Below are 57301 nucleotides of genomic sequence, written 5' to 3'. Positions count from 1 at the left end.
AAGAAGAAGAAATCGCCGTACTCCATGGACGCCAACCTGCTGCATATCTCCTACGAAGGCGGCATTTTGGAAGATCCGTGGGCCGAAGCTGAGGACGATATGTGGCGTTGGAGCGTATCGCCTGAAGCCGCCCCGGATCAGCCTACGTATGTTGAGTTGACGTTCGAGAAAGGCGATATCGTTGCCATCGACGGCGAAGCACACAAGCCGCACGAAGTGCTTGAGAAGCTCAATAAAGTAGGTGGCGATAACGGCATTGGCCGTCTGGATATCGTAGAGAACCGTTACGTGGGCATGAAGTCGCGTGGCTGCTACGAAACACCTGGCGGCACCATCATGCTTCGCGCCCACCGTGCCATTGAATCGCTGACGCTTGATCGTGAAGAAGCCCACCTCAAAGATCAGCTAATGCCGAAATACGCAGAAGTGATCTACAACGGCTACTGGTGGAGCCCCGAGCGCCGCATGCTGCAAGCCGCTATCGATGAGACGCAGACAAATGTCTCGGGCGTTGTGCGCATGAAGCTCTATAAAGGTAACGCCACCGTAGTAGGACGTAAGTCCGAGCAGTCGTTGTTCGACGAGTCCATCGCAACGTTTGAAGATGACGCCGGTGCTTATAACCAGAAAGACGCGGAAGGCTTTATCAAGCTGAATGCATTACGTTTACGGATCGCCGCTGGCAAAGGTCGTCAGCAGAGCTAATTCCGGTCAAAAGCGGCGGGTTTTCCTGCCGCTTTTTTTCTAACGCCAGGAGCCCGTATGTTTAAAAAGCTCTTTTCAGGACTGTTGGGTGGCGACAGTAAGTCGGCCACTAAGGCGGTCACCAATGCCGCGGAACCGGTGGAATACAAAGGCTATTCGATCGTTTCTCAGCCCGATCAACAAAGCGGTCAATACCGCGTCAGCGGTTGGATTAGTAAGGCTGATAGCAATGGTGAGCCGCGTGAACTTCGCTTTGAACGTTCCGATATGCTCCCTGGCCGCGATGCTTGCGACGCCATGATGGTGACCAAGGCACAGCGTTTTATTGATGAAGTGGGCGATGAAATGTTTAAGCCTGACCCTCGTCATGCGGGCAGTGAGTCAACAGTGACGGATAACCAGCAAACGCCAAGCGCCTAAGGCGCAGGCGTGCCTTTGTTAGGCCCTGCTTCTGGTAGTGTCAACACAAAGCAGGCGCCCTTGAGCACTTGGGCATCCTCTACCCAAAGCCTGCCACCCAAGTGAACAGCAATTGCCCGGCTGATGGGTAAGCCTAAACCACTGCCTTTAGGGCGACCACCGGTGGACGTATCGCCCGGCTGTAGCTGGTGGAATTTCTCGAATACATGTTCACGTGCGCTTGGCTCAATGCCTGCGCCATTATCTTCGACGCATAAATAAACGTGTTGATTCTGTTTATACAAGCGCAGTAAGACGTGTGGGTCTGCCGGGTCGGCAAATTTGCTCGCGTTATCCAGCAGATTGATAATAATTTGCTCCAGCCGGTCCGGGTCGCCAATAACGTTGGCGGGTCGTTCTAAAATAGTGATTTCAAGGTGGACATTACGTTGCTCTTGTAGTCGCGCAATCGCTTCAAGGCTATGGTCGGTAAGCGCTGCTAGATCCAGCGTTTTTGCATCAAACGTCATACGGCCGCTCTCCAGGCGAGCAAGATCCAGGATTTCATCAATCAGCCGTGAAAGGCGTTGGCTCTCAAGTACCATGACGTGCAAAAAGTGCTGTCGTTTTTCCTCGGGAACGGCCTGAGAACCTGATAGGATTTCTGCAAATGCACGAATGGAGGTGAGCGGGGTGCGCAGCTCATGACTCACCATCGCTACAAACTCATCCTTTAAACGGTCCAGTTCACGGAGTCGATCATTGGCGCTTTGTAAGTCCTTGCCGATTCGCGTCAGCTCATCCGATTTCTGTTTTAAACGACGGTTGTACTCCAGCGTTTGCGTGGTGATGTCCAGCATGCTGAGCAATGACTCAATATCGAGTGCTTCACCGCGAACCACCGAGTTGATCAATACGCGCGCGGACGCATTACCCAGCGAGCCCGCCAAGGCCTGTTCTGCGCGCATGATAAGTTCATCAGCGGCAGGCTGGTCTTTTTGCAATGTGCTAAGGGTTTGGGTGTGCGTTGAAAAAACCTGCTGCGCCGCTTTAAGCCCTAAGTAGCGCACCAATAGCTCATGCAGAGCACCTTGCGTTGTTTGGCCGCGTTGAAGCGAAGTGGTGGGCAGGTTGGGGTGCAGCGCCTCGGTAAACAGGGCGGCCTGGGTTTGTTCAAGCGGGGTGGAGCGCGTAAACAGTGAAATGCTCACTAACAGGCCTGCGTTGACAAACATGCTCCAGAGAAGGGAGTGCGTATAAATATCCCATTCTTCCAACCCAAAAAGCGCATAGGGCGTCAGCCAGCCAATACCCCAAGGGCCTTCGGTGAGTAGTGCGCTATCCAGCCATCCGGACTGAGCAAACCCAGGCAGGAGCAGGGTGTAGCTCCACATGAAGAATCCGCCGATTAAGCCATACACTGCCCCCAGCCGGGTAGCACCACGCCAATAAAGGCCAATTAGCAGGGCCGGTGCGAACTGTGCCGCGCCGACGAAAGATACCAGGCCGATGGTGACTAAACTGTAGGAGTCGCCGATGAGCGCGTGGTAGAGATAGCCGAGTAGCAAAATAAGCACAATGGCGACCCGGCGTATTCTTAAAAGCCACCGGGCAAGCCCGCCTTTACTGTCTGTATGCAGCGCCTTGAAACGTAGCAAGAGCGGCATGATCAGTTGGTTGCTGACCATAGTGGAGAGCGCAATGGTTTCAACAATGACCATGCCCGTTGCCGCAGAAAGCCCACCAATAAAGACCAGCAGGGGAAGCCCTTCAAGCCCCGCAGAAAGCGGCAGGGTCAGCACAAAGCTGTCTGGGTCTCCTGCATCGAGTAGTAAACCGGCCAGGGCAATAGGGATCACAAATAGGTTGATCAGGAGTAAATACAGGGGGAATAGCCAACTGGCCCTGGCAAGATGGCGTTCATCGATATTTTCAACCACCAGTACCTGGAACTGACGTGGTAGGGTTAGGAACGCCAGAAAGGCAAGGACCAACATGCCTACCCAGCCGGTTGCTCCACCTGGAACGCTTTCCAGGTGCATTAATTGGCTTAAGGCAGGCGTTTGGGCGACTTGAGTAAATAGCGAACCTGGCCCCTCAAACAGGATAAAGACAACAAAAACCCCCACCGCTAGAAAAGCCACCAGTTTGACAATAGACTCCAGCGCAATAGCCGCTACCATGCCTTCATGACGCTCGCTGGCATCCAGATGGCGTGTGCCGAATAAAATAATAAAAACGGCCAGTACCAAAGCAACCCACAAGGAGCGGTCCATCCAGAAACGCTCGTTATAGAGAATCGACTCAGCGCTTTGTGGGTAGCTAATGAGTACCGCATGGCTCACCGTAATGGCCTTTAGCTGTAGGGCTATATACGGCGTAATGGTAATCAGCGATATGAGCGCCACCAGCGCGCCAAGACTGGCACTTTTGCCATAGCGGGCGCTAATAAAGTCAGCAATGGAAGTGAGCCGTTGGCGTGCGGCAATGCGCACCATTTTGCGGATGATAAAAGGCGATAGCATCATCGCAAGTGTTGGCCCTAAATAGATAAGTAAAAAACTTGGGCCAAACTGCGCCGCGCGCCCGACACTGCCGTAGAACGTCCATGCCGTACAGTAAACGGCAATAGAAAGCGCATACACCGTTGGTGAGTTAATAATCGAACGGCCTTGCACCGCCCGGCGGTCGCCCCAGGCCGCTACTAGAAAAAGCAAGCCTAAATAGCCGAACACCGCACTTAGTATCAGCGCATCCGTTCGCATGATTATCGCCTTTTAGTAGGTTCCATCAGCCATGCGCTCAGGCCAATGATGAACGCCCAACTGCAGAAAAGATAAAGGGGTAGCCAACCGATACCTACCGAGGGTAGGCGATCAATCACTAGAAGCAGTGGCGGACAGAAAAGCATCAGTGCCAGGGTGACTAGCCCAAGTAAGCGTTCTCGGTAGCGTGAATTTGAAGGCATCATGAGGCGCTGGCATCCTCTTTATCAAACGCACTGGCTTGTAAGGCGAGTAGCTGCTCAAGAGTGGTAATTCCGCGTGCTTCCAAACGCGGCAATAGTGCAAGCCAGAGCTCGCCGGTTACGCGAGCATCGCCCAGCGCCGTATGGCGAAGGCCAGGTGGAAGTGTCAAACCATACCGCTTCACCAGGCTGTCCAGGTCATGGCCATCGAGCCCTTCATCAAGCGCACGGGAGATTAATAAAGTATCCAGTACGGGCATGTCGAATAGCACACCTTTCTGACTGATCGCGAGCATATCAAAGGAAGCGTTATGGGCGAGCAGGACAGCCTCTCCAATATAATCACGAAAGTGTGGTAGCACCTGTTCCAGGCGCGGGGCTTCGTTAACGTCGCTATCTGTGATGCCATGAATCGCGGTACTGGCGGCAGGAATCGGCTTGTGTGGGTTAACGTAGTGGTCAAACACATCGCTGGCTAATAAGCGCCCATTCACAATACGACAGGCACCGAGGCTGATCACCGTATCGCCTCTGCGCAGCTCAAGCCCGGTTGTTTCGGTATCAAAAATCACCAGTTCCAGGCTACGCAGAGCGCAATTAGCGAGCGTGATATCGGGAGAGGGCAAGTCTGCGATACCAAAATCATGAAATTCTGGCCGAGGTGGCGCAGAGCGTGGAGCCGCATTTTGCGCCACGCCAAGAAGTGGTAGTCGCAAGCGTGCGTGCTGGCCGTCGGTGTCTTGCGTGCTCCAGGCATCGCTTGCGTGCTGGCGCAATACATCCGCCGCACTTGGGCTCAAGGGGAGCGTGTTCAGGGGTTGCATCAGCCACTTGGTAAGCTCGCTCTCGGGTATCGGTTTGCCCTTCCATACAAGGTCGAGGTAGGTGTGTTTCGGGCTAAGCGACACTTCACCTTCAAACACACTGCCCGTGATGTAATCACTCAGGTGTTTAACCAGCGATCCAAAAAGAGCCATCAACGCAGGGGCATCGCCTTTAAACCAGACCGGCATCCCAATGGGGGTGATCAGGCGGTGGGCAGGGTCCAGATAATCATCCAGCATCAGCCAAAAGTCATTGGACCATATTGAGGTAAGCCGCTCACCCTGTTGCTGCATGGCTTCAACAAGTTCACTGACGTTGGCGACTGTTTCACCAAGGGCGCTACTCTCTTCACGCACTACTTGCTCCAGCCGCTGAGCAAGCGAGCCACTTTCATGCGCTGATTGACGCAGTTGGCTGAGTGCATCCGTCGCCGTTACCAGGCTTGCCGTATGTTGGCGCAGAGGTGTGAGCATACGTGCAAGATCGGCCCGCTCACCCCGTTCACTGGCCCAGGCCGCCGTGGCATCACTGCAGGTTATCAGTGTTTCACCTTGGCTTTCAGGCACCCGACGGATAATGACTTTTAACCAGCGCTGATCACACGGCACCAAAAGCTCACGCGGAGTGCCATTAGCGGGCAGTTGCTCAAGGAGTTGTTGCAAACTTGCAAGCGGCAATAGGGCTTCCAGACGCTTACCCAAGCCCAGGCCTTGCGTATTCACAAAAAAGCGCTCAGCCGCTTGGTTGAACAGCATCAAACGGCGGTGCTTATCGTAAAGAAGAAGCGGCGTTTCCAGCACCTGCAGCAGCGCCTCAAGCGCTTTACGGATACGGGTTGCGCTTTGGGCGCCCTCGGCACGGGCCTTATGCAATGAATGACGGTCCGAGTGCCAGCTCTCTTGCACACGGCGTAGATCAGGTGCCAAGCCCTTCAGCCAGCCTTGCGGGGGCCAGGTGTCTTCGGTATCAGGGTTGGCGGCCAGTCGGGCAAGCTGTGCTTGCAGACTGCGTAGCGGCGTAAAAAGCAGACGTTCAAGCAGCAAGCCCACTAAGAAAAGTGTGATGCCGCCTGAAAAGCAACCTGCCCAGAGGATAAGCCGATAGCCACCCGTCACGTTCAACTGGCTTTCCAGCCAAGCAGCAAATAAAGCCCCTCCCAAGAGGCTCAAGCCGCTAAGCAGTAGCCAGGCACCCACCAAACGCTGCCGTTTAGGCAGTGCCTTTGGCGTCATGAGGTTTCCTCACCCAGCAGGGTTTGCACTTTCTCAACTAGCGCCTGTGTTGAAAATGGCTTGGTAATATAGGCATTAGCGCCCAGCGCAAAGCCCTTTTCACGCTCCGCTTCACGGCCATGGGCGGTGAGCATAATCACCGGCAGCTGTGCCGTAGCGGTATGGCTGCGTAGTGCTTCCAATACATCAAACCCGCTAATCCCGGGAAGGCTAATATCCAGTAACACAACATCTGGTTCGTTGGCCGCCACACACTCAAGGGCTTGTTCGCCATCCAGCGCGCTGATGACATCAAACCCTGCCTGCTCCATTAAAAATTCAATCGACAGGACGATGTTCGGTTCATCATCGACCACTAGCACTTTTGTCATGGAGCCCACCGACTGGTTGTTATTTAAAAACGTTTATCTCACTCACTACGAGTGTAGGTAGCGATGCAAGGCAGGCCAAGACGACCTTGGCCGAATAGAAAGCGAGTGCGGGTACCAGTTTACAACTTTAGGGTGAATAATCGGTGTTCAAGAGATTTAGACATAGACGTAATCAAGAAGCCGTACCAACATATAAATAGAAACACCTGACCTATACGTGCCTTGGTTTTAATAATAAAGAACAATCTTGCCAAAGGAGCCGCGCATATGAGTGCTGTTATCTTGCTGTTAATCGGACTTGGGGCAATGGCGTTAGGATACGTGTTGTATTCTAAATTTATTGCTCAAAAGATCTATCAGTTAGACCCCGATTTCAAAACCCCTGCCCATGAGTTTGAGGATGGCATCGACTATGTGCCGACCAACCGTTTTGTGCTCTGGGGGCATCACTTTACCTCAGTAGCGGGAGCGGCACCCATAGTAGGCCCTGCCATTGCGGTGATATGGGGCTGGGCACCTGCTTTTTTATGGGTGGTGTTCGGCACCATCTTTTTTGCCGGTGTACACGATTTTGGCGCTATATGGGCCAGCGTACGTAATAAGGCCAAGTCGGTAGGCGCTTTAACGGGCGATGTAGTCGGCAAACGGGCACGCAGTATTTTTATGATCGTTATTTTCCTTGTGCTGCTCATGGTTAATGCCGTGTTTGCCGTGGTGATTGCCGGATTAATGATGAACTTTCCTAGTGCAGTGGTACCGGTCTGGGGAGCGATTTTTGTGGCACTGATCATTGGCCAACTGATCTACCGGCGGATACTGAGCCTAGCTGTGGTATCGGTATTAGGCGTCATCGCTCTTTATGCGCTTATTGGTATTGGCCCGATGGTGCCTGTTCAAATGCCTGCTGAAGTCGCTGGGCTGTCGGGTAACGCTATCTGGATTGTGATTTTGTTTGGCTATGCAGCCATTGCTTCGCTATTGCCCGTATGGATGCTGCTGCAGCCACGAGACTATATCAATGGTTTACAGCTATTTATCGGCCTGCTGATTCTTTATGGAGCGCTGGTGCTGCTTAACCCAACGCTGGTTGCGCCTGCCTTTAACAGCAATGTGCCTGCCGGCACGCCTTCGATGATTCCGCTGCTTTTTGTAACGATTGCCTGCGGGGCAATATCGGGTTTCCACGGGCTGGTATCTTCAGGTACAACGTCCAAACAGCTTAATAAAGAAACTGATGCGCGGTTCGTGGGCTACTTTGGGGCGGTAGGCGAGGGGATGCTAGCGCTAGCGGCTATTTTGGCCGCGACGGCAGGGTTTGCGACATTTGGCGATTGGCAGACAATGTACAGCGCCTTTGGCCAGGGCGGCGTTAACGCTTTTGTGGAAGGGGGCGCATTTATTATTCATAACGGTATTGGGTTGCCTGAGGCTACTGCCGCGACGCTGTTAACGGTCATGGCCGCGCTTTTTGCAGGTACCACCATGGATACTGGCTTACGCTTGCAGCGTTATATTTTCCAGGAGTGGGGTGATATTTATAACCAGCCGTGGATGAAAAAACCGGCACTTGCGACAGGTCTGGCGGTGGGAACCTGCTTGTTGTTGGCATTCGGGGCGGGTGGTGCAGATGGTTCTGGCGGTTTGATTATCTGGCCGCTTTTTGGCACCACCAACCAGCTGCTCGCCGGGTTAACGCTGCTGATTATTACCGTCATGCTGGTACGTCTGCGGCGGCCCATGTGGTACACCCTGGCGCCCCTGTGCTTTTTGCTGGTAATGACCATATTGGCATTACTCATTCAGCTTCGCACTTTCTGGGACCAAGGCAACATGTTCCTGCTGGTGATGGATATTGTGGTGCTGATGGCGGCCATTCTCGTCGCGATGGAGTGTGCCGCGGCGCTTAAACGCTCGCGTGCCGAAATGGCAGCCCAAGGTGACTAAATAAGAGGGCATCATAATGTCATCCAAGCGTGATACGTTGCGGGCCTGGCTAGGCCAGGCCCGCTTTTTTACCGAAGAGGTCTATAGCGCGCGCTATCGAGGGGCGATTGCGCGGGCGCGCCGTGATGAAGATGACCTGTTCATGCTGCTGGTTTTTTCAGAAATGATGGGTGTACCCAACCCCGCCGCCTATTACACACTGGAATTGCAGCCGCTGCTGCTTGAACGTTTTCATGACTGGCATACGCGAATGGGCATGGAGCATTCGCCGCTGGACCATTTTCGCTGTTGCTAGCCCCCTAAATAAGCCCATGGACAGGTAACCTATGCAATCAGTTCTCAACCGCCGCCTGCTGTGGGTAGGCGGTAAAGGCGGCGTGGGTAAAACAACCGTCGCGGCCTCTTTGGCAATTCTTGCGGCCAGGCGTAACAAGCGCGTGCTGGTGGTTTCAACTGACCCCGCCCATAGCCTGGGCGATGTGTTTGATCAAACGTTAGGCGATACGCCGTGTCGCTTGCTGCCTAATCTGGATGCCATGGAGATTGATCCTGATAGTGAGGTTGAGGCGCATTTAGATAGAGTCACCCAGCAAATGCGCCGCTTCGCCGCGCCTGAAATGATGCAGGAGCTAGAGCGGCAAATGCGCCTGACGCGTCAATCCCCTGGCACTCAGGAAGCGGCCCTGCTTGAGCGGCTGGCGCGGCTGATTCTGGATGACGATGCGCCTTATGACTTGGTGATTATCGATACGGCGCCCACTGGACATACGCTGCGCCTTTTAACCCTGCCCGAAGCCATGGCGGCCTGGACGGATGGACTGCTGGCACATAATCGCAAATCGGCTGAATTGAGCGGTGTGCTTAAGCATCTCACTCCATCACGTGGGCAGGATGTGGCTACTCCCTTTGATAACCCCACAGAAGATGCGCTTTCGGGTCTGGATGAGCGTACCCGCGAGGTGGCGGAAACGCTAATCAACCGTCGGCGGCTGTTTTACCAGGCACGGCGTCGTATAGAGGATGCCAAGGCGTGCAGCTTTTTATTCGTCATGACGCCGGAGCGACTGCCTATCCTTGAGACGCAGCGAGCCGTCAGCGCCTTGGAAGAGGTTAATATCAACGTGGCGGGCGTACTGGTTAACCGGGTGATACCTAAAGAAGCGGACGGTGCCTTTTTGCAGGCACGACGTGAGCAAGAGGCCACTTATCTTGAACGCATTGATACGTTATTTAAGCAATTTCCCCGCCCCACGCTGCCGTGGTTAGCGACCGATGTACAAGGGATCGACGTGTTAGAATCGCTGGCTGATAAGCTGGAGTACCAGGGTTTTTAATGTCAGAGCTTTTAAAACAAGGGTTTTAATGCGCGTTTTATTACTTTCAGCGTACGAAGCGGTGAGCCACCGTTACTGGGCAGGCAGTTTAATGGCCCATCTCCCTGAGATAACGTGGCAAACATTAAATTTACCGCCGCGTCACTTTGCCTGGCGAATTCGCGGAAACCCGCTTAGCTGGTGGCTAAAAGAGCATCACACACTTAGCCAAGCCTATGACGTTGTATTGGCAACGTCGATGGTGGATTTGGCGACGCTTCTGGGGCTTTTCCCTCATTTGGGTCAGGCCAGAAAAATTGTCTATTTTCACGAAAACCAGTTCGCCTATCCGGAATCGAGTGACCAGATGCCTCAGGTAGAGGCAAAAATGGTCAATCTCTATGCAGCGCTTGCCGCCGATACCGTTGTTTTTAACACCGCCTATAACCGCGACTCGTTTTTTACCGGCGTGCGGGCATTCTTAAAGAAAATGCCCGAAAACCTGCCCGCCGCCAAGCCGCTTGAGGCATTACGCTCACGTGCTCGCGTACTGCCCGTACCGATTTCACCGCTAGCCGAAACGCATGCTGATGGCCGGGTTTTACGGCGTATTGTGTGGAACCATCGCTGGGAGTATGACAAAAACCCGGATGACTTTTTCAATACGTTAATAGCGCTAAGCGAGCAGGGCATTGATTTTGAGTTAGCCGTATTGGGTCAGCGTTTTCGGCAAACACCGCCTATTTTTGATATCGCCCAAGAGAAACTAGCAGCGCATAGTGTGGCCTGGGGCCCGCAGTCGGAACCGCAATACCGCGAGCTGTTGGCGACCGCCGGGATTGTAGTCTCGACGACCTTGCATGAGTTTCAGGGCTTGGCCATTATGGAAGCTGCCCAGCGCGGAGCATTACCGCTAGTGCCCGATAGGCTCTGTTTTCCTGAGCTATATCCAGATGCTTACCGTTATGATGGGACGCCAGACGGTCTTTATAAGCGTTTGCATGCGTGGCTTAGCACGCCTGATTCACGGCCAAAGGAGATAAACACGCAGGCCTGGGAGTGGCCCGCCTGGCGTGATGCGTACCGCGCACTATTACAGCCAGGCTTATCGCTACCGCGCTAGTCCAGTGAATCCAGCCGTCGGGTTGGCCAGTGAACGACAGCCGTATGGCGGCGCATTTTTTGGGCAAGGTGCGGATGCTCCCGCCGAATGACGTGCTCGGCGAACTCGGATAAAAAACGCGACTTCAGAATCGCCCGGGCACGATCCACGCCGCTATGCTGATACGGTGTTGAGGCAAGCAGCATAAAACCATCATCGGGGATCTTGCCAGCCTGCATATTGGCTTCAATAATCGTGGCGGCAGTACCAATCGGTTCAGCCAGGTCGGGCCCGTAAGGCCCAATAATCAGTGCTGTATTAGGCAAGTGCAAAAAGTCGAACCCACGCCCAATACAAATTGCCCACTCACGATGCTCGATATCCAGTTCGCGTTCAACGCCCTGAAGATCATTGACATGCGCCAAGTTACCTTTCAATAAAGGCAGTAAATCCCGGCGTATGTCCGCAGGCATATCAGGGAAAATAGCCTGTAGATGCGCGGTGAGCGCTTCTATAGGCTGCCCAACCCATTCGCGCACATCCAATACTGCGTCGTCCTGACCGTGAAGGATGAGAGCGTCGCTATCCGTTTCAAAGCCACACACTAACGGGTACACCTGCTGATGGTCTTCACCAAATAGCTGACCAGCCTGGTGGGCAATCGTATGCGCGTGTGCTTTGGCGGCTTGGGTGTCGCAAGCGAATCCGGCGCATCCTCGCGCCGGGTTGCCCTCGGAAAAGTGGTAAGTAATCAATAAAAGCGTGGCTCGCCCCGCGTTGGTGGCTTCAATAACGGTGTCGGTAAGTAGCTCACCCAAATATGGCCAACCCAAATCGAAAATCCCGCCAAGGTTACGAAATGGGGTAATAATGCCGAGCGGTGTGCGGGTGGCGTGTGGGATATGAATACGCCCATCCATACATTTCATAACCACAATCGACGTAGGGTGTTGCGCCAGGTAGCGTTGGCGTGAAAGCCAGGCGCCTGCACTGCCAAAGTGGTCAGCGTGCTGACGGGAGAGCGCAAATAACGCGTCAATACGCTGCTCAATGGGTTGGTCATGTAGCAAAGTGGCAGGCATCGGCATAGGAGTCTCCTGTTAACGTAAGCTAGGCGAGTTCGATTTTGTCGGGGTACTCGCACAGGTCTTCTATAATACAGCTTCCGCAACGAGGTTTGCGCGCAATGCAGGTGTATCGACCGTGGAGAATCAACCAGTGGTGAGCATCCTGCTTAAACTCCCTGGGCACATGGCGTATTAACTTCTGCTCGACTTCAACGACATTTTTGCCTTTGGCGATGCCGGTACGGTTCGATACACGAAAGATATGCGTATCGACGGCAATGGTTGGCTGCCCGAACGCCGTATTCAGAATTACATTGGCGGTTTTACGCCCAACCCCTGGCAGTGCTTCTAACGCACTACGCGTGTCGGGCACGACGCCGCCGTGCTGGTTGACCAGAATATGGCAGGTCTTCATCAAGTTCTCTGCTTTGGTGTTATACAGGCCGATGGTCTTGATATGCGCTTTAAGCTGATCAATCCCCAAGTCAATAATAGCCTGGGGCGTATTGGCAACGGGGTAGAGCCGTGCGGTGGCTTTATTGACGCCGACATCGGTGGCTTGTGCGGAAAGTAAAACCGCCGCAAGCAGCTCAAAGGGGGTCGTCCAGTTGAGCTCTGTTGTCGGGTGCGGGTCTGCTGCTTGAAGGCGAGCAAAAATTTCATGACGCTTTTGGGCATTCATAGCGTGTCTCTACGGTTACTTGATGATGCCGGTGACCCGGACGCGGCGCTCTGTTCGTGGGGTGGCCGCTGAAGGCAAGGCACGTGCGGCGCGTCGCTGGTCTATCACGTTTTTTAGCGCGATCAGCATCCCGGCCACAAAAAATGCGCCAGGCGGCAGCACGAAAAACAGAAATTGATAGTCGTCTACCAGGGTGAGTTGCCAATTGGCCGCGATAGGACCAAGCAGTAGCGCCATATCACTAAATAGCGTGCCTTGGCCCAATAGCTCACGCAGCCCGCCAAGCAGTACTAAAACGCTACCGAAACCAATGCCCATCATCAGGCCGTCAAGCGCTGCAAGTCCTACCGGTTGGCGGGAGGCAAACGCATCGGCACGCCCTAAAATGGCGCAGTTGGTGACGATTAGCGGAATAAAAATACCCAGCAGTTGATAGAGCGGGTAGGCATAGGCGGCCATCAATAGTTCAGCACAGGTAACAAACGCCGCGATGATCATGACAAAGGCCGGTAGCCGAACGGCATTCGGCACTTGGTGACGCACAAGCGATACGGCGGTGCTGGTGCCTACCATGACAAACAGCGTGGCGATGGCTAACCCTAGCGAGTTAACCACGGTTGTGCTGACGGCCAGCAGTGGACATAACCCCAGCAATTGTACTAATGCCGGATTATTGCTCCAAAGCCCGTCACGGGTCAGCGCTTGCCATTGGCTCATCGAATCGGCTCCTCAATGTTACCCGGTAGCGGCGTATTGGCGGCGTACTCTAAAGCGTTATGAACGGCCTCAATAACGGCACGAGGTGTAATGGTTGCGCCGGTAAAACCATCAAACTGGCCGCCCTCTTTTTTAACGGCCCAGGCATTTGGTGGCAGTTCATCAAGGCTTAATCCGTTAAAGCGGGTAATCCAGTCGCTGCGCTGGCGCTCAATCTTATCACCGAGGCCTGGGGTCTCCTGATGGTAGGTCACGCGTACACCGCTAATACGCTGCTGCTCATTTATTCCTACCAGTAAATCAATTTCTCCACTGTAACCCTGGCGCGTGATCACTGGCAGAACAGTAACGCGGTGATCCCCACGGCTGATTTGCCAGCCTGTCACTGGCGTTCGGTGGCCCAGGGCGGCGGCATTGGGCAAGTAGAAGGCACTGTTTAGCACTTGATCCGTCGGTGTATCAGCTAATGCCTGAGGCAGTACCGCTTGCAGCTGGCGGAGCTGGTAGGTTTGCTGATGCTGGGTAATACGTTCAGAGGTCAAGGCCCGGGTAACCGCGACGCTGCCTGCCGTAACGAGCGCGAAGATACCCAGCGTTAAAGCGCCACGCCGCATGGCGATAATGGGCGTCATCGTAATGCTCCTGGCGCGCCTTTTGAGTGGCCTTGAGGGCGGGGCACGGTGTACAGGTCAATCAATGGGACGCACAGGTTCATCAACAAAACGGCAAAAGCCACCGCATCCGGATAGCCTCCCAGGTTGCGAATCACCATGATCAGCACCCCCATGCCCATGCCGTACAGCAATTTTCCGCGCTGGCTGGTCGCCGCGGATACTGGGTCGGTGGCAATAAAGAAAGCCCCAAACAGCGCCGCACCGGTTAGCAGGTGAAAAAGAGGCGATGCAAAACGGTTAGGATCAAGTAGATGAAACAGTGTTGCCAACGCTACCAGACTACCTAACAGGGCGATGGGAATGTGCCAACTAATAATCCGTTTAAACAGCAGCAGCACCCCGCCCGCAAGCCAGGCCAGACTGATGCTGTACCAGGCTGCAAGCGTTTGTTCGGGTAGCGGTGCGCTTAACCAGAACTGCTCGGCAGAGAGCCCTTCGGCCTTATGTTTGAACACATCCAATGGCGTTGCACCGCTAAGCGCATCAAGTTGGGAAGTAGGCAGTGTTCCGAGAATTTGTGCCCAGAGCGTCTCGCTAATGAGTGGCTGAGGCGGCGCCCACAGCGTCATGTACGTAGGAAATGAGACCAGCAATAGCGCATAGCCCACCATGGCCGGATTAAACGGATTATGCCCCAGGCCACCATACAGCTGCTTGGCAATCACCATGGCGGCGATCATGCCGACCCCAATTAGCCACCAAGGGCTTGCCGGAGGGAGCGAGGCACCCAGCAGTACGCCAGTAAGTAGGGCGCTGGTATCCGTTAAGGCTGGCGCGATGGGTCGGCGGCGAAGGCGCAGCATGCCCGCCTCAAGAAACATGCCCATAATGGCCGCCAAGGCAATATTGCTGAGTACGCCCAACCCAAAGTAATACGTCATGGCCAACACGCCAGGCAGTGTGGCGACCACCACCCAGCGCATTAATGACGCCGTTGCTGGTGTTGTTGACTTGGCAGAGGAGGCGCTTACTTGTGATGCGTGAAACATACTCATGGGGTGTCCTCCTCGGTCGGTGCTTTAGCACTTTCACGCGCTTGCGCCAGCTGTAAATCGGCGGCCTTAAGATTTTCCTGGGCGGTCGCCAGCAGCGTTTCCAGGTCTTCATGGGAGTGCTGAGGCTCTTGCTGGGCTGCCCGCGCGAGCACTTTTTCGGCTTTTCTAACCGCTGCCTTGGCCGCCGTTTGGGCAATACGCAGGCTGCGCAAGTCGGCTGGAGGCGCGCTGGTGCTCTCGTTACTGGCGTTGCCGTCGGTGGGCTTGTTGTGCGCTAGCCGGGCCTGGCGGCGCGCCTGTTTTTCTGTCTCTTCTCGGGCCAAGCGTGCCTGGCGAAACTCGAAGCGATGCTTGGCATGTTCGGCCTTGGCTGCTTCAATTTGTTGGTAGCGAAGGCGACGTTTGGCGTCGCGGTAATCATCGACCAGCGAAATATGGCTAGGGCAAACATAGCTACAGGCGCCACATTCGATGCAGTCAAAAAGGTGATAGCTCGTTAGCTTGTCGTCGTCCTGGGCGCGGGCGTACCAGTGCAACTGCTGAGGAAGCAGCTGGGCGGGGCATACGTTTTCACACGCTCCGCAGCGGATACAAGGGGATTCCCTCGACGCAGACGGCAGTTCGTCAGGCGTTGCCGCAATCAGGCAGTTAGTCGTTTTGATCACGGGCGCTGTGAGCGACTCAAGCGAGCTGCCCATCATCGGGCCGCCCTGAACAACGCGACCAAGCTTGGCATTATCAAGGCCTGCATGAACCAGCAGGTTCTCAATGGATGTTCCTAAGCGCACCCAGTAGTTGCCCGGTTGGTTAATCGCTTCTCCGGTAAGCGTCACCACGCGCTCAACCAGCGGTTGGCCATCACGCACTGCATGAAGTGCTGCCAGTAGCGTGCCGGGGTTGTGGCAAAGCACCCCAACATCTGCCGGTAGGCCTTGGCTGGGTACTGTTCGGTTCAACAGCTTTTTAATTAACTGTCGCTCGCTACCACTTGGATAACGAGTAGGGATAACGGCCAGCGTCACGCGGGCTGGCTGGCTGTCTGGAAGGACATGCTCCAAGGCGGTAATGGCCTCGGGCTTATTATCTTCAATCCCGATGATGATCTGCTGGGCACCGCATAAGGCAGCGATGAGCTGTGCGCCTTCCAGCACGTCGCCTGGATAATTCCGTAATGTGAGGTCATCGACCGTAATGTAAGGCTCGCATTCGGCGGCGTTAATCACCAGCGTGTCGATAGCATGGCGCTCAATCACGCGAGCCTTGATATGGGTCGGGAAACCGGCACCACCTAACCCGACCACACCGCTGTCATCCAGCCGCGTAAGCAGCGTAGGCGCATCCGTCTTGCGCCAATCAAGCGGGGGGAGATATTGCCAGGTATCCTGGCCATCGCTGTCTAAGTGAATAACGTCGCTATCTACTTGGCTAACCGTGCCACTCACTGTCGCGTGGATATCTGCGGATATCAAACCATCGCGCTTGGCGATCAGGCTGCCAACGCGAACATGATCGCCCCGGGCCACACAGGGGGTGGCGGGGCGGCCGCTATGCTGGCACAGCGGAAGGATGACCTGCGACGGTAACGGGGCACGTCGCAACGGTGATTGCGTTGAACGGTCCTTTCGCTCCGGTGGGTAGATGCCGCCTGGGAAATCAAATGGGTGTGCCATCTGGCCCCCTTGTTGCTGGTGTACGGTCGCTTGCAATGACGCCAGTGGGTAAAACAACGGGCTGCCACTGGCCAAGCGGCGTGCTCCGGGGCAGCATGTCGATACAGTCTACCGGGCATGGGTCAACGCATAAGTCACAGCCTGTGCACTCATCTTCAATCACGGTGTGCATCTGTTTGGCCGCGCCAATAATGGCATCCACTGGGCACGCCTGAATGCACTTGGTGCAGCCAATGCACTCGGCCTCGCGGATATACGCCACGTTGGCTTCGCTGAGCGCCTCGCCATCAAGTGGCTCGGGTTCACGGCCGAGTAGGTCTGCCAAGGCATGAATGGTTGCCTCGCCACCGGGCGGGCACTTGTTGAGTGCGTCGCCCTCATTAATCGCTTCGGCGTAAGGGCGGCAACCTGGGTAGCCGCATTGGCCGCACTGAGTTTGGGGCAGCAGCGCATCAATTTGCTCAACAAGAGGGTGCTCGTCCCCCTTAAAACGTTCACTAACCGCCCCCAGTAGGGCGCCAAAACCGATGCCAAGCCCCGTCAAGATGCCAATTGAACTGACAATCCCCCAGAGAGAAAAACCATCACTCATGGTAGAAAATTACCCTTGAGTTAAACCAGAAAAACCAAGAAAGGCGAGCGACATAAGGCTGGCAGTGACCATGGCAATAGCGGCCCCTTTGAAAGGCCTGGGGACATCCGCGCCAGCCAAGCGCTCGCGCATGGCGGCAAACAGGACCAACACCAGCGAGAAGCCGAGCGCTGCCCCCAGCCCATAGAGTGTGGTATGAAAAAAGCCAAGCTCACGGTTGAGCGAGAGCAGAGCAACACCCAGTACGGCACAGTTGGTCGTAATCAGGGGCAGAAAGATGCCCAGCACTTGATGTAGCAACGGGCTTAAATGGCGCACCATGATTTCGGTGAATTGCACGACGGCAGCAATCACCACAATAAAGCTGATGGTGCGCAGGTAAGTAACATCCAAAGGCACCAACAAGCCATAATAAACGACGTAGCTTGCTGCAGAGGCGAGGGTTAATACGAACGTCGTTGCCAGTGACATTCCCATGGCGGACTCCAGTTTGTTGGAAACCCCCATAAACGGACAGAGCCCCAAAAACTGTACCAAGACAAAATTATTGACCAGCGCGGTGCTGATCAAAATGATGAATAACTCACTCATAGTGACGTATCGTGGCTGACAGCTGAAAAATCAGCGTTAGGCAGTGTGAATATCTTGACCTGATGATGTCCTGCCGCTTTGGCATTATAAAGCACTTGATCGGCGATGCTCATCATGACTAACGAGCATAGTGCGAGCAAGAGCACACCACTCAACGCTACTAAAAATTGAAAACGCAGTGATTGAGAGAAGTGCCGATGCATAATCAGGCCTAAACGGAGAGTCTTATAAAAGGTTTATTAAGCAATCCACGTAAGAAGGGGGTAGAGCTTGGTCGTCTCTACCCCCCGGAAGTGCTTGAAGGTCGGCTACATTACACGTTGGCCGGGTTCGGCACCAGCGTCAGGTGAAAGCAGATAAATGCCGTCTTTATTGGCAGAGGCAAGTACCATGCCTTCGGAAAGGCCAAAACGCATTTTACGCGGCGCAAGGTTGGCTGCCATGACGGTAAGACGTCCCTCAAGCGCCTCAGGCGCATAGGCGCTGCGAATGCCGGAGAAAACATTGCGGGTTTCACCGCCTAAATCCAGCGTTAATTGCAGCAGCTTGTCCGCGCCCTCTACATACTGTGCCTTGGTGATCCGGGCAATGCGCAGGTCTACCTTGGCAAAGTCGTCAAAGCTAATTTCGGCGGCAATGGGGTCATCTGCTAGAGGCCCTTTGGGTGCTTCTTTAAGCTTTTGCTCTTCCACCAAATCCTCCTTGGAAGCTTCAATCATGGCGTCAATTTTGTCACGCTCTACGCGGGTCATAAGAGGTTTGAATTTCTCCACCTCATGATTAACCAGCACATTATGACGGCTTTCCCAGTTAAGTGAATCAAGCTTCAAGAAGGCTTGTGCCTGAGCGGCCATGGTGGGTACCACGGGGGCCAAGTACACCATTAGTTGGCGGAAGAGGTTGATGCCGACTGAACAAATCTCGAGCACTTCTTGGTCATGGCCATCTTGCTTAGCGAGCGCCCAAGGCTCTTTCTCGGCAATATAGGTATTGGCTTCATCCGCCAGCTCCATGATTTTACGCATGGCACGGCTAAATTCGCGTGCTTCAAAATCATCGGCAATGTCATCGCCCGCGGCGATAAATCGGGCGACCATCTGCGGTTCGGCGCAGTGCGCTGAAAGGGTGCCGCCACCTAACTTTTTAACGAACCCGGCACAACGGCTGGCAATGTTAACCACTTTACCCACGAGGTCTGAATTAACCCGTGCGGCAAAATCATCCAGGTTGAGGTCCAGGTCATCCACTTTGGACGTCAGCTTGGCCGCGAAGTAATAGCGCAAATACTCGGGATTCAAGTAATCGGCATAGGTCGAAGCCTTGATAAAGGTGCCGCGCGACTTCGACATTTTGGCACCATCTACGGTCAAAAAGCCGTGGCAATTTACCGCGGTGGGCGTGCGTAAATCGGCGCCATGCAGCATGGCTGGCCAGAAAAGTGCGTGGAAATAGACAATGTCTTTCCCAATAAAGTGGTAGATCTCGGCGTTGGAGTCTTTATTCCAGTAGCTATCGAAATCAATGCCGTCACGGTCACACAAATTCTTGAAGCTGGCTAAGTAACCGATAGGGGCATCAAGCCATACATAAAAGTATTTGCCCGGCGCGTCGGGGATTTCAAACCCGAAATAGGGCGCATCACGGGAGATATCCCATTCGTTAAAGCCTGATTCAAACCACTCCATCAGCTTGTTACGAATCTGTGGCTGTACGTGGCCATCGTTGATCCAACGCTGCAGGAACTCGGCAAAGTCCGGCAACTTAAAGAAGTAATGGGTTGAAGAGCGTACTTCCGGGATTGCGCCGGAAATGGCGGATACCGGGTTGATCAAGTCAGCAGGGGTGTAAGTGGCACCACACTTTTCGCAATTATCACCGTACTGGTCGTCGGTGCCGCATTTCGGACAGGTGCCTTTGATGAAACGGTCCGCCAGGAACAGGCCTTTTTGCGGGTCGTACATCTGCTCTATATCGCGGGTGGCGATATGGCCTTTATCACGCAGACGCTTATAGATAACCTCACTGAGGTGCCGGTTCTCTTCCGAATGCGTGGAATGGTAGTTGTCAAAGTCAACGTTGAAGCGAGCGAAGTCTTCCTGGTGATCGCGTGAGACGCGGTCAATCAAAGCTTCAGGCGTAATACCTTCCTGCTCGGCACGCAGCATGATGGCCGTACCATGAGCGTCGTCGGCGCAAACGTAGTAGCACTGCTGGCCACGGCTTTTCTGAAAACGTACCCAGATATCGGTTTGGATATATTCAAGTAAGTGACCGAGGTGGATCGCTCCGTTAGCGTAGGGGAGCGCGCTGGTCACCAGAATATTGCGCGTGGCAGAGTTAGACATGGTGAATGATAATTCCGGTTAGACGATAACAATAAAACGGCGAAGTTAGCCGGCAGCTGGCCGGTAACAAGGTACGATGCAGGCGTTTAAATTGACGTTAAAGCGCGTGCAGTCTTGATGTCGGGTGGTTAGTAAAGTGCCTGCTCTTCTTGAACGACCTCTTTTAAAAGCTCTAAAAACAGTTTGTCAGCCTCTGAATGCTCGGCAGGATCTTCCGGAATGTGGACACTGGTAGTGCCAGATATCTCATTGGCGATTCGCGCCATTACTGCCGGGCTGCTGCCTTCGCTTAATTGCTGACGCGCGATTACCAGCGACTGACCAAGAATGTCAGGATCTTGAAGCAGTTTGCGTATGAAACCGCGCAGTTCATTAATAATACGTGTTTTTTGAATTTCTGATGCAGACATAAGAGTCTCCTTAACGCGGCGCTTGAGCTGATTATCAAGCGAAGCCAGTCCATGCATTGACCATAGCATTTTTAGTGCAGCGAGTATGGCTTGTCTACGTTTAGACCAGTGATTTAGCCTACTACGTTAACGTTAAACGGCCTGCTTTGTGTTTTACAGGATTGGCATACTGAGCCAGCCAGTAAGGACGCAGATTCTCCGGCACCGCCGCCATTCGCGCCTGGAAGCGTTCGCGGTCCTGGCGAGTGATGGTTTTACGGGCAACCAACTCCGGCGCTTCACCGAGTGCTTCCAGGGCTAAATAGTGGCTTGGGAAGAGGCGGTAGCCACCGATAACCTGACGATCAATCTCAGCGGCTACTTCATCGGGAGTCGCCATGTCGGCGCCTACCGGGGAGCCAAAACGCAGCTGTACTCTGCCTTTATCACCGGTAATGCCAGCAACGATAGAGCGAATATCTTCAAATTCACTTTTAGCATAGCTACCTTCTGTTGCCACGTCGTGTAGCTCCTGCGCTTTTTGCACGTCGCAAGGGTCATATTCATAGCTAATCGAGACAGGCACCAGCTTGAGTTCGGCTACCGCTTCACCAAACATCATGTCTCGCTCGGCATTACGCTTGGCCATGGTCAGCATCTTGATAATAGCGGGGTCGGTGCGGTCAATGCCGTTTTTGGCGCGGCCTTCACGCTGAGCCATCCAGATGGAGTGCTGGTCATCGGTAATTGAGTAACGAATATAAGCAGAAAGCTGTTGGTACGCTGCCAGCATCGCACGCTTTCCGCGCGCACTTCTGGGGACGATAAAGCTTTTATTGAGCCGCATTAGATCGGTGACATAGGGTTTTTTAAGCAGGTTGTCGCCAATGGCAATGCGTACCGTATCGCGGCCCGCCTGGTAGAGTGCGTAGTTAACGAACGCGGGGTCGAGCGAAATATCCCGGTGGTTACCAATAAACAGATAAGCACTATTTGGGTCGAGCTTGTCCAGGCCTGCCACTTCAAACGCGTCGGTGGTAGTGCGGATCATGCGATCCATGTAGCTTGCGATGCGCATTTGAAAATCACGCACCGTTGCCACACCTTTTACTTCACGCTGTATCGCGTGGCTTGCAAGCTTTCGGGCAAGCGGCGGAACCCAGCGCGCCATGCGGGGAAGGCGAAAACGAGTAAGCGCATCAAGAAGCTCGCTATCGCGGGCCAGGTGCGCGAGAACATCGGCCACTTCGTTGTCTGTATAAGGGCGTATATCCGCCCATGGGTCAGCGGCGTTCAGTGCGTTGGGTGCGTCGTTGTGATGAGTCATGCGATCCGTTGGATGATAAACAATAAAGAACAATTCATAGCAGCGCGATCAACCCTTTAGTTACCTAACGGGGCAGCAGGTTCCTGCTTGTTTTCACCACCCAGCCACTCTATCAGACGAACAACGTCATTGGATAACGCTTGGGCCATCAAAATAAAGTCGGTTTCAAGCCGGGCCAGAGCGTCATCGCCGTCGTCAGCATGGTCGGCCTCTTCAATCAAAGCATCACCAAAACGCAACGATTTCAGAGCCAGGTCATCATGCAGAACGAAGCTTAATCGGCCTTCAAGGCTCATGGCGAGCTTGCTTGCCTGGCGTCCGCTCTCAAGTAGCTGCTGTATCTCATCGCTATCCAGGTCAACCTGACGAGCGCGGAGAACGCCATCGTCGCCTTTGGCTTTAAGTTCCACCTGGTCACCCAGCTGCAAATCTGCCGGGCGGCTTGCAGGGTCGCCAAGCCATGTTGTCATCGCACGAATAGGCAGTGTTTGGGATGACAAGGGCGTTGCCTTGAGGCTGCCTAAGGTTTCTCGTAACAGGTCTAGCAAGTCTTCAGCACGGGTACGAGAGCTGGCATTGATGCCGATCAAGTGGCGTCGTGTGTCCCACCAAAGGTCAATTTTTTGGCTGCGTACAAAGGCGCGAGGCAGAAGTGCTTCCGTCACCTGCTCTTTAAGCGCGGTTTTCTCTTTGCGAGTCACCTTGCGACCTTCGCGCGCTTCTATATCAGCGACCTGCTCGTCGACTTCCTCTTTGACAACAGAGGCAGGTAGCAGGCGTTCTTGACGCAGTACGGATAACAGCCGGTGGCCCTGAATTTCGTGTAGCAGTTGACCGCCGCCAAGGCGGCCTGCTGGTGCTGTCCAGCCTAGTCGGCGAGCATCCGCATTGCCGAGCGGTTTGGCCGCATGTGCTTGCAATGCGTCGGCAAGCGTTGAACTGTCGAGCTCAGGGGCGCCATGTAGGCGATATAAATGCAGGTGCTTAAACCACATGTCACCAGTCCTATCCAAAAGGTGGCACATTATGTCGAAAGCGGGGCGTTCCTGCCAGCACCTTGCCGCTTAGGTATAAGTTGTATGTGTTTTAAACTTGTGTTTGATTGAGGTAGTGGCTAATAAGCCTGTTGGCTTGCGCTTGTGTTTATTAAAAGGAGTTGTTATGTCGGTATTACCTTCTCGCGTTCAGCTGCGTGTACGTGGCTACCACTTGGACGGCTACGGGCATGTCAATAATGCACGCTATCTTGAGTTTATGGAGGAGGGGCGCTGGGCATTTTTTGATGAGCATCCAGCGATGATTAGCGAGCTCCATCAGGCGGGGCGGGCATTTGTGGTGGTGAACCTTAATATTGACTACCGCGCCGCCGCCGTTCAGGGCGATGACCTGACTATTCTGACAGGGATCGTCGAGGTAGGAGAACGCCGTGCGCTGTGTCATCACCGCATCTATCGCAGCGATGGTGTATTAGTTGCACAGGCCGATCTTACGTTTGTGCTTCTCGATATGCGGGCGAATAAAGCCTCGGTGATTGAAAATGAGCTTGCCGAGCGGCTGAATGCATTACTACTTACCAAAGAGCAGTTTACGCCTTAATAATCAAGGGGAGTGTCCTGGCTGCCCTTGGTGCGGATGCAGTGGTATGATGTAGCAGTATCTGCGCATCGTCTTTTTTAAAGGCGGTACTTTTAGCGCTTTCAACTCTCGCAGTGCCAATGCAGTGCAAAGGATCTGACTTTCATGGGTGACATCGCCAGAGAAATCTTGCCCGTCAATATTGAAGACGAGCTCAAACAGTCGTATCTCGACTATGCGATGAGTGTCATTATCGGCCGCGCGCTACCCGATGTGCGTGACGGTTTGAAACCTGTTCATAGGCGTGTGCTCTTCGCCATGCATGAGCTGGGGAATGACTGGAATAAACCGTACAAGAAATCGGCGCGTGTTGTCGGCGATGTCATCGGTAAATATCACCCGCATGGTGATAGTGCGGTTTACGACACTATCGTACGTATGGCGCAGCACTTCTCAATGCGCCACGTTCTGGTCGATGGCCAGGGTAACTTCGGTTCTATCGATGGTGATAACGCTGCTGCCATGCGTTATACCGAAGTGCGCATGTCGCGTTTGTCGCACGAGCTTCTTGCCGATCTTGAGAAAGATACCGTCGATTGGGTCGATAACTACGACGGCACCGAACGCATCCCTGCCGTTTTGCCTACTAAAGTTCCCAATCTGCTGATTAACGGCTCGTCGGGCATTGCCGTGGGCATGGCAACCAATATTCCGCCGCATAATATGCGCGAAGTGATTGACGGCTGTTTAGCGCTGATTGATGACTACACGCTGTCGGTGGATGACTTGATGGCGTACATCCCCGGCCCTGATTTCCCCACGGCGGGGATTATCAACGGCCGCGCTGGCATTTTAGATGCGTATCGCACCGGGCGTGGCCGCATCCATGTGCGCGCTAGCCATACAATTGAGCATCATGATAAAACCGGCCGTGACCACATCATCATTACCGAGCTGCCTTATCAGGTGAACAAGGCGCGCTTGATTGAAAAAATCGCCGAGCTGGTTAAAGAGAAAAAGATCGAAGGCATTGCCGAGCTGCGCGACGAGTCGGACAAGGACGGCTTGCGCGTGGTTATTGAGATTAAGCGTGGCGAATCGGGTGAAGTCGTCGTTAATAATCTCTTTGCTCAGACTCAGCTTCAAAACGTGTTTGGTATCAACATGGTGGCGTTGGAGAATGGCCAGCCCCGCACGTTGAACCTAAAAGAGATGTTAGAGGCATTTATCCGTCACCGCCGTGAGGTAGTGACGCGCCGGACGCTCTTTGAGCTTAAAAAAGCCCGTGAGCGTGGCCACCTTCTTGAAGGTCTGGCGGTGGCTATCTCGAACATTGACGACATCATCGAGATGATCAAGGCCTCGCCCAGCGCAGCCGAGGCGAAAGAGAAACTACTGGCGAAAACATGGCAACCGGGGCAGGTTACCGGCATGCTTGAGCGGGCAGGTGCTACCTCGTGCAAGCCCGAAGAGCTGGATGAAAGCTTTGGCCTTAACCCTTCCGCGACCGAATACCGCCTGTCGCCGGCTCAAGCGCAAGCCATCCTTGAGCTGCGCCTACATCGTCTGACCGGTCTTGAGACTGAGAAGCTGCTCAATGAGTACCTCTCTATTCTTGAAAAAATTGCAGAACTCACCGAAATTCTTGCCTCGGCCGACCGGCTAATGGAAGTGATTCGTGAAGAGCTGCATGCCGTGCGCGACCAGTATGGTAATGATCGGCGTACAGAGATTCAGGCAAGCCATCTGGATCTCTCAATCGAAGATTTGATCGCCGAAGAAGACATGGTGGTGACCGTGTCGCGTTCCGGCTATGCCAAAACTCAGCCGCTTTCGGATTACCAGGCGCAGCGGCGTGGCGGGCGCGGTAAGTCGGCAACATCGATGAAAGATGAGGATGTGATTGAGCATCTGCTCGTTGCGTCGACCCATGACACCGTTCTGCTGTTCTCCAACCGCGGTAAAGTGTACTGGCTGAAAGTATACGAGATGCCTTCAGCGAGCCGTGGTTCGCGCGGTAAACCGCTGGTCAATATGCTGCCGCTTGAAGAGGGTGAGTCGGTTAACGCCATCTTGCCGGTGCGTGACTACGACCCCGAGCACTATATTTTCTTCGCAACCGCCAATGGTACGGTGAAGCGTACCAGCCTGGAGCAGTTCTCGCGTCCGCGCAGCGTTGGCCTGATCGCCATTGACCTCGAAGAGGGCGACCGCTTGGTAGGTGCTGCTATTACGTCAGGCGCTGACCACGCCATGATGCTCTCTTCTAACGGTAAAGCGATCCGTTTTGAAGAGGGCAATGTTCGCGCAATGGGCCGTACTGCTCGCGGTGTGCGTGGCATGCGCTTGGCAGAGGGTGCTGAGGTTATCAGCCTGATCATTCCCAAGAGCCAGCAGATTGATGCTGAGGCTGATACGGATATTGATGTGGCAGAAGAAACCGTTGCTGAAAGCACCCAGGAAGAAGGCCAGATCTACATTCTAACGGCCAGCGAAAATGGTTATGGCAAGCGCACACGCCTGGAAGAGTTCCCGCTGCGCGGGCGTGGTGGCCAAGGTGTTATCGCCATGCAGACCAGTGAGCGTAACGGTGCTCTTGTGGCGGCCATGCAGGTGTATGACAGCGATGAGATGATGCTGATTACAGACCGCGGGACGATGGTACGTACGCGTGTGGAAGAGGTGTCTACCACCTCACGCAACACCCAAGGCGTTATGCTGATCCGTCTGGGTAAAGAAGAAAAACTGGTTAAAACAGTTCGTGTTGATGAGCCTGGTGACAGTGAGCTTGAGGCACTGGATGAAGAGGGTGAGCCAGACAACGCGGGCGACAGCGCACAGGACACGGCGACTGATGACACGTCACTATAACTTTTGTGCAGGGCCAGCGGCCCTGCCTGTTGCGGTGCTCGAAAGAGCCCGCAACGAGCTGGTAGATTACCAAGGGCGTGGCTTGTCCGTTATGGAGATGAGCCATCGCAGCGATGAATTTATAGCCATTGCTGAGCAGGCGGAAGCCGATTTCCGTCAGCTGCTAAGTGTGCCCGACAACTATAAGGTGCTGTTCCTGCAGGGGGGCGCCAGCATGCAGTTTGCCATGCTGCCGATGAACCTGCTGGGCCAGGGCGGTAGTGCCAACTTTATCCAAACGGGCATTTGGGGCAAAAAAGCGATTAGCGAAGTCAAGCGACTTGGCTATGCGTGCCACTTGGCTGGAAACAGTGAGGCGGGTGGGTATGTGGGTGTACCTTCCCAGGATGCGTTGACGCTAAGTGCGGATGCGGCCTATCTGCACTACACCTCCAATGAGACGATTGGCGGGCTGGAATTTGACTATACGCCGCAGGTTGTACGCGAAGATGGCCAGCATGTGCCGTTGGTCTGCGATATGTCCTCCAATATTTTGTCCAAGCCCATTAATGTTGCAGACTTTGGCGTTATCTTTGCTGGGGCCCAAAAAAATATTGGGCCGGCAGGTCTAACCCTTGCCGTAGTGCGTGATGATTTGCTCGGCCGGGCGGTCCCCAATACTCCTTCGCTGTTTGATTACCAAATGCTCGCAGACGCTGGGTCAATGGTGAACACGCCGCCAACCTATGCGTGGTACCTGGCAGGGCTTGTATTCCAGTGGTTACGTGATGATGTCGGTGGCCTGGTAGCTATGGATGCCATTAATCAGCGTAAAGCGGAAAAGCTTTATGGCGCGATTGATGCCAGCGATTTCTATAGCAATCCCATTGCAGTGGCTAATCGCTCGCGTATGAACGTGCCGTTTGTGCTGGCTGATTCAGCCCTCGATAAAGCGTTCTTGCAAGAGGCCGACCAAGCGGGACTACTGAATCTAAAGGGGCACCGTAGCGTGGGCGGTATGCGTGCCAGCTTGTATAACGCAGTACCCGAAGAAGCCGTTGATGCGCTGGTTGCTTTTATGGCTGATTTTGAACAGCGAAGAGGCTAATAATCATGTCCGACTCGTCGATCAATCTGGACGACCTGCGCCAACGTATCGATCAACTTGATGGCGATATACTACGCCTGATCAGTGAGCGCGCTGACTGTGCTCAAAAAGTGGCGCATGTAAAGCTGGCTCACGATAAGGATGCGGTGTTTTACCGGCCTGAGCGTGAAGCGCAAGTGCTGCGACGGATTATGTCGCTTAACAAGGGGCCGCTGGATTCCGAAGAAATGGCGCGGCTGTTTCGAGAAATCATGTCGGCTTGCTTGGCACTTGAGCAGCCGATCAAAGTAGCTTATCTGGGGCCTGAAGGGACGTTTACTCAGCAGGCGGCACTAAAGCACTTTGGCGAAAGCGCCATTAGCCTACCCATGGCAGCTATCGATGAAGTGTTTCGTGAAGTAGAAGCGGGTGCCGTGAACTATGGCGTAGTGCCTGTTGAAAATTCAACAGAAGGCGTTGTGAATCATACCCTCGATACGTTTATGGATTCGTCTATCCATATTTGTGGCGAGGTGGTGCTACGCATTCACCATCACCTGCTGATCAGTGATACGACGCGTCGCGATAAAATCTCCCGCATTTATTCGCATCCCCAGTCGTTTGGCCAATGCCGAAAGTGGCTGGATGCACATTACCCACACGCCGAACGGGTTCCTGTTTCCTCGAATGCAGAGGCTGCCAAGCTGGTCAAAACTGAATGGCACAGTGCGGCCATTGCAGGTGATATGGCGGCCAAACTGTATGGGCTTGAGCGCGTAGCTGACAAAATTGAAGATCGCCCGGATAACTCGACCCGGTTTTTGATTATTGGTAGTGAGCATGTGCCAATGGCAGGGGATGATAAAACCTCCATTGTCGTGGCCATGCGTAACCAACCTGGCGCACTGCACGACCTGCTTGAGCCTTTCCATCGGCATCATATTGATTTAACGCGCATCGAGACGCGCCCATCACGTACGGGCGTATGGAATTATGTTTTCTTTATCGATTTTAAGGGCCACGCTGACGAACCGCGCGTTGCTGCCGTGTTGGAAGAGGTAAGGTTACGCGCCTCGGAGCTTCGCGTTTTAGGTTCCTATCCGCAGGGCGTGCTGTGACCGCTATGGCATCATCGGTCGTTGAAGCACCTTCCTGTAATGAACAGCGGCTATTGATCGTTGGCCTCGGCTTGATTGGTGGGTCACTCGCAGCAGCGCTGCGCGCCTCAGGGTTTAATGGCGTGATTGTGGCTTGCGATCCAAGCGAAGATGAAATCGCTCGCGGTGTCGAGATGGGGTTAATCGATACGGGGGGCGTCACTCTCGCTGACCAAGTGGCAGACGCGACCATGATCGTCCTCGCGGTGCCCGTGCTTGCCATGGAGCCGGTGATGGCATCGTTGGCAGGCGTGCTTTCGCAAGCGGCGGCCAATGTGGTGCTAACCGATGTGGGCAGTACCAAAGCCACTATTCGTGACTGCGCCGAGCGTGTGTTTGGTGCGGTGCCAGCCAATATGGTGTTGGGTCATCCTATTGCGGGGTCAGAAAAGAGCGGTGTGGCGGCGGCTAATCCGCGCCTTTTTGCTGATCACAACGTTATTTTGACGCCTGAGCCAGGGGTTGATTGTGATGCGTTGGCGCGCGTGCGTGCGTTGTGGCAGGTCTGCGGCGCGAATGTGTTGGAGATGGACGTTGAGCGCCATGATCAGGTCCTTGCACGCACTAGTCATTTACCCCACTTACTGGCTTTTTCTCTGGTGGATACGCTAGCCCGTCAGGATGAGCGGCTTGAGATTTTCCGTTATGCCGCCGGTGGTTTTCGCGACTTTACGCGCATCGCAGGCAGCGACCCGGTCATGTGGCGGGATATTTTTACGGCTAACCGTGAGGCGGTTCTGGCATCTTTAGATGATTTTGAAGAAGGCCTGGCTCAGTTACGTCACGCGATTGAGCGAGGCGATAGCGATGCCCTGATTGCGACCTTTGATCGTGCCAGCCACGCACGCCATTACTTTGATACGTTATTGAATAAAACCAGCTACCAAGCGGAATACAATATGCAACCACAAGGCAAGGTAACCTACCGAGTTCGGCCCGGCGGCCAGGCGAAAGGCCATTTGCGCGTACCGGGTGACAAATCGATGTCACACCGCTCTATTATGCTAGGGGCGCTGGCTCAAGGCGTCACCGAGGTCAAAGGGTTTCTTGAAGGTGAAGATAGCCTGGCGACACTACAAGCGTTTCGTGAGATGGGCGTTGCGATTGAGGGGCCTCACCAGGGGTGTGTCACTATCCATGGCGTGGGAATGAAGGGGCTTAAGGCTCCGGCCGGGCCACTCTATGTGGGTAACTCAGGAACGGCGATGCGCCTGTTCTCGGGGCTTTTAGCCGGGCAGGCATTTGATAGCGAGCTTACCGGCGATGAGTCGCTAACCAAACGCCCCATGGGACGCGTGGCGGACCCGTTGCGGTTGATGGGTGCCTCCATTGAGACGGCTGAAGGTGGTCGGCCGCCGCTTAAAATTAAAGGTGGCGCGGCGCTCAAAGGTATTTTCTACGACATGCCTATGGCAAGTGCTCAAGTGAAATCATGCCTGCTGTTGGCTGGGCTTTATGCTGAAGGTGAGACACGGGTGCGTGAGCCGGCACCAACGCGTGACCATACCGAGCGTATGCTTAATGGTTTTGGTTATTCTGTGTCACGCGAAGGGGACATCTGTTGGTTGCAAGGTGGCGGTGCCTTGAGCGCTGGCCCCATTGACGTTCCTTCTGATATTTCATCGGCGACGTTCTTTATGGTAGCGGCTGCAATAACGCCGGGCGCTGATATCACCCTGGAGCATGTCGGTATCAACCCGACTCGCATTGGTGTTATTAATATTCTTACGTTAATGGGCGCCAACCTTGAGCTACTTAACGAAGCGGAAGTGGGTGGCGAGCCGGTTGCTGATATTCGTATCCGCTATGCACCCTTGAAAGGTATTGATATCCCGGTTGATCAAGTGCCCTTGGCGATTGACGAGTTCCCTGCGCTGTTTATTGCGGCGGCAAATGCTGCTGGCACCACGCGTCTTCGTGGTGCAGAAGAACTACGTGTCAAAGAGTCTGACCGTATTCAGGCCATGGCTGACGGGTTGGCGATTTTGGGTGTTGAACATACCGTGGTTGACGACGGAATCGATATTATCGGTAACGGTAATGACGAGGTTGCAAGCTACGGTGGTGGGCGCGTTAATAGTTTAGGTGACCATCGTATCGCTATGGCCTTTGCCATTGCCGCACTACGCGCAAGTGATGACATTATTATTGATGACTGCACCAATGTCGCTACGTCGTTCCCTACCTTCGTTGAGCTTGCCAATAAAATCGGTATGGGGGTTAACGTGGAGGGCGAGAATGACTAAGCCTATCCCTGTTCTGACCATTGACGGGCCAGGTGGGGCAGGCAAGGGAACCATCAGCAGTTTGGTTGCCGAGCGTTTAGGCTGGCATTTGCTCGACAGTGGAGCGTTATACAGGCTAACCGCCACCGCGGCGGTTAAGCATGGTATTGCGCTTGATGACGAAGCGGCTGTTGCTGCATTAGCCGAATCGCTGGATGTGGCATTTCCCATTGAAAATGGTAAGCCCCGCACGCTGCTTGAAGGTGATGAAGTAAGCCGGGCAATCCGGACCGAGCAAACTGGAGAGTTGGCTTCCCAAGTGGCAGCGCTTCCCGCTGTGCGCGCGGCTCTGCTTCAGCGGCAAAGAGATTTTCAGAAGGCGCCAGGCCTTGTCGCAGATGGCCGTGATATGGGTACCGTCGTATTTGTAGACGCGCCGCTAAAGATATTTCTAACTGCTAGTGCTGAGGAACGAGCGCGTCGCCGCCATCTTCAGTTGCAGGAAGCGGGCATGAATGCTAGTCTTTCGAGTCTTTTGAAGGAAATTCAGGCACGCGATGCACGCGACACGCAGCGCAGCGTGGCACCTCTCAAGCCGGCAGATGATGCCATTACGCTTGATACCACGCGTCTGAGCATACCGGAAGTGGTTGAACGGTTGACGGAATTGCTTGCCCAAAAAGGGTTAGCATCCGGCACCTGATTCTCCCTTGCGGCGTTTTTGGAAAGGTGTCATGACATGGCAGGGCGGCAGTTCATATGATCGTTCATATCAGAGAGCCCGGTCAGGTCTAACCAGCGTTAACACCTCCAAAGGCAGAGTGACATTAGGCCCGTACTCGCTGGTGGTACGGAGAAGGCATTTATGCCTCAACAACGTTGATCACGTAGGAAAACCATGAGCGAAAGCTTTGCTGAACTGTTTGAACAGTCCCTTAACGACATTAACATGGAGCCAGGCGCTATCGTCGCGGCTCAAGTTGTCGACATCGATGGCGACTGGGTTACCGTCAATGCTGGTCTGAAATCTGAAGGCCAGATCCCGGCGGCACAATTCCGCGATGAAAATGGCGAGTTAAACATCGCTATCGGTGACGACGTTCACGTTGCACTAGAAGCCGTAGAAGATGGCTTCGGTGAAACGCGTCTGTCCCGTGAAAAAGCCAAGCGCGCAGAAGCTTGGAAGATTCTGGAAGCCGCCTTCGAGAAAGACGAAATCATCAAAGGCGTGATCAACGGTAAAGTCAAAGGCGGCTTCACTGTCGATGTCGACTCTATCCGTGCCTTCCTGCCGGGTTCTTTGGTCGACGTACGTCCGGTTCGCGATACTGCGCATTTGGAAAATAAAGAGCTGGACTTTAAAGTCATCAAGCTTGATCCGAAGCGTAATAACGTTGTTGTTTCTCGTCGTGCTGTACTTGAAGCTGAAAACAGTGCCGAGCGCGAAGCGCTGCTGGCAACGCTACAAGAAGGCCAGCAGATCAAAGGTATCGTTAAGAACCTGACAGACTACGGCGCGTTCGTAGATCTGGGTGGTGTTGACGGCCTGCTGCACATTACCGATATGGCGTGGAAGCGTATTAAGCACCCGTCTGAAATCGTTGCTGTTGGCGACGAAATCAACGTTAAAGTGCTTAAGTTTGACCGTGAGCGCAACCGCGTTTCACTGGGTCTGAAGCAATTGGGCGAAGATCCGTGGGTCAACATTAAGCAGCGTTACCCGGAAGGCACCAAAGTACACGCTGTGGTCACTAACCTGACCGATTACGGCTGCTTTGCTGAGCTGGAAGAGGGCGTTGAAGGCCTGGTTCACGTTTCTGAAATGGACTGGACCAACAAAAACATCCATCCGTCTAAAGTTGTCCAAGTGGGCGACGATGTTGACGTCATGGTGTTGGATATCGACGAAGAGCGTCGTCGTATTTCTCTGGGTATCAAGCAGTGTACTGCTAACCCGTGGGAAACGTTCAACGCTGAATACAACAAGGGCGACCGTGTTTCAGGTACCATTAAGTCAATCACTGACTTCGGTATCTTCATCGGCCTTGAGGGTGGTATCGATGGTCTGGTTCATCTGTCCGACATTTCCTGGACAGAAACTGGCGAAGAGGCGGTTCGTAACTTCAAGAAAGGTGATGAAGCCGAAGCCGTTATTCTGTCTATCGATCCTGAGCGTGAGCGCATCTCTTTAGGTATCAAGCAAATGGATTCCGATCCTGTTGCTGAATACCTGTCTGTTAACGATAAGGGCAGCATGGTGACTGGCCGTATTGTTGAAGTAGACGCAAAAGAAGCACACGTTGAGCTGGCAACCGATGTTATTGCCATCCTCAAAGCCTCTGAAATCAGTGCTGACCGTGTTGAAGACGCGCGCAATGTACTGAATGAAGGCGACAGCGTTGAAGCGCGTATCATCAATGTCGATCGCAAGAGCCGTCAGATTAATCTGTCGATCAAAGCGAAAGAGCAGGACGATACTCGTCAGAACCTGAAGAAACTGCGTGACCAGGAACCCGAAGCTGGTGGCCCGACCACCATCGGTGATCTGATCAAGCAGCAGATGGGCCAAGACTAAGCTATTTAGTCGCTGGTTCTAAGAAGCGTCGCCCTATGGGCGGCGCTTTTTTGCTTATTAACAAGCTGTTTTCTAAGCCAGTTAGTTGTATTAAATTAGATTTACCAACCTGCTTAAAAACTTTTAAATCTACGCTATTCGCTTAAAAAACCTCTTAGTAATTGAATGAAAGTACACTAGACTATTGTCAATTAGTGCTTTTAAAGTAATAATGAGCGCGCATTTTGAACTAATGGATATGATGAGTGTCAATTCAATATCCAGAAGATAAATCTGAAGTATAAGGACTCCCCATGTCACTTCTAAACGAATATATCCAAAAAGAGCAGCAACTTAAGCAGTTGCAAGAAGACTTGCAGCGTCTTGAAGGAGACCAGCGTTTAAAAAGCGAGTTGGAATTCAAGGCTAAGCTTGAAGCGCTAATGAATGAATTTGGTAAGCGTCCTGCAGATGTTATCGCCCTGCTGGATCCGACAAACGATCAACGTGGCACCAAGGCTTCTGGCAGCAATAATGCTAGTCGCCGTAAGCGTCGCCTAAAAACGTATAAAAACCCCAATACGGGCGAAATTATCGAAACCCGTGGTGGTAACCATAAAGGTTTGCGTAGCTGGAAGGATGAATACGGTGACGAAACTGTTGAGTCCTGGCTGGAAAGCATGGAAGATTAATTAGCAACTACCGGCACTTCTCTTAAGAAATGCCGGTTTTGCTTTAACAAGAGGCAGATTTCCGGTGCGCGGCTCACAATAGGCCCGATAGCTATTCAATATTAAAAAAATATCTCCCGTTAGCTTAGCGCCGCAAAAGTTAGTGCTGCACTCTTTGCCAGCTTGAAATTATTTAGCGTGTTTGGTAATCGTGTCGCTGATATGGCCGTGTCGTTGCTGTGACATAGCTTGCAGGAAGGATAGCGTCGCCATAGGCATGCATGGCGCTTGCGAGCTAGGCTAGACGGTTGGCGTGCCTTCATGGGCTATTTGATGCAGCATACGGTGAGTACCATTGCTATTTCCGGGTATGCGCCCAATACTGGCTATCTGTTGAGCCCATCGCGTCGCCTTTCTGGCAATACGGTTTTGTATGAACATGCTAAGTAGCCTGTAGTCGTTCCTTGTCTAGCTCCGTGGCATATTCAACTGCTTCTATCAGCTCGGCAGTAGACCGGTCACGCTGCTGTTCTGTGCTGGTAAGAGCAAAGGGTGGAGAGTATTCTGTTTGTACACTACGCTCTTTTATGGTTTATTAAAAACAGGCTTGGCCTGATTTGATATCACTATTGAAAGGCGGGCGCTGTCTGGGAATATCGAGTTGCTGTCTGGCATACATGGATCGCTTGTGCATATAGCTTGCTCCATCGTATCGTGTTGACTATTGTTTGATTTTTTTGTGTACGATTCTGTGGCTGCTCGTCTTGCCTTTAAAACGTTAACGTTATTGGATAGCTGTGCCTTTTAATAGCTTCCGGGGATGTGAGTTAGCCGACGTATAGGCTTTGTCGTTTACGTCCTATACGTTTTTAGTGAATGATATGTTGAACCTTTTCTCGTAAGGCTATTGGCATTGGCCGATAACCTGTTGTCATCGCTTGGTGGTAATTCCACTGCACCGAGATGCACGGCAGACTTTCAGGCTGGCTGTGCGGCATTGGGTATCTCTTGTGGAAATATCTGTTGTGGCGGTACTTCGACCATTTCAAGTAAGGTATGAATGAAACATCAATGAAATATCACAAAACTCCAAAACAGTCGGATGAACGTGACAAGCTGCGTAAGTTTCGTGAGTTGGATGATGCATTTGCGCAAGCTTTGCGCCAGTTGGAAGATCCTAAGAGTGACTTCGATATTCCAACCGGGCCACCGGTACGCTCATTGGCAGCGTTAGAAGAAGATGACGCAGTAAAACGCTCACAAGAGCGAGAGCGCTTGTTTGGAGAGCGCTTGAAAGCGTTAATGGATGAGTACAACCAATCGGACCAGGAGCTGCACGAGCTCATTTCAACGCTGTTGTTTTATGAGCTCTGGCCACAACATCAAGCGCCTGAGCTCACTGGTGGCTAGGCCTTTGGCCAGGATCGGTAGCGATAAATACGCAAGCTGGGTAAAAACGCTTCGTGCTCAAGCTTTTCATCGCGCCTTCTTGCCCGTGTGCGTTCCGTAGGGGGGTGTAGCGGCGGCAAGTTGATATGGGGCAGGCGTTGGTCAGGAGCGGGCACAAACAGCGGCATGGCAATATTGAGCGCCCGCCGTGAGTGCCCGTCGAGTAAAGGCTCAGTAAAAAAAAGGTTCGCCCGCATCAAAGGCGCCTGCGCTTGTACTTGTGCCAACGCTTCGTCGCCAGGAAGGCCAGCCAGCTTGCGCAGTTGAATACGTATATGCGGCGCTTCGGTATCCAGTTGCATGAGCTTTTTCTCCGCTTCCTGCACGCTGAGACGTTTGATAGAGCGCCCGCTGCTGTACCAGGCAAGACGTATACGCGAAACCGGCGCTTCAGCAATCGGTATTTGTCGCCAACACTGTTTCAGGTGGAGTTTGGCAAGCCCGGTACGGCGCAATACATTATCTACTTGAGGGTGGCGTTGTGGCAGGCGTTGCTTGATTTCTCCGAATGCTTTTGGAGAGAGCTCTTTTATCCTATGGATTAACTCGCTAATTGCTGTTTTAGCATGGTTAATAGTGCCAACTGCCTCAATAAGGGGAGTGCCAGCGGCAATCACTCCTATGTAATTACGTGTTTCACGACCGTCCTGGCCTTCCAAGTGCCACATATCCAGCAGTGCGTTTCGCAGCCAGTTTAATTCGACGGACGGCTGATGCATGACCCACGCCGCCGGGCGCTGCCTTTCGTAAAGCACCAGCGCCGCTTCAATAGCGCAAACCAGATTATCAAATCGATTATCAAGCTCATGCAATAAGTGATAAGCGGTTACATCGGGCTCTTGCATGACCAATATTTACCTCACCGTGAAAACCATTCGTTAAGAAAGAGGCGCATCTTTATCGGCCTGTGCCAGAAGGGTATCCAAGTCAGCCTCATCCATGGCTGGCTCGCCTGCGATACGGTGAGACTCTTCAGCCCATGCGCCAAAATCAATTAATTGACAGCGCTTGCTGCAAAAAGGGCGGTAGGTGCTCTCTGGTGCCCAAGCCACTTTTTGGCCGCAGTGAGGGCAGTTAACTTCCATGGGAGTATCATTAGCAGGGTGAGTCATAACAATCCTGAAATATATAGATAAAATTGAATTAACGAGTGCGATAAATACTGTCCAGACGCTCAACCTGACGCATCATAAAGTCATAATCTCCGCTGTTATCTATCACATCGTCGGCGTTAGCCAAGCGCTCTTCACGAGACATTTGCGCTGCAAGAATGGCACGTACCTGATTAGGGCTTACGCCATCACGAGCGAGCGTTCTGGAAAGCTGAACATCGGTGGGCACGTCAACCACAATTGTTCGGGTGACCAGCATGTTTTGTCCTGACTCAAAAAGTAACGGTGAAACGAGAAGTACATAGGGTGAATCGTGGGATAGAGAGGTTAAATGCGCAACTAACCGCTCTCTGATAACCGGATGAGTAAGCGACTCTAGCCATTCACGCTTGGGTGGATCTTCAAAGATAATTGAACGCAAAGCGGCTCTATCAAGCGTTCCATCTTGCTTGACAATATCTGAACCAAAATAATCAATAATAGCGCTTAAGGCAGGCTCACCTGGTGCCACAATTTCGCGGGCAACGGTATCTGCATCTACCCAGCTGGCCCCTAGCGATTCAAACGCGCGCGCTACGGTTGATTTACCCGAACCAATGCCCCCGGTTAAGCCAATAATCATAGCTACCCTTTATTGCGTTCTTTAAAACGCTATTTTACGTGTTTTTACGTAGAAAGTCGGTACCTATAGCGCATTACGCCCATGTAGGCGCCGCTTTGGGCATGAGATGCAATATACCTTCTTGGTTTGTATTAAACCCCAGGGAAAAAGGACAAATAAAGGGCGATAAGGTCATGTCCTGCCAGGAGGCATGCCCAGCCTGCTAGCGCGAGAAAAGGCCCAAAAGGAAGCGGTGCGCCACGTAAGTGTGGAAAGCGTGTCTGTGCCACAACGCCTATAACAGCACCTATTCCGGCTGAGAGCAGTAAGAGCAGGGGCAGGAAGCTCCAGCCCAACCAAGCGCCAAGAGCGGCTAGAAGCTTAAAATCACCATACCCCATGCCCTCTTTTCCAGTGGTTAGTTTAAATAGCCAGTAAAAACTCCAAAGGATCAGGTAACCCACCATCGCACCAACGACGGCATTGGTTAATAAGTAGGGCTGAAATAAGAGCTGATAGACAAGGCCAGCCCACAGCAAGGGAAGGGTAAGAACATCCGGTAACAAGTAGGTGCGAAAATCGATCACGGCCAGTACGAGAAGGGTTACGCAGGCTGCATAAATAAACAGGCTGGAGAGGTTTATGCCCTGCAGCAGAGCAACCGTTAGGGCCAGTACACCGCTGCTTAATTCTACAAGGGGATACTGCAAGCTAATGCGGGTGTGGCAGTTTGCACAGCGGCCGCGTCGTTTAACCCAGCCGATTAAGGGAATATTATCGTGCCAAGCGATGGGTTTCTCGCAACGCGGGCATTGTGAGCGGGGTGTTGCAATATTAAAGCGAGGTGCTTGTTCCATGGGCAGTTCAAGAGCCGCACGAGCCTCATGCCGCCAGTGACGCATGAGCATTTCAGGAAGACGAGTAATAACAACGTTTGCAAAGCTACCCAAGCAGAGGCCCAGCAAACAAACCACTAGGCCGGTGCTCAGTGTAAGAGAACTCATAATGCTCCTCAAAATACCTAGATAACGGTACCCAGGTTAAAAATAGGTAAATACATTGAAACAACAATTCCACCAACCAAGATGCCCAGTACAACGATAATGAGTGGCTCCATTAAAGACGTCAGCGCATCCACCTGATTATCGACGTCTTCTTCGTAGTAACTTGCTACACGGTGGAGCATCGTATCAAGGGCGCCGGCTTCTTCACCAATGCTTACCATCTGCACCGCTAAAGCAGGGAAGCGGTTGGTCATTCGCATTGAGAAATGCAGTTGCTGACCTGTTGCTACCTCCTTTTGTGTCTGGAGTGCCGCTTTTTCATACACTTTATTGCCCGTTGAGCCTGCCGCTGTTGCAAGCCCTTCTACCAAAGGGATGCCGGACGCATACGTAGTGGCCAAGGTACGGGAAAATCGTGCAACAGCCGCTTTATTGATGATGTTGCCGATAACAGGAATACGTAGCAAAAGGCGATGAAGAAGGTAGACAAGCGCTGGTGAGCGTCGCGTTAGCCATCGCAGCAATAGAATCACTGCCGTGGCTGTTCCCAGCAAAGGTAGCCATAGTTGTTGGGCCAGCATCGATAAGTCGACGGTTAGCTGTGTCACCGCCGGTAGCTCAGCGTCAAAGCTTTGAAACATGCTTTCAAACTGAGGTACCACTTTAATAAGTAATAGCAGTGTAATCGCGATGCCGGTCAGCAAAACAGTCGTCGGATACCACAACGCCTTTTTGACACGCCCCTTTAGGGACTCTAGTTTTTCCTTATAAACCGCGTTTTGCTCTAACATTTTGTCAAGTGTGCCGGACTGTTCGCCTGCATCAACCAGATTAATAAACAAACGATCAAAATATTGAGGGTGGTATCGTAAGGCGTCAGAAAAGCTTGTCCCTGATGCTACGTCATTAGTTAGCTGATGAACAAGCGCCACCATCGACGGTTTTTTCAGGCTTTCAGCCACTACCTGAAAAGCCTGTAATAGGGGGATGCCCGCTTGAATCATCGTTGCCAGCTGGCGTGAAAAAATCATGATATCGCGAGGCTTTATACGTCCTTGGCTACTCAGGTCGCTTTTTTTAGCGACACGCCGCACGTCAATATTTTGTTTACGTAGCTCGGCGGTAACGGCGACCTTGCTATGGCCGATAATTTCACCATGTAGTAAACGTGTTTGGCCCACCGTCCCTGTCCATTTCCAGCGATATAAGCGGGGTGACTTGGCTTTACGTTTAACGGCATATCGAGTCAAGCGTTACTCCTTAATGACACGATTAATTTCCTCCAGGCTGGTAATGCCTTGGATAACGTAATAAAAGCCGCTTTGGCGAAGGCTGGCATGTCCTTCCTTTTTGATCTGCTCGTTAATTTCAAGTGCGGACGCGTTGTGCATAATGAGCTGCCGAATCGTTTCGGAAACGGGAACCACTTCATAGATACCCACCCGGCCTTTATATCCATGTGTGCATTTTTTGCATCCTTCAGCACGGTAAAAGGTTGCTTGTTGAAGGATATCTTCATTGGTGACTTCTCTGGATAGGGCATCTATGGGGATATTTGTAGGCTGTTTGCAATGACTGCATAATTTTCGAGCTAAGCGTTGCGCAATAATCAGGCTCACTGAGCTTGCAATGTTAAATGACGATACTCCCATGTTGCATAAGCGAGTAAGGGTATCTGCCGCAGAATTGGTATGCACCGTTGAAAGTACAAGATGACCTGTTTGTGCTGCTTTTATTGCAATCTCCGCAGTTTCAAGATCGCGTATTTCACCTACCATCACTACGTCAGGATCCTGACGGAGAAAGGCACGCAGTGCATTGGCAAAATCCAGCCCAATATGAGGCAGCACGTTCACTTGATTAATACCCGCTACCTTGATTTCAACAGGATCTTCTGCAGTGCAGATATTCCGCTCTACTTGATTGAGTAGTGCGATGCCCGTATAGAGTGAGACCGTTTTACCACTGCCAGTAGGACCTGTGACTAAAATCATTCCCTGGGGCTGTTTGAGTGCCTTTTCATAGAGTCCCCTCTGGGTATCTGAAAAGCCCAATTGGTCAATGCCAAGCTGAAGAGAGGTAGGGTCAAGCAGGCGTAGTACGACCTTCTCACCGTAAACGGTCGGCAATGAATTGATACGCAGATCTAACGTTTGGTGGCGTTTTGCCGAGAATTTAATGGCTCCATCCTGAGGAAGGCGACGCTCCGAGATATCAAGGCGAGCCATGATCTTCAAGCGTGCTGCTATCTGATTTCGCATTGTCAGTGGTGGCTGGGCAACTTCAATAAGCACGCCATCAATTCTAAATCGAATGCGGTAGTGTTGCTCATAGGGCTCGAAGTGAATGTCTGAAGCACCTCGATCGATAGCGTCCAACAGTACTTTATTAACGAATTCAACGACAGGCCCGTCTTCTATACTTTGGGCCATGTCCTCAAGCTGAAAATCCTCATCTTCAGAGGCCAATTTATAATCAGGCAGATGTTTTATGGAACCCAAAGAGGCATATTTATGATGGGTGAGGTAGCTATTTAATACGGTCTCGAGCTGATCGAACGGGGCCAAAATTCCTTCAATGCTAACGACATCCAGAGAGAATGTTAGCTCATCAAGTTGAGACAGGACTGATGGACAGAAAATGGCGACCGTTAGATGACGCCCACGTTGAGCCAGAGGCAGGACTTTTAATGATGTTAAAAGATGGGCAGGAAAACTGGTAGCTTTTGGCAGTGCTTCTAACTGCAGAGCCTCTAAATCAATTACTGGAAAGCCATATTCCCAGGCAGCTGCAGAGGCGGCGGCGCTAGCGTCCACGAGTCTTTGTTCAGCTACATAGCGTAATAATGATATCCCCAAGGCGAGTGACGCTGTTTCTGCTTTTTCGGCTTGGTCGATGCTTAGCAGCTCACTGTTAATTAAACGCTTGGCTAATCCTTCAAATTTCATCAATAATCTCGAAAAAGATGATCTTTTAAGCTTTTGATATTAAAGTATTAATTGTTTCTTGTGAAAGGTTGCTAACAATAATTCGCCTGCGCTCATAAATTAAAACGCTATTCTTCGACTAATAAATTGATTAATTATGATTAGTATTGTATCTGTGATACTGCTGTAAGACTAGTTGGTAATTTCAATAAAAAATGTGCGTGATGTCGATAAACAGGGGGCAGTTTGGATAAGCATAGCGGCAAGATCAAAGGGGATGAAGGTGGCTTCACGCTGATAGAGCTCATGATCGTCATTGCTATCGTAGGCGTTTTGATGGCAGTGGCAGTGCCCCAGTATGGGAATTACCTTGATAAAGCGTCTTTAACCGCATGCGAGGGAGAGCTGGCTTCCTATCGGAGTATGGCATTGGTAAATTATTCGCTGTCCAAAACAGCTCAATCAGACTCAGCTATTTCTGATGATTTCAGCTTTCAAGCCTGTGATAGCCACACGGATAGCCGTAAACAAGATTTGCTTGAAGCATTTACGAGCAGTGACACAAGTAGGGATGCCATCGAAATTCAGTCAGCACGCGGGGGCGTTATTAATATTGAAGCAGGAAAAATCGTGGTCAAAGGCTCTTAGTATCAGATAGGGAGTGGATGTTAAAAGACCCCGTATGATCTTTATATTTCCATACTCTGTGCGTATTTCCTCACTACACTACAAGCAATCGTGTTAGCCAATATGTTTAGTGAGAGGTTTTCAAATGAAGCGAACGAGTCTAGCCGTGTTGGTAAGCTGTCTGGGAGGCTTGATAGGTGCCAGCAACACGTTTGCACAGCCGCCTGCCCACGCACCAGCCCATGGCGCACGCGATAATGGGCAAGAGCAGCGGTATCAGCAACGAAGCTCACGTTCGATGCGTGAAAGCCACAATAAGCAATATGTGGATTTGCCACGCGTCAATGAGCGCGAGCTACTGCGCTTGCTACGCCAGTTTAATGCACCCGCTGCTGAATCACTGCCCCCCGGCATTCAACGACAAATTCAGCGTGGCAAACCGTTGCCACCCGGTATTGCAAAGCGCTTTGATGGCCCATTGGCCGGCCACTTACCGCGCTATCCTGGTTATGAATGGGAACGAGTAGGCGCTGACGTAGTGCTGATTGAGGCGGCCACGCGTGTAGTAGTCGACATTCTGGTGGGTGCACTGCGTTAATTTTCCTGCTTTTATGGCATCATCGTGACTTAAAAAGTCATATTGTGTGACTATGCTCAACGTCCTCGCAATGCGTAGAAGGAAAAGTAGAGCAATGCATACATTGAAAGAGCGCCTGGATGTAGCCGTTTCTATTGCCCATGAGGCAGGAGAGCTCATTCGTCAGGCACGCGCAGACCAGTCATTTTCACAGCGGCTTAAAGCGGGTGATGAGTTAGTCACGGATGTTGACGTGGCCGTCGATCAGTTAATAAGAGAACGATTAAACACTTACTTCCCTGATGAGGCGCTCCTCAGTGAGGAACTATCGCCCGCGCATGCGTTAAATGCCGATGTTTCTAAACTTTGGGTGGTAGACCCCATTGATGGCACCGTCAATTTTGCGCAAGGATTACGGCATGTTGCGGTGTCCATTGGGTGGATGGAAGAGGGGATAGCCAAGGTGGGTGTAGTCTATGCGCCTTTCCTGGATGAAACCTTCAGTGCGGCAGAAGGACAGGGCGCTTATTGCAATCAGCAACCTATCCAGGCCAGTAAGGTAACGAGGCTAGCTGAAACCTTGGTAGGTACAGGCTTTCCTTATCAAAAAGAGGCCCGCCAAAAACTACTAGCACGCTTGAATGAAGTACTAGCGCATTGTCGAGATGTACGACGCAATGGAGCAGCAGCGTTGGACTTATGTGATGTGGCCTGCGGACGCTTGGGTGCTTATTATGAAAGCGTTTCGCCTTGGGACTTTGTTGCTGGCTGGGTTATTGCCCGGGAAGCTGGGGCAAGAGTAGGGCACTTGGGTGCCGTTCCAGAAGGCGTGCCTGCGGACCTGTATCCTAAAGAACTGCTGGTGACTGCGCCCGGCGTGTATGAAGCGATGCATCGCCTATTGCTAGATGCAGACCATGCCTAATGCCAAATACTTGAAAAGAAAGCGCAAAAAGAACTTTTCATTTGGCGCATAAAGCGATAGTATACGCACCGTCTTGAGGGAAATGCACAAGACATCGGAGTGTGGCGCAGCTTGGTAGCGCGTTGCAATGGGGTTGCAAAGGTCGCAGGTTCGAATCCTGTCACTCCGACCAAAAAAGACATATAAAACGGTCACTTAGCTAATTGCTAAAGTGGCCGTTTTTGTTTTGTTAGATTTTAGGTAGCAAATAGGTAGCACGCGTCGGAAACAAGAAGGCGCAGCTGGCAACAACAGTTTGCCTTTTTCGCCCCCCGCAATCCTATCGGCAACCGCAGAAGCAAATCGCGTGAGACGAAGAGGGATCGGTTAAAATGATTTTGTAAAACCGCGCCGCATACCTTGATGGACTAGAAGTAATCACCCGAAATGCAGACAACGCAGCCAGCCAAAAAAGTACAGCTGTTCAATTGCGAAAATGGGTAAGTTACACCCAACAAGCTGAGAGTTCGATTGGGCAACATGACAAGGGTAAATTACTAGGAGCTCCCGTCATGACCAAAAAGAAAAGTGAAGACATCTTGGATAACGCATTTCGCCTTTACCATCAAGGCTACAGTCCGGAGCTGATTGAATTTCCTGAAAGCGCCGTCTTTCCCAGCTTGATTCCTGCGGCCCCTTCGACTGCACGTAAAAGTAGGGTGACTGGATTGCTGTTAGGAGAGCCCGCTCCACGGTTCGTGCGTCGTGGACGTAATGTCAGGTACCGACTCTCTGATGTTTTAGCTTGGCTTTCTGAAGTAGATCCGCAGCGCTCAACAGCAGAAGCTTTCATGGCGAAACAAAGCCTGGAAGCTTCGCTTAATCTCAGTAGTGAATAAGGGATTAATCGTTTCTTTATGATTTGACTTATCTAGTTTTACTTCATGTCGAAAATTCAAATTATTTTCGACATGAAGGCTTCAGGCAAGCTACTCATGAAAGTATGGTGAAAACCTTTTGATAGCTTCTGAGGCTTTCCACCCTGTCTTCTTCTCAGTACCTTTTCTAACAAGACCAGCCCTGTTTTTTCGTTGCCGCAATTTTTTCTGAGCTACTAGCTGGTGAGAGCGCCTGGAAGAGCGTGCCTATCGTTCAGCATGTCGCTTACGGCGTGGCTTCGTAGATGAAAAGTGGATTGGCCCTTTACTGGCCAAAAGTGAGCTTGGTGGATTGAGCGTATCACTGCTGGATTTAATGATTTTCTATCTTAAATCACGCAGATCCAGTGTGTGAATAGCTTTCGATTATTTTTTAAATTACGCGTAATCATATGATTTTACAGTATATAAAATATTTTTTTGTCATTTTAAGCGTTATCGCTAACGCTGGCGGACGATGGATGTTAAGCGTTTTAGATACGAATTGGCTTAGTTATAGCTATCAAAATGGTTATAACTTATTGATTCAAAGTAAAATATACGGTTTCTATCTTGATTCACGCTTGAGAAAGGCCTATCTGTTTCGAGCAGTGGTCGAACCTATCGCATCAGTGCCCGCAGCTATAAATCATTTGATATGGCAAATATGCCTGATTGCTTTACCCCGCATTCCGCCAAAACTGCAGCGACGTTGCGGACACTACGCCGTGCTGAGCGCCAATATGTATCACGGCCTGCTGAAAAGCCCGAGCAAGCTCTGGCTGGTGGCACAAGAATAACGAACGGATTATACGCGTAATGCGCAGATGATTATGACCGCCTGCTTTTAGCCAAATATGCGTTTGGATCGATAGGTCGGGCTGTGCTGTGATGGCGAAGTCTTCGCGTACCAGTCCAAAAAAGTCCAGCATTACATCAAGGGACTGTTGCTGGCGCTGGCGTAAGGGCGCCTCCCTCTCAAAAGCCGCTTGCACTTCGGTCGTTAATAAAGGGGCAAAGGCGTTAAAGCGGCCCATTTCGGGGATAGGAAACAGCCATTGGATATAGTCGTGGGTATGCTCCAGCCAGAAGGACGGGAATGCCCAGATGTCTTCGAGTCGACGCCCCTTATGATCGTGACCTTCCCCGCGGTAAAACGCGATTAAATGCTCTTCATTTCCCATTATGCGCCCCGCTCTAACGGTGCATCGAGTCCATGAAGCACCATTTCGCGTGCGTGGTGTTCGGTGTCTGGGTCAAGTCGGGCTTCAATTCGTTCTAGTGCGCGAACATAGGCTGCCGGTAATCCGTGTTCTCGTGCTCCAGCTAACAGATGGTGCTTGTACCACGTATAGGGGCGCATACCGATAGAGGTGACTTTGCCAACATTCCCCTGGACTTCAAACTGCCCGTCACCCGCCAGGTCACTTACCGCCAGCCAGGTTTCATCGTGGACAGCGCTGAGCCCTTCATAACGATCCAGTGTAAGTTTATGGTGCAAAGCGACTTCCCAGACGACTGCCGTCTGATCGGATGCCGGTACAATATCGCACTTGCCGGAGCCGTCATCGCCTTGCTGATAAAAGGCCAGGCGATACGCGGGCAGCAGGGCGGTGGTCACAAAACGCGCGGGAATCCGCGCGGCTAAGCGCTGGCTAGACATATTAGAGCCATAAGCAAAACATTACTCTTGGGGAAAGAATGCCGGTAGAAAGTCAAAGAGATATCTGGAATAGAATTAAGGATACAGACATTTCATTAAATCTTGCAGCCATTGCAAATGCCTGGATCAAACCCTTGGGGCCGAGGATATTCATGACGCGTTTCATGTTGTAGGCAAGCGCACATGAAGACTCATTTCCGTTCCGACGTTCTTAAGCCCTTTGGTTAAAAAGTGTGTCGCACCCATCCACGCTTTCAACGTGCCAAAGGGATGCTCAACCGTTTGACGACGGATGCGCATTATATCCGGCGTCTGATCCAGACGTGATGTTACCGCCTCCAATACTTCTTCGTGTTCCCAGCGTTTAATGCGCCGATAAATACCTGTGGTGCATTGCGACTTCATTGAGCAGTTCGGACAGGCCGAACTCCAATAGCAATGTAGCGTCTGGCCTTTTTCGACGTTCTTGAAGCGCCAAATTAGCCGCTCTCTCGCGGGACAGCGATATTCATTACGTTCAGGCACATACCGGAACGCTTCCCTGGGAAACATACCTTTGGCCTGGTTTGGCGAGGTTTTAGGCTTAGGGAGATACGTCGTAATACCGGCCTCATGACAGGCAAGTATTTCATTACCTGTAAAATAACCGCGATCAGCGACGACGTGTAGATCACTGACGCCGCTAGCATCGCGTGCTTGCTTGGCCATCTGGTAAAGCTGACGCCGGTCACTGCCGACATTAGTGACTTCATGGGCGACAATCAGATGATGCTGGCTATCGACAGCCGTCTGCACGTTGTAGCCTACGATTCCCGTTCCTCGCGCAGTCATGGAGCGAGCGTCAGGGTCTGTCAAAGAGACTTGCTGGTCAGGGGACTCAGTTCTTTGAATTTCAATGGATTGTAGTTGCTGAACTTCTTCTGTTAGGGAAGCGGTCTTTTCCTTCAAACCAGTCGTCCGCATTTCTGTGATAGCGGCGGCGCCTTGATCCATTGCATCGAGCTGACGTAAGTAACGCTCAATACTTTTATCAATTTCTTCTGCCCGCCGCTTCATCTTAGCCAAGGTGAAGTTACGGTCTCGATTGTTGACTGCCTTAAGTTTGCTGCCATCAATCGCCATTACCGAATGTGAAAATAGCCCGAGACGTCGACATATCATGACAAAGTCGCGGCAAGTAGCTTGAATCGCTTTGCCGTTGTTTTTGCGGAAATCTGCGATCGTTTTGAAATCCGGCGCTAGGCGTTCCGTTAGCCACATGAGTTCAACATTACGCTGTGCCTCACGTTCCAGACGGCGGCTAGATTGGATGCGATTGAGGTAGCCGTAGAGATAGATTTTTAAAAGAATGGCGGGGTGGTAGGCGGGCCGACCCGTCACATGAGGATCAACGCCATTAAAGCCCAGCTGTTTGAGATCAAGGGCGTCAACAAAAGCCTCAATAGCCCGAACCGGATTGTCTTCAATAACGAAATCATCCAGAAGCTCAGGAAACAACGTAGCCTGGGATCGGGATTCACCTGCGACGAAACGTTTCATCGGTACCTCCCAAGATCAGTCATGGGTAGAGTATAGCGACAGCTACGTTTTCACACAGCCTCGGCCGGATTAGGAATCTTATTCCATATTAATAACAGGGCACATGACGACCCAAAACGGAAAAGCTGGTAATTGCAGCCTCGCGTGTACCAATCCTAGCGTGCCATGAACATCAAAGCTGACGATGAGCGACAATTGCCAAATCATGCTGCCCATGACGCCGAGATAAATAACTTCGCTTGGGCCGCCATTAGTATCCGATGGTGCGTCGAGCAACTACCTTGGTATAGAGAGCCTGAGGCTTCTCATTACCGAAAATCATGTACTGCTGTTATTTTATGAATCCACGACTAAGAGCTCCTTTCAAAACCCTTGAAATAGCTCGCCTGCGTGCCTAGCTTAGCTAATATGGCTAAGAAGGTTGTACCTGATGAACTCTGGAAAATTGTCGAGCCGCTCTTGCCACCTGAACCACCCAAGTCTGATGGTGGCAGGCCACGTGTTTCCAACCGTGCCGCCTTAACCGGCATCCTGTTTGTGCTTAAGTCAGGCATCCCCTGGGAGATGTTACCTCAAGAAATGGGATTCGGTTCCGGCGTCACTTGCTGGCGACGGCTGCGTGACTGGCATGAAGCCGGTGTCTGGAAAAAGCTTCATCAGACGTTGCTGGAATACCTGCAAGAAGCTGATCAACTGGATTGGGATCGTGCTTGCATGGATAGTGCCTCCATCAAGGCAAAAAAGGGGGGCAGCCATTGGCCCAAACCCGACAGACCGTGGGCGACCCGGAACTAAACGGCACCTACTGACGGATCGAAAGGGAACACCGCTGGCGGTCGTTCTCTCCGGGGCCAATATGCATGACAGTGTTCCCCTATCTGTCCTGCTAGACGAGGTACCCCCCGTCGCAGGTCGTCTGGGTCGTCCTCGCCAGCGACCTCGTAAGCTTCACGCCGACAAGGCATACGACTTTGCTCGTTGTCGCCGTGCCTGCAGTAGACGCCATATTCAGGCTCGTATAGCCAGACGTGGTGTGGAAGATACTCAGCGACTGGGACGACATCGCTGGGTGGTTGAAAGAACCTTCGCCTGGCTGGAACAGATGCGTCGGCTCGCAACACGATATGAGCGGCGTACTGACATCCACTATGCGTTCACTTTACTGGGCTGCTCCCTGATCTGCTTGAAGCGACTCACGCGACAGTTTTGAAAGGCGCTCTAACACTGACCGCCACATCTCCCACGAAGCCATCTACAACGCGCTTTACCTCTTGCCGCGCGGCTCGCTCAAGAAGGAACTGATTGCCTGTTTGCGCCAGGGTGAAGGTAAACGACGCCCTGGCAGCTATGGCGGTGGAAAACCAGCTGTTGTATCACTCAACCATTTAGACCATCAGTTTGAAGTAACAGCGCCAAATGTTGCTTGGGTGACGGACATCACTTACATCCGAACGTACTAAGGCTGGCTTTACTTAGCGGTGGTTATCAGAGTGCGCGAAAAACCCCGCACTCAAAAAGTACGGGGTTTTTCGCGCACTCTGATAAAACAAGGGGCAGCCCATGGCTGCCCTCTACTGACAGGCTGCGAGATAGGCCGCTTTCCATGGGGTTGCTTACGCTTCGCGTTTGCCATCCACCAAGCGCGACAGCTGCCATGGGTTGCCGTCCTTGAGCGGCTCGGGCAATAGCCCTTCCGGCAACGCCTGGTAGCACACCGGGCGCAGGAAGCGGAAGATCGCAGCACTGCCTACCGAGGTGGTGCGGCTGTCGGAGGTCGCCGGGTAAGGCCCGCCGTGAACCATGGCGTGGCACACCTCGACCCCGGTTGGCCAGCCGTTGGCGAGAATCCGCCCGGCCTTGCGCTCGAGTACCGGCATCAGCGCCTTGGCCGCTTGCAGATCCCCGTCGTCCATCTGCAGGGTAATGGTCAACTGGCCTTCGAGCTGGGCCGCGACACGCTTTACTTCATCCTGGTCGGCACACTCGATGACCAGCGAGGTAGAACCGAACACTTCTTCTTGCAGCTCGGTCTCGTTCAGGAAGTCGTTCGCCGTGGTGACAAACAGCCCCGCCTGGCACTGGTTGGGCGACTCGCCCACCTGGCCACGTGCGGCTTCACGCACCTTGCTGCTGTTGGACAGCTGGCCAACACCCTGCTGGTAAGCATCGTAGATGCCCGGCGTGAGCATGGTCTGGGGCGCACTGCCCTTCACGCCTTCTGCAGCGGCCTCGACGAAGGCATCGAGCTCGGCGCCCTTGACCGCAATCACCAGCCCAGGATTGGTGCAGAACTGGCCTGCACCCATGTTGAGCGAGCCGACGAAGCCTTCGGCGATCTGCTTGCCGCGTGCCTTGAGCGCCTCGGGCATCAGGAACACCGGGTTGATCGAGCTCATCTCGGCATATACCGGGATCGGCTGCGGACGCGACTGAGCGGTCTTCATCAGCGCGGTACCGCCGCTCCGCGAGCCGGTAAAGCCCACCGCCTGGATACGCGGGTCGGCGACCAGCGCCTGGCCGATCTCGCTACCCGAACCGAACATCAGCGAGAAGGTGCCTTCAGGCAGCCCGCGCGCTTTCACTGCACGCTGTACCGCACGGCCGACCAGTTCGGAGGTGCCGGGGTGGGCGGAATGGCCCTTGACGATCACCGGGCACCCGGCGGCCAAGGCCGAGGCGGTATCGCCGCCGGCCACCGAGAAGGCCAGCGGGAAGTTGCTGGCACCGAACACCACGACCGGGCCCAGGCCGATATGGCGCTGGCGAAGGTCGGCGCGCGGCATCGGCTGGCGGTCCGGCATGGCCGGGTCGATGCGCACGTCGAGCCATTCGCCGGCACGCACCACGGAAGCGAACAGGCGCAGCTGGCCGCAGGTACGGCCGCGCTCACCTTCCAGGCGGGCCTTGGGCAGGCCGGACTCGGCCATGGCGCGCTCGATCAGTTCATCGCCGATGTCCTCTATCTCGCTGGCGATGGTCTCGAGGAATACCGCGCGCTCCTCGAGAGAAGTCTCGCGATAGGTGGCGAAGGCCGTCTCGGCGAGCTCACAGGCACGCTCGACCTCAGCCTTGGTACCACCCAAGTAGGTCGGCTCGAGGATCTCGTTGGTGGCCGGGTTGATGGCGTTGATGGGCTTGGAACTGCCGCTGACGGCGTCCTGGCCAATGAGTAACTTGCCTTCCAGGGTCATGTCGAACTCCTTGCTGTTTGCTGTCAAAGCGATTTCACGTCGATAGGCGCGCTGTCCGCTTCAAAGCGTAGTGGATTGCGCAACGGACGGCCGAAATCGGCGAGGCTGATCTCGAAACGGTCACCCTCGCGGGTGCGAATGTCATCGGCGAAGCTCAGCGTGGCGGTGCCGAAGAAATGCACATGCACGTCGCCGGGCCGACGGAAACCGACGTATTTGAAGTGATGGTGCTCGAGGTTGGCCAGACTGTGCGCCATGTTGACCTCACCGGTGAGGAAGGGTTTCTCCCATACCGTCTCGTTGTCACGCACGATACGGCTGACCCCCTCCAGATGCGCAGGCAGTTCACCTACCATTAGTTCGGGGCCGAAGCTGCAGGCCCGCAGTTTCGAGTGGGCCAGCCACAGATAGTTGAAGCGCTCGGTGACGTGGTCGGAAAACTCATTGCCGATAGCGTAACCCACCCGCCACGGGTGGCCGTCATCGCCAATCACATAGAGCCCGGCCAGCTCTGGCTCCTCGCCAGCGTCCTCGGCGAAGTGCGGCACGGGGATCTCGGCCTCGGGGGCCACCACGCAGGCGCCGTCGCCCTTGTAAAACCATTCCGGCTGGGCACCGGGGGTGCCAGCCTGGGGCTTGCCGCCCTCGACTCCCAACTTGAACATGCGCATGGAGTCGGTCAGTTCGGATTCGCTGACTTGCGTCTTGGCATGCATGGCCGAGCGCGTGTCCGCGCTGCCTAGGTGGGTGAGTCCGGTGCCGGTGACCAGGCAGTGAGCCGGGTCCGGATGGGTCAGCGGGGGCAACAGGCTTTTTTCGTCGATCAACTGGGCATAGTCGAGCCGGGTCTCGGTCGCTGCGGCTTCGACGATGTCGGCCAAGGAGCGCCCCGCGGCGATGGCGCGGCGGGCCAGGCTGTAGGTATCTGCATCGAGCAGCCGAACTTGGCTGTCACTTTCGACCTGGGCGGCATGCACCTGGCCTTGATATACACATTGAATCAATCGCATGCGACCTCCGTTGGTTAGGTTCTCAATGACGCGTTGATGCCGAATCAGCCAAGCAAGGCCAAAAGGCCTACGGAAGACTCATCGGTTATGACTAAAGTTTAGATGAAAATAGATTCTAGTATACTAGTATATCTCATTGTGAAATAAGCTCAACCGATCGATCCGGTGAGCGTTGCAGCGCTGAGTGCCAGTTGAAACTTGTCAGGCATAGGCATCGGATAATATCAATATAAAATTAAGGGTCTTAGCATGAGTGAGTGTAATTTGGTGCAGGCAAAGAAAGGATTCGTCCTGCTAGTCACGGCTTCCGCAATGATGATTGCTTTGGATTCTCAGGCTCAAAGCACAGCCACAATTAAGGTTGCAAATTACTTTGCCGAAGATCATCCACAAAACGTCGCATTACGGGAACATTTCAAGACATCAGTGGAAGAGAATTCCGACATGTCTGTGCAGATATTTCCCAATAGCGAACTGGGAGATGAGCGCCAGTACACTAATGGCGTGCGAAACGGCTCTATTGAGATGGTCGTTGCTGGCATGGGTCTCCAAACGGCAGAACCCAAGATTGGCTTTACCGAATGGCCGTTTCTTTTCGAAACATACGATCAGGCCAACACTTTGCTAAATGGTGTAGTCGGTGACGAAATCGAGCCGCTGTTCCGCAAGCTAGGTACGGAACCGCTAGGTTGGACAGCGAACGGCTTCCGAGTGGTCTCGAGCAATCGTCCGATCACTAGCATGGAGGACTTCGAAGGGCTTCGTATGAGGATGCCTAACCTTGCAATGTATGTAGATGTTGGCCAGGCACTGGGCGCCAACGTGCAAACGCTGGGTTTCTCGGAAATCTTTACGGCGCTGGAGCAGGGGGTCGTTGATGGTCAGGACAATCCTTATGCCACGCTTTACAATTCCGGTTGGTATGAAGTTCAAAGCAACGTTCTAGAAAGCCGGCACATGTTCAGCCCCAATATTTACCTCATGAATAAGAAGTTCTTCGATAACTTGAGCGAAGAGGACCAGGATGTCATCAAGCTAGCTGCCGAAGAAGCGATGGAAATGGAATGGCAGCTCATGCAGGAGTCTGAAGAAGACATCAAGGCCAAGCTTAAAGAGGAAGGCCTGACTATTCATATGCCGAGCGATGATTTCCGCCAGAACATGGTCGATGCCATGGATCCTCTCTACGAAGATTTTTATGAAGAGTATGACTGGGCTAAAGACCTAGTAAACAAGGTAAGAAACTACTCGGAGCAGTAACGGTGTGCGGAGCCATGCCAGAAGCATGGCTCCGTAATAGTAGTCCCCCCATTCCCGAGAAGTCGTTATGAATTTTAAGTTATTGAATGCTTTAGAGCATCTACTCAAGGGAACGATTTTCGTATCGCTAGCCCTGATGGTAATTTTCGTTTTTCTGAATGTAGTTCTGCGCTACATGTTCAATAGCGGGCTGGCCTGGTCGGGCGAGGTTGCTCGATATTTATTTGTGTGGATCATCTTTTTGGGCTCGGTGATCGCCGTTAAGGAACAGAGCCACCTTGGCGTAGACATCCTCGTCAGCAAGCTTAACCTGTCTGTGCAAAAGATTTTATATACAGTCTCGACAGTATTAATTGTGGGTGTGCTAGCTCTGGCGCTTGATGGCTTGCTCGGGCTCATCGAATTGAACGCAGGGATAGGTAGCCCGACATCTGATATTCCAGTGAATACCTATTACTACGCTGGCGCAGTTTCTGTCGTACTCATGTCGATCATCTTTGTGATCCATACGGTACGTTTTGTTTTATTCAACAAGAGTGCGCCGCCATGGGCAAATTTGCCCAGCGACCATAAAGAGACGGAAAAAGCTATGGAGGAAGAGTCATGATCTGGCAGTTTTTGCTGGTACTGTTCTCGTTGCTGCTGATCGGGATGCCTGTTGCCTTCGCTATGATGATTGCTGCATCGGTCATGTTGTTTCTCGTAGGTATTTTCAACACGAGCACATTGGCAGAGTATCTTATTACCGGTGCCAACAGCTTTTCCCTTATGGCGATACCGTTCTTTATCCTTACCGGGGAAATCATGAACGCGGGAGGTGTCTCGAAGCGAATTGTCGATTTTGCCTCCTCCTTAGTGGGGCATTTCCGCGGTGGCCTAGGTTATGTAGCAATCATTGCCGGTGTTGTGTTTGCTGGTCTGTCCGGCTCGGCCGTTGCCGATACCGCTGCACTGGGCGCTATTCTGATCCCTATGATGGTTGCTCAAGGTTACAATAAAAATAGTACTACGGGCTTAGTGGCGTCGGTAGGCATCATTGGTACAGTCATTCCCCCCAGTATCCCCATGATTCTGTACGGCGTAGTGGGTGGTGTATCTATTACTCAACTATTCATGGCGGGCATCGTCCCTGGGCTCATTATGGCCCTGGGCATGATGCTGGTTTGGTATCTGTTATCAAGAAAGACAACAGCCGGCCGTGTTGAGAAGGCAACCGGACGCGAGCGCCTGCACTATTTCTTGCGTGCTTTCTGGGCGCTATTGCTACCGGGCATTATTATCATAGGGTTGCGCGGCGGCGTATTCACGCCGACCGAGGCTGGCGTGATCGCCGCCGTATATGCGCTGCTTATAAGCTTCGTCTACCGAGAGATCAAGGTCAGTCAACTCTATGATGTACTGGTCGGGACGGCGAAAACAACTGCAATTGTGATGTTGATCGCCTCTGCTGCAATTGTTACTGCGTATGCAATTACGGTGGCCCGTGTACCTGCGGAACTGGCAACAGTACTTGGAGGTATGACCGAAAACCCGACCGTCATGTTGCTGATTATCATGGCCTTCCTGCTACTTGTCGGTTGCGTAATGGATATGACTCCCGCAGTTCTAATTTTTGCGCCGGTGCTGATTCCTGTAGTTGAAAGTTTGGGCATCGATCCGGTCTATTTCGGTGTCCTCATGGTTATCAACCTGTCTATCGGATTAATTACTCCGCCAGTAGGAACTGTGCTCTATGTGGGCTGCAGTATAAGTAAAATAAGTTTGTTAGATATAACGAAAGGTATATGGCCGATGTTGGCAATGTATTTTGCGGTATTGATCAGTTTCATACTTTTCCCGCAGATAGTTACTGTTCCCATGGAATGGTTGTCTAAGTAGGTAAGCACTAATCAACTGATCAGAATTAACCAATATATAGCAGGTATAAAATGGATAGGTGTGCTTACTCAGGATTGAATTACCGCAAGGCTGTCAATGTCGAGGAGCTACGTGCGATTGCCAAGCGTCGTCTACCTAATTTTGTCTATGAGTATATTCATGGCGGCTCAGACGATGAAGTGACTCTTGAGCGTAATCGTGCGATCTTCGACAAGTATTACTTTACTCCCAGAACGCTAACGAAGGTTAGCAAGCAGCGCAGCCTGGAGACGTCAATTTTTGGTAAAAAAATTTCTATGCCAGTGCTGATCGGGCCTACCGGCTTCAATGGCATGGTGACTAAGGATGGTGATACGAAGTTAGCTAGGGCAGCGACACACTACGGTATTCCTTTTACCCTCAGCAATGCCTCGACCACCTCCTTGGAAGACATCTCTAAGATAGATGGCCTATGGCATTGGATGCAGATTTATTTCTATCGCAACCGTGATTACGTTAAGAAGTTAGTCGAGCGCTGCAAGGAGGCCAATTACGATACGATCGTTGTTACTACCGACAGTGCTATATTTGGTAACCGTGAGTGGGACAGAAGAAACTATTCACGACCTTTAGTGCTAACTATGAGAAACAAGTTGCACGTGTTAACCAAGCCGCGCTGGCTCAATGATGTACTAATTCCCGATGGCATACCTCAATTCAAGAATCTTGGCGACCTGCTGCCTCCTGGCGAGACGTCGGTAAAGGGCGCAGCCGCTGTGTTAGGCCAACAGCTCGATCCTTCGCTTAACTGGGATGACATCCGTTGGCTCCGGGACGAGTGGAAGGGCCGGCTTGTCATAAAAGGTATTCTGTCTGTCGAAGAAGCAGCCACCGCAGTAGAAGTCGGTGTCGACGGGATCGTACTCTCGAACCATGGCGGGCGTCAGTTGGATTACTCCGTTTCCCCGATGGAGCTAATTGCCGATATCAGAGCAAAAGTCGGGAATCAGCTCGCCATACTCGTCGACAGTGGCTTCCGACGTGGCAGCGATGTCCTGAAGGCCCGGCTATTGGGAGCCGACGCTGTGTTACTCGGCAGAACCACACTCTATGGCTTAGGGGCAGGTGGCCAGGAGGGCGCTGAGCATGCCTTGAACATCATCCGTGAGGAGATGGATCGAATACTCGGCCTCCTAGGCTGTAACGACCTCTCGGAACTCGATTCTGCATCTCTAATGGTGTCATCGTCTCGTTGATGTTTGCCCACTTTCCATCAGAATGGAACTAGTTATGGATACTCAAAACATTCCGAATGTTCTTGTTTTTGGCCCCAAGTCCCCCGATATTCTTGAGGCAATAAGCGAATTCGCGAATCCTATCGCCTACTGGCTGCATGGCTCTCTTGAGGCGTGTCTTGAAGCTTGTGAAGGCAATTTCCGTGCCGTGGTGAATACAGGAGAACAGCAAGTAAGCGCCGAACTTATGTCGCGGCTGCCTGCGCTGGAAGTCATAAGCTGCTTTGGGGTGGGGTATGACGGTGTCGATGTCGGAGAGGCCTCCCGGCGTGATATTGCCGTAACTAACACGCCGGATGTACTGACTGAAGATGTCGCCGATCTAGCAGTGGGGCTAACGCTTGCGGTAAGGCGTAATATCGTTGCTGCGCACAGATACGTTTGTGACGGCTCCTGGGAAAGGCAAGGCCCTATGGCGCTCTCAGCTCAGGTCAATGGCAAGCGTGTTGGCCTGGTCGGCCTGGGGCGCATTGGCAAGGCTATCGCTCGCAGGCTTCAGGCGTTTCAGTGTATTTTGCAATATTATGCAAGCACTGAAAAACCTGAGTTGCCATATCGCTTTTATAGTGACTTGGTTCGACTTGCTGAGGAGAGTGACATTCTAATCGTGACGTTGCCGGGCGGTGCTAACACTGACAAGATCATAAACCGTGAGGTCATGCTTGCTCTAGGCAACACTGGCTGTCTGATCAATGTCTCACGAGGCAGTGTGATTGATGAAGATAGTCTTATCGAGCTTCTCGAGAGCCGAGCCTTGGGGGCGGCAGGTCTTGATGTCTTTCGCAACGAACCACATGTGCCTGAACCGCTAAAACACATGCAAAACGTCGTTCTGCAGCCACACGCCGGAAGTGGAACTTGGGAGACCCGTTTTTCCATGCGTGATTTGGTGGTTGAAAATTTGCGCTGCCATTTCAATGGGTTGCCATTAATAACGCCGGTTAACTAACTAGTGAGATATTGATGATAGCCTTCGTTTCGTACTTGAGTGGCTTGCTATAGTCACTTAAGCGAAGCTGATATAGGTGAATTTATGGCCCTGCTGGAATATTGAGTATGAATATAATGAAGAGCAATCAAGCAGTCTCTACGAGCAGCTTCGCATACGCCACTATACGTGACAGGATAATTAACCTGTCCCTGAAGCCGGGAGAAAAGATTTCGGAAAAAGAGCTTGCTGATGAATTCAGTCTTAGCCGGACGCCGATACGGGAAGCGATGATCCGGCTCCAGTATGATGGCTTCGTGGATATCCTTGCACAGCGGGGTACTTACGTCACGCCAATTAAGAAGGATACTGTGATGGCGGCGCATTATGCGCGTTCCACACTTGAGTGTGCC

52 protein-coding genes, 1 tRNA gene and 2 pseudogenes (1 of these 55 cut by a window edge) are annotated in these 57301 nt (G+C 52.6%); 28 read left to right on the top strand and 27 right to left on the bottom strand.

What is annotated here, in order from left to right; translation table 11 throughout:
- Together ACT3T7_RS07820 and ACT3T7_RS07815 are read left to right on the top strand one after the other, a co-directional pair.
- A protein-coding gene (locus ACT3T7_RS07820; protein WP_444630592.1) for an argininosuccinate synthase crosses the window boundary here: on the top strand, positions 1 to 705 show its 3' portion. Its footprint begins 516 nt before the window's first position; the window shows 705 of its 1221 coding nt (coding positions 517-1221); the start codon falls outside the window, past its left edge; the stop codon is at positions 703 to 705.
- 57 nt (positions 706 to 762) lie between these two features.
- Positions 763 to 1125, top strand: coding sequence for an HlyU family transcriptional regulator (locus ACT3T7_RS07815; protein ID WP_444630591.1), 363 nt, complete (start codon positions 763 to 765; stop codon positions 1123 to 1125).
- Here the strand turns inward: ACT3T7_RS07815 and ACT3T7_RS07810 are convergent.
- Genes ACT3T7_RS07810 through ACT3T7_RS07795 form a run of 4 tightly spaced genes read right to left on the bottom strand, consistent with a single transcriptional unit; the run spans position 1122 to position 6500 of the window.
- On the bottom strand, positions 1122 to 3869 hold the full coding sequence (locus ACT3T7_RS07810; RefSeq protein ID WP_444630590.1) for an ATP-binding protein: 2748 nt from the start codon (positions 3867 to 3869) through the stop codon (positions 1122 to 1124). The two genes, ACT3T7_RS07815 and ACT3T7_RS07810, sit on opposite strands and share 4 nt — an antisense overlap.
- A gap of 2 nt (positions 3870 to 3871) precedes the next feature.
- The gene (locus ACT3T7_RS07805; protein ID WP_172116526.1) at positions 3872 to 4075 is read right to left on the bottom strand and encodes a hypothetical protein; all 204 of its coding nucleotides are present in this window, start codon (positions 4073 to 4075) and stop codon (positions 3872 to 3874) included.
- Positions 4072 to 6129 (bottom strand): exonuclease domain-containing protein, encoded by a 2058-nt coding sequence (locus tag ACT3T7_RS07800; protein ID WP_444630589.1) that lies wholly within the window; start codon positions 6127 to 6129, stop codon positions 4072 to 4074. The genes ACT3T7_RS07805 and ACT3T7_RS07800 overlap by 4 nt, the downstream gene beginning before the upstream one ends.
- A complete protein-coding gene (locus ACT3T7_RS07795) occupies positions 6126 to 6500 on the bottom strand; it encodes a response regulator transcription factor (RefSeq protein ID WP_172116528.1) in 375 nt (124 codons plus the stop codon). The genes ACT3T7_RS07800 and ACT3T7_RS07795 overlap by 4 nt, the downstream gene beginning before the upstream one ends.
- 267 nt (positions 6501 to 6767) lie before the next feature.
- Between ACT3T7_RS07795 and ACT3T7_RS07790 the strand changes: the two genes are divergently transcribed.
- From ACT3T7_RS07790 to ACT3T7_RS07775, 4 genes are read left to right on the top strand one after another with little or no spacing between them, the layout of a single operon-like run.
- The gene (locus ACT3T7_RS07790) at positions 6768 to 8444 is read left to right on the top strand and encodes a carbon starvation CstA family protein (RefSeq protein WP_444630588.1); all 1677 of its coding nucleotides are present in this window, start codon (positions 6768 to 6770) and stop codon (positions 8442 to 8444) included.
- Between the two features lie 16 nt (positions 8445 to 8460).
- Complete coding sequence (locus tag ACT3T7_RS07785; protein ID WP_087105546.1) at positions 8461 to 8739, top strand: cory-CC-star protein; 279 nt, start codon at positions 8461 to 8463, stop codon at positions 8737 to 8739.
- 31 nt (positions 8740 to 8770) lie between these two features.
- Complete coding sequence (locus ACT3T7_RS07780; protein WP_444630587.1) at positions 8771 to 9778, top strand: ArsA family ATPase; 1008 nt, start codon at positions 8771 to 8773, stop codon at positions 9776 to 9778.
- A 28-nt stretch (positions 9779 to 9806) separates the two neighbouring features.
- A complete protein-coding gene (locus tag ACT3T7_RS07775) occupies positions 9807 to 10880 on the top strand; it encodes a tRNA-queuosine alpha-mannosyltransferase domain-containing protein (protein ID WP_444630586.1) in 1074 nt (357 codons plus the stop codon).
- Here the strand turns inward: ACT3T7_RS07775 and ACT3T7_RS07770 are convergent.
- The 12 genes from ACT3T7_RS07770 to ACT3T7_RS07715 all read right to left on the bottom strand — a co-directional run bounded on the left by ACT3T7_RS07770 (position 10877) and on the right by ACT3T7_RS07715 (position 22903).
- On the bottom strand, positions 10877 to 11947 hold the full coding sequence (locus tag ACT3T7_RS07770) for a hypothetical protein (protein WP_444630585.1): 1071 nt from the start codon (positions 11945 to 11947) through the stop codon (positions 10877 to 10879). The two genes, ACT3T7_RS07775 and ACT3T7_RS07770, sit on opposite strands and share 4 nt — an antisense overlap.
- 22 nt (positions 11948 to 11969) lie before the next feature.
- Entirely contained in the window at positions 11970 to 12608 is a 639-nt protein-coding gene (nth, locus tag ACT3T7_RS07765; protein ID WP_192526505.1) for an endonuclease III, read from the bottom strand.
- 15 nt (positions 12609 to 12623) lie between these two features.
- Positions 12624 to 13325: an electron transport complex subunit E gene (locus ACT3T7_RS07760; protein WP_444630584.1), complete on the bottom strand. Its 702-nt coding sequence runs from the start codon at positions 13323 to 13325 to the stop codon at positions 12624 to 12626.
- On the bottom strand, positions 13322 to 13957 hold the full coding sequence (rsxG, locus tag ACT3T7_RS07755; RefSeq protein ID WP_444630583.1) for an electron transport complex subunit RsxG: 636 nt from the start codon (positions 13955 to 13957) through the stop codon (positions 13322 to 13324). The genes ACT3T7_RS07760 and rsxG overlap by 4 nt, the downstream gene beginning before the upstream one ends.
- Positions 13954 to 14994, bottom strand: a complete 1041-nt coding sequence (locus tag ACT3T7_RS07750; protein WP_444630582.1) for an RnfABCDGE type electron transport complex subunit D — start codon at positions 14992 to 14994, stop codon at positions 13954 to 13956. The genes rsxG and ACT3T7_RS07750 overlap by 4 nt, the downstream gene beginning before the upstream one ends.
- Entirely contained in the window at positions 14991 to 16664 is a 1674-nt protein-coding gene (gene rsxC, locus ACT3T7_RS07745) for an electron transport complex subunit RsxC (protein ID WP_444630581.1), read from the bottom strand. The genes ACT3T7_RS07750 and rsxC overlap by 4 nt, the downstream gene beginning before the upstream one ends.
- The gene (gene rsxB, locus ACT3T7_RS07740; RefSeq protein WP_444622007.1) at positions 16648 to 17256 is read right to left on the bottom strand and encodes an electron transport complex subunit RsxB; all 609 of its coding nucleotides are present in this window, start codon (positions 17254 to 17256) and stop codon (positions 16648 to 16650) included. The genes rsxC and rsxB overlap by 17 nt, the downstream gene beginning before the upstream one ends.
- A gap of 9 nt (positions 17257 to 17265) precedes the next feature.
- Positions 17266 to 17847 carry an electron transport complex subunit RsxA gene (gene rsxA, locus ACT3T7_RS07735; protein ID WP_193053487.1) on the bottom strand — a complete coding sequence of 194 codons (582 nt, stop codon included), beginning with the start codon at positions 17845 to 17847 and terminating at the stop codon, positions 17266 to 17268.
- 308 nt (positions 17848 to 18155) lie between these two features.
- Positions 18156 to 20192 carry a methionine--tRNA ligase gene (gene metG / locus ACT3T7_RS07730; RefSeq protein WP_444630580.1) on the bottom strand — a complete coding sequence of 679 codons (2037 nt, stop codon included), beginning with the start codon at positions 20190 to 20192 and terminating at the stop codon, positions 18156 to 18158.
- A 128-nt stretch (positions 20193 to 20320) separates the two neighbouring features.
- Positions 20321 to 20602, bottom strand: coding sequence for a hypothetical protein (locus tag ACT3T7_RS07725; RefSeq protein WP_087105533.1), 282 nt, complete (start codon positions 20600 to 20602; stop codon positions 20321 to 20323).
- 121 nt (positions 20603 to 20723) lie between these two features.
- Complete coding sequence (locus tag ACT3T7_RS07720; protein WP_193053489.1) at positions 20724 to 21908, bottom strand: 1-acyl-sn-glycerol-3-phosphate acyltransferase; 1185 nt, start codon at positions 21906 to 21908, stop codon at positions 20724 to 20726.
- Between the two features lie 56 nt (positions 21909 to 21964).
- Positions 21965 to 22903 carry a recombination-associated protein RdgC gene (locus ACT3T7_RS07715; RefSeq protein WP_193056383.1) on the bottom strand — a complete coding sequence of 313 codons (939 nt, stop codon included), beginning with the start codon at positions 22901 to 22903 and terminating at the stop codon, positions 21965 to 21967.
- A 166-nt stretch (positions 22904 to 23069) separates the two neighbouring features.
- On the opposite strand from ACT3T7_RS07715, the gene ACT3T7_RS07710 reads away from it, so the two are divergent.
- The 9 genes from ACT3T7_RS07710 (at position 23070) to ACT3T7_RS07670 (ending at position 35437) form a co-directional block, all read left to right on the top strand.
- A complete protein-coding gene (locus ACT3T7_RS07710) occupies positions 23070 to 23504 on the top strand; it encodes an acyl-CoA thioesterase (RefSeq protein ID WP_444627190.1) in 435 nt (144 codons plus the stop codon).
- Between the two features lie 144 nt (positions 23505 to 23648).
- A complete protein-coding gene (gene gyrA, locus ACT3T7_RS07705) occupies positions 23649 to 26354 on the top strand; it encodes a DNA gyrase subunit A (RefSeq protein WP_444630579.1) in 2706 nt (901 codons plus the stop codon).
- Complete coding sequence (gene serC, locus ACT3T7_RS07700) at positions 26338 to 27441, top strand: 3-phosphoserine/phosphohydroxythreonine transaminase (protein WP_444630577.1); 1104 nt, start codon at positions 26338 to 26340, stop codon at positions 27439 to 27441. Before gyrA ends, serC begins: the two co-directional genes overlap by 17 nt.
- 5 nt (positions 27442 to 27446) lie before the next feature.
- Entirely contained in the window at positions 27447 to 28538 is a 1092-nt protein-coding gene (gene pheA, locus ACT3T7_RS07695; protein ID WP_444627192.1) for a prephenate dehydratase, read from the top strand.
- Between the two features lie 5 nt (positions 28539 to 28543).
- Positions 28544 to 30823: a bifunctional prephenate dehydrogenase/3-phosphoshikimate 1-carboxyvinyltransferase gene (locus ACT3T7_RS07690; protein WP_444630576.1), complete on the top strand. Its 2280-nt coding sequence runs from the start codon at positions 28544 to 28546 to the stop codon at positions 30821 to 30823.
- A complete protein-coding gene (cmk, locus tag ACT3T7_RS07685) occupies positions 30816 to 31505 on the top strand; it encodes a (d)CMP kinase (RefSeq protein WP_444630575.1) in 690 nt (229 codons plus the stop codon). The genes ACT3T7_RS07690 and cmk overlap by 8 nt, the downstream gene beginning before the upstream one ends.
- A gap of 195 nt (positions 31506 to 31700) precedes the next feature.
- Positions 31701 to 33377, top strand: coding sequence for a 30S ribosomal protein S1 (rpsA, locus tag ACT3T7_RS07680; protein WP_172116551.1), 1677 nt, complete (start codon positions 31701 to 31703; stop codon positions 33375 to 33377).
- Positions 33378 to 33670: 293 nt separating this feature from the next.
- Positions 33671 to 34048, top strand: coding sequence for a histone-like nucleoid-structuring protein, MvaT/MvaU family (locus tag ACT3T7_RS07675; RefSeq protein ID WP_172116552.1), 378 nt, complete (start codon positions 33671 to 33673; stop codon positions 34046 to 34048).
- A 1050-nt stretch (positions 34049 to 35098) separates the two neighbouring features.
- Positions 35099 to 35437 (top strand): hypothetical protein, encoded by a 339-nt coding sequence (locus tag ACT3T7_RS07670; protein ID WP_444621998.1) that lies wholly within the window; start codon positions 35099 to 35101, stop codon positions 35435 to 35437.
- Here ACT3T7_RS07670 and ACT3T7_RS07665 read toward each other — a convergent pair.
- From ACT3T7_RS07665 to pilB, 6 genes are all read right to left on the bottom strand, one after another.
- Complete coding sequence (locus ACT3T7_RS07665) at positions 35434 to 36321, bottom strand: DNA replication terminus site-binding protein (protein ID WP_444630574.1); 888 nt, start codon at positions 36319 to 36321, stop codon at positions 35434 to 35436. The genes ACT3T7_RS07670 and ACT3T7_RS07665 overlap by 4 nt on opposite strands.
- 33 nt (positions 36322 to 36354) lie before the next feature.
- Positions 36355 to 36588 carry a DNA gyrase inhibitor YacG gene (gene yacG, locus ACT3T7_RS07660; protein ID WP_172116555.1) on the bottom strand — a complete coding sequence of 78 codons (234 nt, stop codon included), beginning with the start codon at positions 36586 to 36588 and terminating at the stop codon, positions 36355 to 36357.
- Between the two features lie 31 nt (positions 36589 to 36619).
- On the bottom strand, positions 36620 to 37210 hold the full coding sequence (gene coaE / locus ACT3T7_RS07655; RefSeq protein WP_444630573.1) for a dephospho-CoA kinase: 591 nt from the start codon (positions 37208 to 37210) through the stop codon (positions 36620 to 36622).
- A 131-nt stretch (positions 37211 to 37341) separates the two neighbouring features.
- Positions 37342 to 38193, bottom strand: coding sequence for a prepilin peptidase (locus ACT3T7_RS07650; RefSeq protein WP_444630572.1), 852 nt, complete (start codon positions 38191 to 38193; stop codon positions 37342 to 37344).
- A 17-nt stretch (positions 38194 to 38210) separates the two neighbouring features.
- Positions 38211 to 39443 carry a type II secretion system F family protein gene (locus ACT3T7_RS07645; protein ID WP_444630571.1) on the bottom strand — a complete coding sequence of 411 codons (1233 nt, stop codon included), beginning with the start codon at positions 39441 to 39443 and terminating at the stop codon, positions 38211 to 38213.
- A gap of 3 nt (positions 39444 to 39446) precedes the next feature.
- Complete coding sequence (gene pilB / locus ACT3T7_RS07640) at positions 39447 to 41141, bottom strand: type IV-A pilus assembly ATPase PilB (RefSeq protein WP_444630570.1); 1695 nt, start codon at positions 41139 to 41141, stop codon at positions 39447 to 39449.
- 225 nt (positions 41142 to 41366) lie between these two features.
- Between pilB and ACT3T7_RS07635 the strand changes: the two genes are divergently transcribed.
- From ACT3T7_RS07635 to ACT3T7_RS07615, 5 genes are all read left to right on the top strand, one after another.
- Positions 41367 to 41768 (top strand): pilin, encoded by a 402-nt coding sequence (locus ACT3T7_RS07635; protein ID WP_303393860.1) that lies wholly within the window; start codon positions 41367 to 41369, stop codon positions 41766 to 41768.
- A gap of 124 nt (positions 41769 to 41892) precedes the next feature.
- Positions 41893 to 42345, top strand: a complete 453-nt coding sequence (locus tag ACT3T7_RS07630) for an anti-virulence regulator CigR family protein (protein WP_444630569.1) — start codon at positions 41893 to 41895, stop codon at positions 42343 to 42345.
- Between the two features lie 94 nt (positions 42346 to 42439).
- Positions 42440 to 43249 carry an inositol monophosphatase family protein gene (locus ACT3T7_RS07625; RefSeq protein WP_444630568.1) on the top strand — a complete coding sequence of 270 codons (810 nt, stop codon included), beginning with the start codon at positions 42440 to 42442 and terminating at the stop codon, positions 43247 to 43249.
- 95 nt (positions 43250 to 43344) lie between these two features.
- Positions 43345 to 43421: transfer RNA gene (locus ACT3T7_RS07620), tRNA-Pro, on the top strand.
- A 379-nt stretch (positions 43422 to 43800) separates the two neighbouring features.
- Positions 43801 to 44127, top strand: a complete 327-nt coding sequence (locus ACT3T7_RS07615; RefSeq protein ID WP_444630567.1) for a hypothetical protein — start codon at positions 43801 to 43803, stop codon at positions 44125 to 44127.
- A 698-nt stretch (positions 44128 to 44825) separates the two neighbouring features.
- Here ACT3T7_RS07615 and ACT3T7_RS07610 read toward each other — a convergent pair.
- The 3 genes and pseudogenes from ACT3T7_RS07610 to ACT3T7_RS07600 form a co-directional block, all read right to left on the bottom strand.
- Positions 44826 to 45329 (bottom strand): opioid growth factor receptor-related protein, encoded by a 504-nt coding sequence (locus ACT3T7_RS07610; RefSeq protein ID WP_441680219.1) that lies wholly within the window; start codon positions 45327 to 45329, stop codon positions 44826 to 44828.
- Entirely contained in the window at positions 45329 to 45808 is a 480-nt protein-coding gene (locus tag ACT3T7_RS07605) for a gamma-glutamylcyclotransferase family protein (protein ID WP_444630566.1), read from the bottom strand. Before ACT3T7_RS07605 ends, ACT3T7_RS07610 begins: the two co-directional genes overlap by 1 nt.
- A 52-nt stretch (positions 45809 to 45860) precedes the next feature.
- Positions 45861 to 47347 (bottom strand): annotated as a pseudogene (locus ACT3T7_RS07600) (IS1182 family transposase).
- 408 nt (positions 47348 to 47755) lie between these two features.
- Here ACT3T7_RS07600 and ACT3T7_RS07595 point away from each other — a divergent pair.
- Both ACT3T7_RS07595 and ACT3T7_RS07590 read left to right on the top strand, forming a co-directional pair.
- Positions 47756 to 48557 (top strand): IS5 family transposase gene (locus ACT3T7_RS07595; protein WP_441680213.1). Its coding sequence is split into 2 segments (ribosomal slippage): positions 47756 to 48099 and positions 48098 to 48557, totalling 804 coding nucleotides; the frame shifts between segments, so codons are not numbered across the junction.
- A gap of 118 nt (positions 48558 to 48675) precedes the next feature.
- Positions 48676 to 48804 (top strand): annotated as a pseudogene (locus ACT3T7_RS07590) (IS3 family transposase); the annotation flags it as partial.
- A gap of 156 nt (positions 48805 to 48960) precedes the next feature.
- On the opposite strand, the gene ACT3T7_RS07585 reads toward ACT3T7_RS07590, so the two are convergent.
- Both ACT3T7_RS07585 and araD1 read right to left on the bottom strand, forming a co-directional pair.
- Positions 48961 to 50538: an aldehyde dehydrogenase (NADP(+)) gene (locus ACT3T7_RS07585; RefSeq protein ID WP_190374370.1), complete on the bottom strand. Its 1578-nt coding sequence runs from the start codon at positions 50536 to 50538 to the stop codon at positions 48961 to 48963.
- A 23-nt stretch (positions 50539 to 50561) separates the two neighbouring features.
- The gene (gene araD1 / locus ACT3T7_RS07580; protein WP_190374369.1) at positions 50562 to 51548 is read right to left on the bottom strand and encodes an AraD1 family protein; all 987 of its coding nucleotides are present in this window, start codon (positions 51546 to 51548) and stop codon (positions 50562 to 50564) included.
- A 249-nt stretch (positions 51549 to 51797) separates the two neighbouring features.
- Here araD1 and ACT3T7_RS07575 point away from each other — a divergent pair, with 249 nt between their 5' ends.
- From ACT3T7_RS07575 to ACT3T7_RS07550, 6 genes are all read left to right on the top strand, one after another.
- On the top strand, positions 51798 to 52808 hold the full coding sequence (locus ACT3T7_RS07575; RefSeq protein WP_223828068.1) for a TRAP transporter substrate-binding protein: 1011 nt from the start codon (positions 51798 to 51800) through the stop codon (positions 52806 to 52808).
- A gap of 67 nt (positions 52809 to 52875) precedes the next feature.
- A complete protein-coding gene (locus ACT3T7_RS07570; RefSeq protein ID WP_193063331.1) occupies positions 52876 to 53415 on the top strand; it encodes a TRAP transporter small permease in 540 nt (179 codons plus the stop codon).
- Positions 53412 to 54686: a TRAP transporter large permease gene (locus ACT3T7_RS07565; protein ID WP_441679966.1), complete on the top strand. Its 1275-nt coding sequence runs from the start codon at positions 53412 to 53414 to the stop codon at positions 54684 to 54686. The genes ACT3T7_RS07570 and ACT3T7_RS07565 overlap by 4 nt, the downstream gene beginning before the upstream one ends.
- Positions 54687 to 54760: 74 nt before the next feature.
- On the top strand, positions 54761 to 55921 hold the full coding sequence (locus ACT3T7_RS07560; RefSeq protein WP_223828067.1) for an alpha-hydroxy acid oxidase: 1161 nt from the start codon (positions 54761 to 54763) through the stop codon (positions 55919 to 55921).
- A gap of 34 nt (positions 55922 to 55955) precedes the next feature.
- Positions 55956 to 56909: a 2-hydroxyacid dehydrogenase gene (locus ACT3T7_RS07555; RefSeq protein ID WP_441679964.1), complete on the top strand. Its 954-nt coding sequence runs from the start codon at positions 55956 to 55958 to the stop codon at positions 56907 to 56909.
- 107 nt (positions 56910 to 57016) lie between these two features.
- Positions 57017 to 57301 (top strand): GntR family transcriptional regulator (locus ACT3T7_RS07550; protein WP_444630565.1); only part of this gene is annotated, 285 nt, incomplete at its 3' end.

It is taken from the genome of Halomonas sp. 111 (assembly GCF_052379685.1).
Classification (GTDB): domain Bacteria; phylum Pseudomonadota; class Gammaproteobacteria; order Pseudomonadales; family Halomonadaceae; genus Vreelandella; species Vreelandella citrativorans.
Note: the sequence above shows the minus strand (reverse complement) of the source record. Positions and strands in the feature narration are given on the sequence as shown.

What these genes read in the sequence shown, in the direction of transcription:
- rsxA (WP_193053487.1), bottom strand. Translation starts at nt 17,847, where the DNA reads ATGAGTGAGTTATTCATCATTTTGATCAGCACCGCGCTGGTCAATAAT.
- ACT3T7_RS07725 (WP_087105533.1), bottom strand. Translation starts at nt 20,602, where the DNA reads ATGTCTGCATCAGAAATTCAAAAAACACGTATTATTAATGAACTGCGC.
- ACT3T7_RS07650 (WP_444630572.1), bottom strand. Translation starts at nt 38,193, where the DNA reads ATGAGTTCTCTTACACTGAGCACCGGCCTAGTGGTTTGTTTGCTGGGC.
- ACT3T7_RS07795 (WP_172116528.1), bottom strand. Translation starts at nt 6,500, where the DNA reads ATGACAAAAGTGCTAGTGGTCGATGATGAACCGAACATCGTCCTGTCG.
- ACT3T7_RS07810 (WP_444630590.1), bottom strand. Translation starts at nt 3,869, where the DNA reads ATGCGAACGGATGCGCTGATACTAAGTGCGGTGTTCGGCTATTTAGGC.
- ACT3T7_RS07665 (WP_444630574.1), bottom strand. Translation starts at nt 36,321, where the DNA reads ATGCAAGAGCCCGATGTAACCGCTTATCACTTATTGCATGAGCTTGAT.
- ACT3T7_RS07750 (WP_444630582.1), bottom strand. Translation starts at nt 14,994, where the DNA reads ATGAGTATGTTTCACGCATCACAAGTAAGCGCCTCCTCTGCCAAGTCA.
- ACT3T7_RS07555 (WP_441679964.1), top strand. Translation starts at nt 55,956, where the DNA reads ATGGATACTCAAAACATTCCGAATGTTCTTGTTTTTGGCCCCAAGTCC.
- ACT3T7_RS07615 (WP_444630567.1), top strand. Translation starts at nt 43,801, where the DNA reads ATGACCAAAAAGAAAAGTGAAGACATCTTGGATAACGCATTTCGCCTT.
- coaE (WP_444630573.1), bottom strand. Translation starts at nt 37,210, where the DNA reads ATGATTATTGGCTTAACCGGGGGCATTGGTTCGGGTAAATCAACCGTA.
- ACT3T7_RS07630 (WP_444630569.1), top strand. Translation starts at nt 41,893, where the DNA reads ATGAAGCGAACGAGTCTAGCCGTGTTGGTAAGCTGTCTGGGAGGCTTG.
- ACT3T7_RS07585 (WP_190374370.1), bottom strand. Translation starts at nt 50,538, where the DNA reads ATGACCCTGGAAGGCAAGTTACTCATTGGCCAGGACGCCGTCAGCGGC.
- serC (WP_444630577.1), top strand. Translation starts at nt 26,338, where the DNA reads ATGACACGTCACTATAACTTTTGTGCAGGGCCAGCGGCCCTGCCTGTT.
- ACT3T7_RS07770 (WP_444630585.1), bottom strand. Translation starts at nt 11,947, where the DNA reads ATGCCGATGCCTGCCACTTTGCTACATGACCAACCCATTGAGCAGCGT.
- cmk (WP_444630575.1), top strand. Translation starts at nt 30,816, where the DNA reads ATGACTAAGCCTATCCCTGTTCTGACCATTGACGGGCCAGGTGGGGCA.
- rpsA (WP_172116551.1), top strand. Translation starts at nt 31,701, where the DNA reads ATGAGCGAAAGCTTTGCTGAACTGTTTGAACAGTCCCTTAACGACATT.
- rsxC (WP_444630581.1), bottom strand. Translation starts at nt 16,664, where the DNA reads ATGGCACACCCATTTGATTTCCCAGGCGGCATCTACCCACCGGAGCGA.
- ACT3T7_RS07775 (WP_444630586.1), top strand. Translation starts at nt 9,807, where the DNA reads ATGCGCGTTTTATTACTTTCAGCGTACGAAGCGGTGAGCCACCGTTAC.
- ACT3T7_RS07805 (WP_172116526.1), bottom strand. Translation starts at nt 4,075, where the DNA reads ATGATGCCTTCAAATTCACGCTACCGAGAACGCTTACTTGGGCTAGTC.
- ACT3T7_RS07760 (WP_444630584.1), bottom strand. Translation starts at nt 13,325, where the DNA reads ATGAGCCAATGGCAAGCGCTGACCCGTGACGGGCTTTGGAGCAATAAT.
- araD1 (WP_190374369.1), bottom strand. Translation starts at nt 51,548, where the DNA reads ATGCGATTGATTCAATGTGTATATCAAGGCCAGGTGCATGCCGCCCAG.
- pilB (WP_444630570.1), bottom strand. Translation starts at nt 41,141, where the DNA reads ATGAAATTTGAAGGATTAGCCAAGCGTTTAATTAACAGTGAGCTGCTA.
- ACT3T7_RS07675 (WP_172116552.1), top strand. Translation starts at nt 33,671, where the DNA reads ATGTCACTTCTAAACGAATATATCCAAAAAGAGCAGCAACTTAAGCAG.
- metG (WP_444630580.1), bottom strand. Translation starts at nt 20,192, where the DNA reads ATGTCTAACTCTGCCACGCGCAATATTCTGGTGACCAGCGCGCTCCCC.
- pheA (WP_444627192.1), top strand. Translation starts at nt 27,447, where the DNA reads ATGTCCGACTCGTCGATCAATCTGGACGACCTGCGCCAACGTATCGAT.
- ACT3T7_RS07715 (WP_193056383.1), bottom strand. Translation starts at nt 22,903, where the DNA reads ATGTGGTTTAAGCACCTGCATTTATATCGCCTACATGGCGCCCCTGAG.
- nth (WP_192526505.1), bottom strand. Translation starts at nt 12,608, where the DNA reads ATGAATGCCCAAAAGCGTCATGAAATTTTTGCTCGCCTTCAAGCAGCA.
- ACT3T7_RS07785 (WP_087105546.1), top strand. Translation starts at nt 8,461, where the DNA reads ATGTCATCCAAGCGTGATACGTTGCGGGCCTGGCTAGGCCAGGCCCGC.
- ACT3T7_RS07815 (WP_444630591.1), top strand. Translation starts at nt 763, where the DNA reads ATGTTTAAAAAGCTCTTTTCAGGACTGTTGGGTGGCGACAGTAAGTCG.
- ACT3T7_RS07710 (WP_444627190.1), top strand. Translation starts at nt 23,070, where the DNA reads ATGTCGGTATTACCTTCTCGCGTTCAGCTGCGTGTACGTGGCTACCAC.
- rsxB (WP_444622007.1), bottom strand. Translation starts at nt 17,256, where the DNA reads ATGAGTGATGGTTTTTCTCTCTGGGGGATTGTCAGTTCAATTGGCATC.
- yacG (WP_172116555.1), bottom strand. Translation starts at nt 36,588, where the DNA reads ATGACTCACCCTGCTAATGATACTCCCATGGAAGTTAACTGCCCTCAC.
- ACT3T7_RS07670 (WP_444621998.1), top strand. Translation starts at nt 35,099, where the DNA reads ATGAAATATCACAAAACTCCAAAACAGTCGGATGAACGTGACAAGCTG.
- ACT3T7_RS07605 (WP_444630566.1), bottom strand. Translation starts at nt 45,808, where the DNA reads ATGTCTAGCCAGCGCTTAGCCGCGCGGATTCCCGCGCGTTTTGTGACC.
- ACT3T7_RS07575 (WP_223828068.1), top strand. Translation starts at nt 51,798, where the DNA reads ATGAGTGAGTGTAATTTGGTGCAGGCAAAGAAAGGATTCGTCCTGCTA.
- rsxG (WP_444630583.1), bottom strand. Translation starts at nt 13,957, where the DNA reads ATGACGCCCATTATCGCCATGCGGCGTGGCGCTTTAACGCTGGGTATC.
- ACT3T7_RS07570 (WP_193063331.1), top strand. Translation starts at nt 52,876, where the DNA reads ATGAATTTTAAGTTATTGAATGCTTTAGAGCATCTACTCAAGGGAACG.
- ACT3T7_RS07720 (WP_193053489.1), bottom strand. Translation starts at nt 21,908, where the DNA reads ATGACTCATCACAACGACGCACCCAACGCACTGAACGCCGCTGACCCA.
- ACT3T7_RS07800 (WP_444630589.1), bottom strand. Translation starts at nt 6,129, where the DNA reads ATGACGCCAAAGGCACTGCCTAAACGGCAGCGTTTGGTGGGTGCCTGG.
- ACT3T7_RS07625 (WP_444630568.1), top strand. Translation starts at nt 42,440, where the DNA reads ATGCATACATTGAAAGAGCGCCTGGATGTAGCCGTTTCTATTGCCCAT.
- ACT3T7_RS07790 (WP_444630588.1), top strand. Translation starts at nt 6,768, where the DNA reads ATGAGTGCTGTTATCTTGCTGTTAATCGGACTTGGGGCAATGGCGTTA.
- ACT3T7_RS07690 (WP_444630576.1), top strand. Translation starts at nt 28,544, where the DNA reads ATGGCATCATCGGTCGTTGAAGCACCTTCCTGTAATGAACAGCGGCTA.
- ACT3T7_RS07610 (WP_441680219.1), bottom strand. Translation starts at nt 45,329, where the DNA reads ATGGGAAATGAAGAGCATTTAATCGCGTTTTACCGCGGGGAAGGTCAC.
- ACT3T7_RS07780 (WP_444630587.1), top strand. Translation starts at nt 8,771, where the DNA reads ATGCAATCAGTTCTCAACCGCCGCCTGCTGTGGGTAGGCGGTAAAGGC.
- ACT3T7_RS07565 (WP_441679966.1), top strand. Translation starts at nt 53,412, where the DNA reads ATGATCTGGCAGTTTTTGCTGGTACTGTTCTCGTTGCTGCTGATCGGG.
- gyrA (WP_444630579.1), top strand. Translation starts at nt 23,649, where the DNA reads ATGGGTGACATCGCCAGAGAAATCTTGCCCGTCAATATTGAAGACGAG.